55 protein-coding genes and 1 pseudogene (2 of these 56 cut by a window edge) are annotated in these 57,671 nt (G+C 60.3%); 23 read left to right on the plus strand and 33 right to left on the minus strand.

What is annotated here, in order from left to right:
- Positions 1-383, plus strand: the 3' portion of a protein-coding gene (locus RY113_RS18545; protein WP_396334253.1) for a putative adhesin. The gene continues 19 nt to the left of window position 1, outside the view; only the last 383 of its 402 coding nucleotides appear in the window; its start codon lies off the left edge, out of view; its stop codon occupies positions 381-383.
- Between the two features lie 21 nt (positions 384-404).
- Complete coding sequence (locus RY113_RS15965) at positions 405-866, plus strand: hypothetical protein (protein WP_146213055.1); 462 nt, start codon at positions 405-407, stop codon at positions 864-866.
- Here the strand turns inward: RY113_RS15965 and RY113_RS15970 are convergent.
- Positions 824-1,645: a transposase gene (locus RY113_RS15970; RefSeq protein ID WP_315915364.1), complete on the minus strand. Its 822-nt coding sequence runs from the start codon at positions 1,643-1,645 to the stop codon at positions 824-826. The genes RY113_RS15965 and RY113_RS15970 overlap by 43 nt on opposite strands.
- 1,138 nt (positions 1,646-2,783) lie before the next feature.
- On the opposite strand from RY113_RS15970, the gene RY113_RS15975 reads away from it, so the two are divergent.
- Positions 2,784-3,212, plus strand: coding sequence for a universal stress protein (locus RY113_RS15975; protein ID WP_315915366.1), 429 nt, complete (start codon positions 2,784-2,786; stop codon positions 3,210-3,212).
- 10 nt (positions 3,213-3,222) lie between these two features.
- Here the strand turns inward: RY113_RS15975 and RY113_RS15980 are convergent, their stop codons facing one another.
- Positions 3,223-3,846 carry a hypothetical protein gene (locus RY113_RS15980; protein WP_315915367.1) on the minus strand — a complete coding sequence of 208 codons (624 nt, stop codon included), beginning with the start codon at positions 3,844-3,846 and terminating at the stop codon, positions 3,223-3,225.
- Between the two features lie 100 nt (positions 3,847-3,946).
- The gene (gene cyoE, locus RY113_RS15985; RefSeq protein ID WP_315915368.1) at positions 3,947-4,939 is read right to left on the minus strand and encodes a heme o synthase; all 993 of its coding nucleotides are present in this window, start codon (positions 4,937-4,939) and stop codon (positions 3,947-3,949) included.
- A 221-nt stretch (positions 4,940-5,160) separates the two neighbouring features.
- Between cyoE and RY113_RS15990 the strand changes: the two genes are divergently transcribed.
- Together RY113_RS15990 and RY113_RS15995 are read left to right on the plus strand one after the other, a co-directional pair.
- On the plus strand, positions 5,161-5,706 hold the full coding sequence (locus RY113_RS15990) for a hypothetical protein (RefSeq protein WP_315915369.1): 546 nt from the start codon (positions 5,161-5,163) through the stop codon (positions 5,704-5,706).
- Positions 5,707-5,898: 192 nt separating this feature from the next.
- Entirely contained in the window at positions 5,899-8,118 is a 2,220-nt protein-coding gene (locus RY113_RS15995) for a DUF222 domain-containing protein (protein ID WP_315915371.1), read from the plus strand.
- 7 nt (positions 8,119-8,125) lie between these two features.
- On the opposite strand, the gene RY113_RS16000 is transcribed toward RY113_RS15995, so the two are convergent.
- Both RY113_RS16000 and RY113_RS16005 read right to left on the minus strand, forming a co-directional pair.
- Positions 8,126-8,548 carry a pyridoxamine 5'-phosphate oxidase family protein gene (locus RY113_RS16000; protein WP_110106802.1) on the minus strand — a complete coding sequence of 141 codons (423 nt, stop codon included), beginning with the start codon at positions 8,546-8,548 and terminating at the stop codon, positions 8,126-8,128.
- A gap of 7 nt (positions 8,549-8,555) precedes the next feature.
- On the minus strand, positions 8,556-9,644 hold the full coding sequence (locus RY113_RS16005) for a LacI family DNA-binding transcriptional regulator (RefSeq protein WP_315915372.1): 1,089 nt from the start codon (positions 9,642-9,644) through the stop codon (positions 8,556-8,558).
- A 252-nt stretch (positions 9,645-9,896) separates the two neighbouring features.
- Between RY113_RS16005 and RY113_RS16010 the strand changes: the two genes are divergently transcribed.
- The 3 genes from RY113_RS16010 to RY113_RS16020 are packed head-to-tail and all read left to right on the plus strand — an operon-like array spanning position 9,897 to position 13,185.
- On the plus strand, positions 9,897-11,030 hold the full coding sequence (locus tag RY113_RS16010) for a Gfo/Idh/MocA family protein (protein ID WP_110106882.1): 1,134 nt from the start codon (positions 9,897-9,899) through the stop codon (positions 11,028-11,030).
- Between the two features lie 2 nt (positions 11,031-11,032).
- Entirely contained in the window at positions 11,033-12,277 is a 1,245-nt protein-coding gene (locus tag RY113_RS16015; RefSeq protein WP_315915373.1) for a dihydrodipicolinate synthase family protein, read from the plus strand.
- Positions 12,274-13,185, plus strand: coding sequence for a sugar phosphate isomerase/epimerase family protein (locus RY113_RS16020; RefSeq protein ID WP_315915375.1), 912 nt, complete (start codon positions 12,274-12,276; stop codon positions 13,183-13,185). The genes RY113_RS16015 and RY113_RS16020 overlap by 4 nt, the downstream gene beginning before the upstream one ends.
- On the opposite strand, the gene RY113_RS16025 is transcribed toward RY113_RS16020, so the two are convergent.
- Positions 13,182-13,904, minus strand: coding sequence for an AAA family ATPase (locus tag RY113_RS16025; protein ID WP_315915376.1), 723 nt, complete (start codon positions 13,902-13,904; stop codon positions 13,182-13,184). The genes RY113_RS16020 and RY113_RS16025 overlap by 4 nt on opposite strands.
- A gap of 7 nt (positions 13,905-13,911) precedes the next feature.
- Positions 13,912-14,493, minus strand: coding sequence for a hypothetical protein (locus RY113_RS16030; RefSeq protein WP_315915377.1), 582 nt, complete (start codon positions 14,491-14,493; stop codon positions 13,912-13,914).
- A gap of 140 nt (positions 14,494-14,633) precedes the next feature.
- Here RY113_RS16030 and RY113_RS16035 point away from each other — a divergent pair, with 140 nt between their 5' ends.
- Together RY113_RS16035 and RY113_RS16040 are read left to right on the plus strand one after the other, a co-directional pair.
- Positions 14,634-14,897, plus strand: coding sequence for a hypothetical protein (locus tag RY113_RS16035; protein ID WP_315915378.1), 264 nt, complete (start codon positions 14,634-14,636; stop codon positions 14,895-14,897).
- Between the two features lie 161 nt (positions 14,898-15,058).
- Positions 15,059-15,547 (plus strand): hypothetical protein, encoded by a 489-nt coding sequence (locus RY113_RS16040; protein ID WP_315915379.1) that lies wholly within the window; start codon positions 15,059-15,061, stop codon positions 15,545-15,547.
- Between the two features lie 345 nt (positions 15,548-15,892).
- Here RY113_RS16040 and RY113_RS16045 read toward each other — a convergent pair whose 3' ends face one another.
- The 3 genes from RY113_RS16045 to RY113_RS16055 are packed head-to-tail and all read right to left on the minus strand — an operon-like array spanning position 15,893 to position 18,995.
- Positions 15,893-17,542 carry a DUF1990 domain-containing protein gene (locus RY113_RS16045; protein ID WP_315915380.1) on the minus strand — a complete coding sequence of 550 codons (1,650 nt, stop codon included), beginning with the start codon at positions 17,540-17,542 and terminating at the stop codon, positions 15,893-15,895.
- 21 nt (positions 17,543-17,563) lie between these two features.
- Positions 17,564-18,049: a hypothetical protein gene (locus RY113_RS16050; protein WP_315915381.1), complete on the minus strand. Its 486-nt coding sequence runs from the start codon at positions 18,047-18,049 to the stop codon at positions 17,564-17,566.
- A gap of 55 nt (positions 18,050-18,104) precedes the next feature.
- Positions 18,105-18,995 carry a trans-aconitate 2-methyltransferase gene (locus RY113_RS16055; RefSeq protein WP_110106795.1) on the minus strand — a complete coding sequence of 297 codons (891 nt, stop codon included), beginning with the start codon at positions 18,993-18,995 and terminating at the stop codon, positions 18,105-18,107.
- 47 nt (positions 18,996-19,042) lie between these two features.
- On the opposite strand from RY113_RS16055, the gene RY113_RS16060 reads away from it, so the two are divergent.
- The 7 genes from RY113_RS16060 to RY113_RS16090 all read left to right on the plus strand — a co-directional run bounded on the left by RY113_RS16060 (position 19,043) and on the right by RY113_RS16090 (position 24,304).
- The gene (locus tag RY113_RS16060; RefSeq protein ID WP_110106794.1) at positions 19,043-19,621 is read left to right on the plus strand and encodes a helix-turn-helix domain-containing protein; all 579 of its coding nucleotides are present in this window, start codon (positions 19,043-19,045) and stop codon (positions 19,619-19,621) included.
- Positions 19,622-19,740: 119 nt separating this feature from the next.
- Entirely contained in the window at positions 19,741-20,691 is a 951-nt protein-coding gene (locus RY113_RS16065; protein ID WP_146213053.1) for a hypothetical protein, read from the plus strand.
- Positions 20,688-21,068, plus strand: coding sequence for a GntR family transcriptional regulator (locus tag RY113_RS16070; protein ID WP_306457003.1), 381 nt, complete (start codon positions 20,688-20,690; stop codon positions 21,066-21,068). The genes RY113_RS16065 and RY113_RS16070 overlap by 4 nt, the downstream gene beginning before the upstream one ends.
- Positions 21,069-21,078: 10 nt before the next feature.
- Complete coding sequence (locus RY113_RS16075; RefSeq protein WP_315915384.1) at positions 21,079-22,020, plus strand: DMT family transporter; 942 nt, start codon at positions 21,079-21,081, stop codon at positions 22,018-22,020.
- A 171-nt stretch (positions 22,021-22,191) separates the two neighbouring features.
- Positions 22,192-22,569, plus strand: coding sequence for a PadR family transcriptional regulator (locus RY113_RS16080; RefSeq protein WP_315915385.1), 378 nt, complete (start codon positions 22,192-22,194; stop codon positions 22,567-22,569).
- A complete protein-coding gene (locus RY113_RS16085; protein ID WP_315915386.1) occupies positions 22,566-23,147 on the plus strand; it encodes a hypothetical protein in 582 nt (193 codons plus the stop codon). Before RY113_RS16080 ends, RY113_RS16085 begins: the two co-directional genes overlap by 4 nt.
- Positions 23,148-23,296: 149 nt before the next feature.
- A complete protein-coding gene (locus tag RY113_RS16090; RefSeq protein ID WP_315915387.1) occupies positions 23,297-24,304 on the plus strand; it encodes an NADP-dependent oxidoreductase in 1,008 nt (335 codons plus the stop codon).
- A gap of 277 nt (positions 24,305-24,581) precedes the next feature.
- On the opposite strand, the gene RY113_RS16095 is transcribed toward RY113_RS16090, so the two are convergent.
- The 5 genes and pseudogenes from RY113_RS16095 to RY113_RS16115 form a co-directional block, all read right to left on the minus strand.
- Positions 24,582-24,731: a type II toxin-antitoxin system YoeB family toxin gene (locus RY113_RS16095; RefSeq protein WP_315915388.1), complete on the minus strand. Its 150-nt coding sequence runs from the start codon at positions 24,729-24,731 to the stop codon at positions 24,582-24,584.
- 204 nt (positions 24,732-24,935) lie between these two features.
- Positions 24,936-27,320 carry an excinuclease ABC subunit UvrA gene (locus RY113_RS16100; RefSeq protein WP_315915425.1) on the minus strand — a complete coding sequence of 795 codons (2,385 nt, stop codon included), beginning with the start codon at positions 27,318-27,320 and terminating at the stop codon, positions 24,936-24,938.
- A 95-nt stretch (positions 27,321-27,415) separates the two neighbouring features.
- A pseudogene (locus RY113_RS16105) lies at positions 27,416-27,595 on the minus strand (GrpB family protein); the annotation flags it as partial.
- Between the two features lie 532 nt (positions 27,596-28,127).
- Positions 28,128-28,673, minus strand: a complete 546-nt coding sequence (locus RY113_RS16110; RefSeq protein ID WP_110106778.1) for a GNAT family N-acetyltransferase — start codon at positions 28,671-28,673, stop codon at positions 28,128-28,130.
- Between the two features lie 221 nt (positions 28,674-28,894).
- Positions 28,895-31,693, minus strand: coding sequence for an aconitate hydratase (locus RY113_RS16115; protein WP_315915389.1), 2,799 nt, complete (start codon positions 31,691-31,693; stop codon positions 28,895-28,897).
- 91 nt (positions 31,694-31,784) lie between these two features.
- Here RY113_RS16115 and RY113_RS16120 point away from each other — a divergent pair, with 91 nt between their 5' ends.
- Together RY113_RS16120 and RY113_RS16125 are read left to right on the plus strand one after the other, a co-directional pair.
- Positions 31,785-32,465: a peptide deformylase gene (locus RY113_RS16120; protein ID WP_315915390.1), complete on the plus strand. Its 681-nt coding sequence runs from the start codon at positions 31,785-31,787 to the stop codon at positions 32,463-32,465.
- A gap of 24 nt (positions 32,466-32,489) precedes the next feature.
- Positions 32,490-33,428: a putative RNA methyltransferase gene (locus RY113_RS16125; protein ID WP_110106775.1), complete on the plus strand. Its 939-nt coding sequence runs from the start codon at positions 32,490-32,492 to the stop codon at positions 33,426-33,428.
- 18 nt (positions 33,429-33,446) lie between these two features.
- Here the strand turns inward: RY113_RS16125 and RY113_RS16130 are convergent, their stop codons facing one another.
- Positions 33,447-34,235 (minus strand): hypothetical protein, encoded by a 789-nt coding sequence (locus RY113_RS16130; protein ID WP_315915391.1) that lies wholly within the window; start codon positions 34,233-34,235, stop codon positions 33,447-33,449.
- Between the two features lie 59 nt (positions 34,236-34,294).
- Between RY113_RS16130 and RY113_RS16135 the strand changes: the two genes are divergently transcribed.
- The 4 genes from RY113_RS16135 to RY113_RS16150 all read left to right on the plus strand — a co-directional run bounded on the left by RY113_RS16135 (position 34,295) and on the right by RY113_RS16150 (position 37,776).
- Complete coding sequence (locus RY113_RS16135) at positions 34,295-35,704, plus strand: PLP-dependent aminotransferase family protein (protein WP_110106774.1); 1,410 nt, start codon at positions 34,295-34,297, stop codon at positions 35,702-35,704.
- A gap of 63 nt (positions 35,705-35,767) precedes the next feature.
- Positions 35,768-36,253 carry an NfeD family protein gene (locus RY113_RS16140; RefSeq protein ID WP_110106773.1) on the plus strand — a complete coding sequence of 162 codons (486 nt, stop codon included), beginning with the start codon at positions 35,768-35,770 and terminating at the stop codon, positions 36,251-36,253.
- An 84-nt stretch (positions 36,254-36,337) separates the two neighbouring features.
- Positions 36,338-37,273 carry an SPFH domain-containing protein gene (locus RY113_RS16145; protein WP_110106772.1) on the plus strand — a complete coding sequence of 312 codons (936 nt, stop codon included), beginning with the start codon at positions 36,338-36,340 and terminating at the stop codon, positions 37,271-37,273.
- 161 nt (positions 37,274-37,434) lie between these two features.
- On the plus strand, positions 37,435-37,776 hold the full coding sequence (locus RY113_RS16150; RefSeq protein WP_110106771.1) for an RNA polymerase-binding protein RbpA: 342 nt from the start codon (positions 37,435-37,437) through the stop codon (positions 37,774-37,776).
- A gap of 107 nt (positions 37,777-37,883) precedes the next feature.
- On the opposite strand, the gene RY113_RS16155 is transcribed toward RY113_RS16150, so the two are convergent.
- The 17 genes from RY113_RS16155 to RY113_RS16235 all read right to left on the minus strand — a co-directional run.
- A complete protein-coding gene (locus RY113_RS16155) occupies positions 37,884-38,612 on the minus strand; it encodes a polyprenol monophosphomannose synthase (protein WP_110106878.1) in 729 nt (242 codons plus the stop codon).
- 441 nt (positions 38,613-39,053) lie between these two features.
- Positions 39,054-40,682, minus strand: a complete 1,629-nt coding sequence (locus RY113_RS16160; RefSeq protein ID WP_315915394.1) for an amidohydrolase family protein — start codon at positions 40,680-40,682, stop codon at positions 39,054-39,056.
- 118 nt (positions 40,683-40,800) lie between these two features.
- On the minus strand, positions 40,801-43,713 hold the full coding sequence (locus tag RY113_RS16165; RefSeq protein ID WP_315915395.1) for a DEAD/DEAH box helicase: 2,913 nt from the start codon (positions 43,711-43,713) through the stop codon (positions 40,801-40,803).
- A gap of 35 nt (positions 43,714-43,748) precedes the next feature.
- On the minus strand, positions 43,749-44,585 hold the full coding sequence (gene tatC, locus RY113_RS16170) for a twin-arginine translocase subunit TatC (protein ID WP_245932237.1): 837 nt from the start codon (positions 44,583-44,585) through the stop codon (positions 43,749-43,751).
- A gap of 17 nt (positions 44,586-44,602) precedes the next feature.
- The gene (tatA, locus tag RY113_RS16175) at positions 44,603-44,887 is read right to left on the minus strand and encodes a Sec-independent protein translocase subunit TatA (protein WP_110106768.1); all 285 of its coding nucleotides are present in this window, start codon (positions 44,885-44,887) and stop codon (positions 44,603-44,605) included.
- A gap of 21 nt (positions 44,888-44,908) precedes the next feature.
- Positions 44,909-45,235 (minus strand): hypothetical protein, encoded by a 327-nt coding sequence (locus tag RY113_RS16180; protein WP_245932236.1) that lies wholly within the window; start codon positions 45,233-45,235, stop codon positions 44,909-44,911.
- 55 nt (positions 45,236-45,290) lie between these two features.
- Positions 45,291-47,357, minus strand: a complete 2,067-nt coding sequence (locus tag RY113_RS16185) for a WYL domain-containing protein (RefSeq protein WP_315915397.1) — start codon at positions 47,355-47,357, stop codon at positions 45,291-45,293.
- 145 nt (positions 47,358-47,502) lie between these two features.
- On the minus strand, positions 47,503-47,898 hold the full coding sequence (locus tag RY113_RS16190) for an FKBP-type peptidyl-prolyl cis-trans isomerase (RefSeq protein WP_315915398.1): 396 nt from the start codon (positions 47,896-47,898) through the stop codon (positions 47,503-47,505).
- A 22-nt stretch (positions 47,899-47,920) separates the two neighbouring features.
- The gene (locus tag RY113_RS16195; RefSeq protein ID WP_315915399.1) at positions 47,921-48,904 is read right to left on the minus strand and encodes an FKBP-type peptidyl-prolyl cis-trans isomerase; all 984 of its coding nucleotides are present in this window, start codon (positions 48,902-48,904) and stop codon (positions 47,921-47,923) included.
- Between the two features lie 170 nt (positions 48,905-49,074).
- The gene (gene pafA, locus RY113_RS16200) at positions 49,075-50,445 is read right to left on the minus strand and encodes a Pup--protein ligase (protein WP_315915400.1); all 1,371 of its coding nucleotides are present in this window, start codon (positions 50,443-50,445) and stop codon (positions 49,075-49,077) included.
- A 76-nt stretch (positions 50,446-50,521) separates the two neighbouring features.
- Positions 50,522-51,280: a proteasome subunit alpha gene (gene prcA, locus RY113_RS16205; protein WP_315915401.1), complete on the minus strand. Its 759-nt coding sequence runs from the start codon at positions 51,278-51,280 to the stop codon at positions 50,522-50,524.
- Between the two features lies 1 nt (position 51,281).
- Entirely contained in the window at positions 51,282-52,103 is an 822-nt protein-coding gene (gene prcB / locus RY113_RS16210) for a proteasome subunit beta (RefSeq protein ID WP_315915402.1), read from the minus strand.
- 5 nt (positions 52,104-52,108) lie between these two features.
- Entirely contained in the window at positions 52,109-52,315 is a 207-nt protein-coding gene (locus RY113_RS16215; RefSeq protein WP_110106760.1) for a ubiquitin-like protein Pup, read from the minus strand.
- A gap of 121 nt (positions 52,316-52,436) precedes the next feature.
- A complete protein-coding gene (gene dop / locus RY113_RS16220) occupies positions 52,437-54,023 on the minus strand; it encodes a depupylase/deamidase Dop (RefSeq protein WP_315915428.1) in 1,587 nt (528 codons plus the stop codon).
- Positions 54,024-54,037: 14 nt separating this feature from the next.
- A complete protein-coding gene (arc, locus tag RY113_RS16225; RefSeq protein WP_315915403.1) occupies positions 54,038-55,834 on the minus strand; it encodes a proteasome ATPase in 1,797 nt (598 codons plus the stop codon).
- Between the two features lie 66 nt (positions 55,835-55,900).
- Positions 55,901-56,968: a tRNA (adenine-N1)-methyltransferase gene (locus RY113_RS16230; protein ID WP_110106758.1), complete on the minus strand. Its 1,068-nt coding sequence runs from the start codon at positions 56,966-56,968 to the stop codon at positions 55,901-55,903.
- 152 nt (positions 56,969-57,120) lie between these two features.
- Positions 57,121-57,671 carry the final stretch of a site-2 protease family protein gene (locus RY113_RS16235; protein WP_245932235.1) on the minus strand. It continues 616 nt past the right edge of the window, so the window shows 551 of its 1,167 coding nt (coding positions 617-1,167); its start codon lies off the right edge, out of view — the gene reads right to left on this strand; its stop codon occupies positions 57,121-57,123.

Below are 57,671 nucleotides of genomic sequence, written 5' to 3' on the forward strand. Positions count from 1 at the left end.
CCGGTCATGGGATCGCAGCGCTGGCTGGGAAAAATCCACAGGTATTGTCTGGGTACGGTGGAATTCTCGCTGGTGACCTGAGTACAGTGACAGTTCCAGCTGGAACCAAGATTCGTTTTTATGGACCTCATAATGAGTCAATTTTTGATTCTCTTGGAAATAAAATCGAATTATCTCCTCGCTGGCCGTTTACACAACGCGCCGCAGAAGTTGCCCGGCCCGGCGATATCGTCCCTGACTACCTGCTGGATCCGCCAGCAGGGCTGAAAATCGTGGGTAGCCCGGTAACAGTTGAGACTCCAACACGCCTATCCGAGCTCGTTAAAAATGGTAGAAGTTCCGGCTGGGCTCCTTGTCGAAATGTTGCAAGCCCAAGCCCATAGCAACTGATGAATGGAGTAGTTTTGCCCTATATCGCTGATGGAACAACGGTAGGTGAGCCGCAAGTTAAAGGGAGGTTGGGGCGTGTGAAGCGTCCTAGTAAACATCAAGAACTTGTTGGACTCTCCGGTATTCCAGCCACCTTTGGTCAATGGATCGCCTTTGGCTGGCTTGAACCAGGATCTGAATACACGGCCGGGCTCTTTCCAGAAACCTTTGTCCAGGCTCTTGAAGTGGCTGCAATGGATCCTGTCTTCGTCACGAGGGGCTTTCATATGTGCCAGTATTGTTCAGCTTCTTCAGGCAGTTTTGGTCCCATATCCTACCGGACGTTCCACGGCGGCCAGCTTCAGCTGGGTTCAGCTTGCTTGAAAGTTACCGATCGTCAGCAACGAGTGTGGCTGGCCCCCACTCTTGTTTTGCATTACATCAGCGAACATAACTACCGTCCACCAACTGATCTCTTGGAATCTTTTCCCGTGTAAATGCGAGCGTTGCATGAAACGCTCCAAGGAAACGAGCGAAGAGCCGGGTCAGCCTCAGCGATCCTCGCCGCGCTGGTTGCGCTCGTTCTGGCGGTGACTATCGGATTACGCAAAATTAGGGAATTGGCTATCCATGTAACTGCCGTGATTATGCGGCCTGTGGGGTTCGCCAGGATCTTTCGAGCGGTGTTCCGGCGAGTGTGCACGGTAGTGGATGGGGCGCCGGTGGCAGGATGCGGACATCCTTCGGCTTTCGGTGGATGACGGCCACGCTTGTGTAGGGGGCGGCTAAGCCGGCAACTGCTGATTCGAGTAGTCGGAAGAACAGCTAGCCCCTCGTGTGGAAGTTGCGTCGGTTGAAACGGAACACGAACTGATCTGCGCCCAGCATGGATGACCCGGATGGCTTCTACCGTGCCGATACTGGTTTCCGGAGTGACGAGGTCTTGATGGGTCAAGGCAGTGTGCGCTGCAGTGTAGGCGTCAATGGCATCGGATTTACCCTTCATACGGCGCACCATTTTGGCCGGGCGGATCACTTCCACGACTTCAATATTTCGGGCTTGAAGATGACGGGTCAATCCTGCCCCGTAGGAGTTGGTCCCCTCGATTCCTACCCGCAGGAGTTCTCCTTGGCAGGTGATAAATGCTGTCAGTGCCTGATATCCCGCTTTCGTTGCCGGGAACTGCACCGCGCTGAGGTGCTCGCCGTGCAAACTGATCACCGCCGCGTAATGGGTGTCTTTATGTGTATCTACACCCGCGATAATCTGAGCCATGGCCTGTTTCCCATCCTTCCAATCTGCCTACAATTGAAAGGTGGCGATCAGGCTGGCAGACAAGACGTTGACGAGATCACTGGCCGTGCTCAAGCTCCTATAAGGTCATGCCCGCTTGACCGCCACCTAATAGAAGGCGTCCGCCGAGCAGACAGATCAGATTCAAGACAAACCCCGCCTGGAGCCGTCAGTCTCACATAGGGTCATGCCCGGCAGAACACCCAATACCAGTATCAACGTCCCAGATCCTTGACACACCTCAGCTGGGTGCGTTGGTGGCGCAGTTAGTAGAGCGACTCCCTCACACCCGTGTGGCAGTCCGGACTTTTTGCCGCTCTGGTACTTGTTCGGGTTGTCCTCAACGACGACTGGGAACCTGGTTGGTTTACAGGATGCGCCTCTTGGTATTCAACGGAGGCCGAAGTGACCGAAAATAACCCGGTACGAGGATGCAAAACCCCGCACCTGGCATCTGGCGCGACCAAGAGGACAATAGGGTCGGGTTTGCCATTGCGATCACTCATTTTAATCCGCCTTGAACCGTTGAAATTCAGTACTCCGCCGCCGCAGAGCGACACCTTCGGGACCTTCTTCATATCGTGTCTGCGAGGATGTGGAGTCTCGAACCATAGGGCCACGCACCTGCAATCGAAGGCCGACGAAACGCGAACGGCAATCAACAACTTGAGACAAAAGCACGACTCAACTAAAAAACACCTAGATGTCCCGCAGGTGGACGAACCACGTGCGGCGGACAAGACATCGTTGGCGCAGGTTTGCTGGTCAGCCGTACTCAGTGCCAGCATCCACCGTAAACGGCCGATCAAGCGCCTGATGAGAGTTCCGGTGGTGCTCGTGAGACCGCAACAAGCTGTGCTGCCAGCTCCAGCAAGGCGGTGCGCGCTCGGTCTGCACTAACTGAGATGAGCACCAGAGATTCACCGTCACTCCGGGTGACCTCCACAGGATGATCTACGGCAGCCGCGACGACTCCCGGGAAAGAGCGGCTCAATTTTCACTTAGCGTAGGATTTATCCAATTTCTGCGGCGAGCCCAAAAACAGGCCAACTACGTCATTTTGGCTTTCTACGGGAGAATAGGAATATCGGGAATCGCCCGCAACCGTAAGGAGCAGTTCGTGTCTGAAGCTACGCCAGAGGTCCGTATTGTTGTTGGTGTTGACGGTTCGCCAGCCTCCGTCCGCGCACTCAAAGAAGGTGCTCGGTTGGCAGCAGAGCTAGGTGGCGCAGTGGACGCTGTAGCGGTCTGGGAAATGCCCACCAAACACGCCAGCTACGCGGCATTGGGCATTGGGAATTTTGAGGAAGGTGCGCAAAAGGTTCTGCGCGACGCGCTCTTCCAGGCCTTTGGTGAGAACGTACCCAACTCTGTCTCAGCCCGACTCATCAAGGGACCGGCGGCCAGTGGGCTCGCCGCCGTTGCAGAAGGTGCGCGCATGCTCGTTGTGGGAAGGCGTGGTCATGGCGGCATCATGGGCTTGCTGCTCGGTTCCGTCAGCGCTGCAGTGGTCAACCAATCGCCCGTTCCCGTACTTGTGGTTCAGTAGTGCTCCAGGTTCAGTAGGAACTGTGCTGCGCCGCAGCTTCGGCCCTCTCCAAGGCAGCCGCAAGCTGGGCCACGGCTTGCTGGTAGGGCCCTATCTGCTGTTCCGTCAGAGGCTCACTACTCGGTGCGGGGGAGAGCCGTCCCGCAACAGCCACTGCTCTGATGAGGGCGGCTGTTTCAGGAACGCCAACATCGCTCATATCCGGAAAATCAATGGCTGCCGCCGGGTCCCATTCGTAACGGCTCCATTGGACGAGCAGTGACTCATGCCAGGCCGAGGTCTCATTAAGAGCGGAAATAAGTGCGAAGTCTCGCTTGTTGGCGGCCGTGTGACGTGCGTGCCGACGGGCATAAAAATGTGTTCCAACGGCCGTGGCAGCCGCCACCAGAACCAAGGCACCAGATAGTGCAGGCGTCTTCATCGCCGGGATCAAGATCATGGGCATCACCATGCACAGGCCCGTGAACGTGTACCAAAACGTTGCGTCGGGATCATCTTTGCGGCGGATTGCTGAGCCTGCCATCCATACGGTGGCTGCAGTGGTTGCCACCACTAGAACTGCAAGAACAAGGAACACCATTTTGTCTCGACCTCCCGGCACCTTGGCCGGACTGCCCCGTCCGGACGCACGCACAGGGCCAAATTAATTAAGCCCTTACCTCAATTGGAAGCCGATTTTTACTCACGGTCAAGGGCCGGCCCCGGCCTAGGACTCATCGGGGGAGAGTTTTTGCTCAGGGCAGGCGCGGGCCAACTGTGAGCAGCACCGAAATAGCGAACATCATGATCAGTGAGTAGCGGAACATGAGGCGTGCCCAACGATCGTTATCCGTGGTGCGAAGCCCGCGAACGGCCAGGACGAGCCACCCGGCTCCTAGGACTGCCATCAGGGCCGTGTAAAACCAGCCGGTATAGCCAAAGAGCTGGGGGAGAAGTGAAACAGCCACGAAGACGGCTGTGTACACCAGGATCTGAACCTTGGTGTTGGCAATACCTCGAACAACTGAAATGACAGGCACCTTGGCTCGGGCATATTCCTGCTGCCGGTAAATGGAGATCGAATAGAACGCTGGCAGCTGCCAGAAAAATAGTATGAGGAAGACTATTGCTGCGCCAGCGTCGAGCTCGTTGCTGGCTCCAACATAGCCGCCCAGAATGGGTGCGGCCCCGGATACGCTGCCCACCAAGGTGCCGTGGATGGACAGGCGTTTGGAAAGCATGCCGTAGAGCACCACATAAGCTAAAAAGCCGGCCAATCCCACGAACACAACTAATGTGTTGGTCCACGCCACTAGTACGGCCATGCCGCCTAGAACGAGAAGGGCGGAGTAAATGAGAGAATTGCGTGCCCCCACACCTCCCGTGATAGTGGCCCGCTTTTTAGTCCTGACCATCAACGTATCAATATCGCGGTCAAGAACATTGTTCAGAACGCAGGCGGAGCCAATGACCAAAGTGGTGCCGATGCAGACTGCCAAGAACAGGAACCAGTCCAGCGCGCCAGGACTGGCAAAGAGGAACCCGGCGGCCGCCGTGAGTACATTTCCATACAGCACCCGCGGTTTGGTCAGCGAATAATAACGCAGTACCGAAGCACGCCATGATGATCCTGTGGCACGGGCAGCCAATGCGCTGTCTTTACCATCCAGGTGCGTCGTACCGTCAAAACTGGTGCTTACGTCTAGATGGTCTGGCTGACCCGGATCGGAAAAACTGCGCACGGCCATGGGCAACTCCAAGAGTGAACGGTGATTCTCACCAGCGTATCGCGGCTCGTCACAAACCATCAGCTATGGAGACCTAGGTAACGATTATCTGCTCTGGAACGCAGGCTGTAACAGTTGGGAGTTCTTTCTGCCCGGACTGCTGCGAGGAGCACAGCAAAGATCTACCGTGAAATAACTCATATATGAGCTAAACATTGTCACTTCCGGAAAGGGTGATTCCCATGAAATACATCAAAGCCTGGCTAGCAGTTGTGGGGTTGCTGGCCGCATTTATCCTTATAGCACCCGCGCCGGCACAGGCGGCGCCCTACTGTGGCATTACGTGGGGCTCTCTCGCCAAGACGGCAGGGAGCGCTTCTAACGCCACAGTTGCCAACGTTCGCGCAGGTCAGCACGCGTGCTTTGACCGCTTGGTGGTGGATCTCAAGGGCCAAGCCAATGGCTACACCGTTGAATATGTGACTGCAGTGGTGCGGCCAGGTAGCGGCGTGGCGGTTCCCGTGCGGGGCGCGGCCGATCTAAAAATAACCGTCAAAGCTCCCGCTTACACCAGCAGTGGCGCGGCTAGTTACACTCCCGCCAACCGTAACGAGCTGGTCAATACAGCCGGGTATGCCACCTTCCGTCAGGTAGCCCTGGCAGGCAGCTTTGAAGGTACCACCACCTTGGCCTTAGGAGTCCGGGCCAGGCTCCCCTTCACGGCATTTGTTCTGAACGGACCAGGCAATACATCCCGCATCATTATTGACGTGGCGCACCGCTGGTAGGCACCTGCCGCCGCTGTTAGAAGTCTCGAGTGCCGCTGTTGTACTTCTTCAAGTACGACGGCGGCACTCACCTTTTTCCTGACCGCCGGCTCGGTCTTCGGTGCGGCTTTGCCTATCGCGATAATCGGATTTATATACGTATAGATTTAGGCTTCTATTGATCTAGCCATATCTATATATTATAATTGTGGTATGGGCAATTCGAGGGAAGTCCCGGCGGATCGGGACGCGTCATCCACCCCACTCAGTGCGGCGGACCTCATTGACGGGCTCGCTCTTCCCACCCTTGAACCGCTGTCGTGGTTCATTTCCTCCATGCAGGGATTACCGCCGCTGCCCATTCCCGGAACCAACAGTGCGCAGCCTGATGAGGGCCCATCGGAAATTGCTGCGCCCCAATCGCAGCTTGAGAGTGTCCGGGTGCTGATAGACGGCTGTGGTGAAGCACTTTCAGCTCTGCGGAGGCATCAGAACCAATGTGCAGCTCTGGTAGCACTGATGGTGGACCGCCTAGAATCTGCAGCCATGCTGGAAGGCGGGCTCTTGACGCTCGATTGGTGGCAGAAAGGCTGCGCCCTGGACCAGATCAGCGCCGAGTTGGCCAATATTTTGCATGTTCCTGAGAGTGTCGCTGGAGTGTTGATCGAGAAGTCAATGATGTTAGTGCGGAAACTTCCCACCTCCATGGAACTGCTCTCAGCAGGGGAATTGGGCTGGGATTTTGCGCTCATCATTGCGGAGGAAACCAGCCTTTTACACCAAGCCGAGATCCCGCAGGAAGCCATCGATTCTTTCGAGAAGCGTCTGTTGGAGCATGCCGGCAATAAAACACTGCCAAGCTTTCGCTCTACCGCCCGCAGATTGCGAGAGCGCAGCTATCCCGAGACCATCGTGGCGCGGACCAGGCGTGCTTATGCTGACCGGAATGTGCGTGTCCACCGTGGATTTGACGGTATGTCCTGGTTTAGCCTTTATGGTCCAGCCCCCACTATCGAGGGGATCTGGGACCAGTGCACTTATACGGCACAAGCCGCCCGGGGCGATCATGAAGACCGGACGCTCTCGCAATTGCGCGCAGACGTGGCGGCCGCGTTGCTGCTGAGGCAGAGCATGGACGAGAACGGCATCCATTTGCCAGCCCCATCACAGGCCGGAACCACAAACGCTGCGCCTACAAACACCGGGCCTAAAAACGCGGTGCCTGCAAACCCCGTAGTGACAAACACTGAGAGTACCCGTGGCCATTGGGGACAAATGGACGGCTCGGCTTCTGGCGGTGATTCCGGCGCTAGTCTCGATCTGCTTCCATGGCAGCTGCGGCCGGAGCCAGATGCATGTGGGGAGGGGCTTTTCCCCGACCCTGATCGCGGTGGGGCCCTGCTCCACCCGTGGCAAGTTCCAGTCTTTGAAGATGCCAACTACTACGACCCCTTGTTTCACGAGCCGGATCCTCGCAACCGCCCGGAATGGCTTTGCAATTCCCAGCTGCCAGAGTTGAGTATTGCAAGCACCGTCAGTGGTGAAGTATGGCCACCGCTGCCACAAGTCACTCCTGTCCTACTAGTTCCGGCGCTATCCTTACTCGGCGTGACCAATGAGCCGGCATGGATGGAGGGAACCGGACCTATAAGTATGGAAGTCGCCAAACGCTTGGCCGTAGAGGCCGGCAGCTTCCTCAGAGTCCTCGTTGATCCCCTAACTAATAGACCCATCGATCGGTATCCGGACCGTTATCGGATCGACCGCGCCATGCGGACCATGCTGCTGATTAGAGATGTTTACTGCCAGTTCCCCGGCTGCATGGCCAAAGCTATTAATTGCGATGTAGACCATGTTAAGAGCTTCGAAAGCGGTGGCAGGTCCATCTATAACAACTTAGAGCACCTGTGCGGTCACCACCATCGGGTTAAGCACTTCAAAGATGACAAAGACAGGCATGGTAGGCGGCGCTGCATTGCAGAACCCGAGCGTCAGAGCCTTCGGCTCCGTGGCTGGTCGCCCCGCGTGGAAGAAAACGGAACCATCTCGTGGACATCGCCTTCAGGCCGTTACTGCCCGCCAGATCCCCCGGAACAGCAACCGCCGGTCTATCCGAAATGGTTGAAAAAGATTATCCAAGGCTCGCTAGGGCAGCACCCCAGTGGTGGGCAAATTGGCCAGCGAATCTTAGCTGGCGAGCCGTTAGCTGCTGCAGCGAGGCAGGAGAGAAGCAACGATTCCTGGGACGGTGTTGTAGGGGACAGCGAGAGCTGGGACGGTGTTGGTTTGACCGAGGATTGCTGGGGTGGCGATACTCTGCCCGATCCTCCGGCGGCCACGCCGTACGACGAGGAAGACGACGCCATTCTGACTCGTTTGGCGATCCTACGGGCTCAAGATCAGCAGCTTCTGGGCCTCGCTGACGCAGCGTAGAGCTCCTTTAGTACCGTTCTGGCTCAGTGCCTAGGGCGAACCGGAATCCCCGGACACTTTGGGGGAGAATCTCCACGAAGGTGTATTTCAAGGTTTGTAGCCAGGGAGTAAGAGGCAGTTCGCTGGCTGCGTCAATCTCTGTTTGCGATTCCAGTACCCGGGCAGTGCCCTTGAGTACCACACTCCAGGCTTCACTTTCGGTAAGTCCGTCTATCTCAAAAGCCACGGAATCATTGATGGTTAGCTCCGCCAACTTCGTCCCGGGATTGGTACGCATCAACAGTTTCCCATCATGGGCCAGATAGTTGATTGGAAAAATGTCTGGCATGTTTCCCACGCTCAGTGCCAACCTCCCAAAGCGTGTGTGTTCGAGGAAGCGCCAGGCTTCCTCTTCGCCCATAACCTGACCCGGATGCTCTTCACTGTTCATACTGTGATTATGCACCATTCGCCGAGCTGGCGGTGGTGCCAGCACTTTCCCGCAGCACTACCGTCCCTGTGACTGTCGATCCGGTCTGCGTTTCCGCCTCTAGCGCCAGGGTTGCCGCCAGCCGCCCTATTTCTTCAAGGGGCAGCCTGTAGGTGCTCAGTCCTGGGAAGTGGTCCCGCAGGGTGGGAATGTCATCAAATCCTGCAACCTGTACATCTTCGGGAATCCTTAGTCCCCTGGACCGCAGCGCAGTCATTGCTCCGAGAGCCATGACATCGTTGGCGGCAAGGATGCAAAGGGGTGAGTCCAGGGAGGTACCTGCGGCAACGATCCCCAAGGTATCGAGGCATTCCAGGGTGGCGTTAAACCCACCGCGGCTCGAGAATTCGCCTTCCACAACGGCCAGGGGAGTTAATTCACGCTCAGTCAAGGCCTGGTGAAAACCTGACACGCGTGATCGCGCAGTGTTCCTGTCATGGGGTCCGGACAGAATGGCAAAGCGCACCAGTCCCCGGTCCACCAGCGCAGCAACCAGATCACGGGCACCTTCAAAGTTGCCAATGGAAATCACTTTGGCATGAGGGATGGATGTGGCTCCCAAGGTGACAACCCGGCCGCCATTTTTGATGTACCGCTCCAGATTCCGGCTCAGCAGAGGGTCCTCTTCGAGGAAGCGTGACGTGGCAAGAATGATGGCATCTGTGCGGTAAGAGATGAATGCATTCACGGCCGCTAGTTCGGCGCTGTGAGTGGCGCTGTGAGTGGAACCGTCAGTGGCCCCGTCACCGCCGCCAAAATCTGTCCCCGCCAGCAGCACCTGGCGCCGCGACTTCAGCGCAACCTCCTGAACGCCGTGCGCAATCGCGGAAAAGTAAGGATCGGCGATGTCGTGCACCACCAGTCCCACCAGGCCCGTGGTTGAGCGGGCCAGCGCCTGAGCCTGCGCATTGGCTACGTACCCCAACTCTTCGGCGGCAACCCTGACCCGCTCGGTGATGTCGGCGGCCGGGTTTCGCGAGGAACCATTCAAGACGCGTGATGCAGTGGCTAGCGAGACGCCTGCAAGGCGGGCAACCTCAGTGAGTTTGACGGGCACAGCATTTTCCTTGTCATGAAGGACGCGGTTTGGTCTTGTGAACGGGTTGCCCCAATGATATGTTGAACAGCAGATGGAAAGCGCTTTCCAAGTATCAGGCCACGCCGGGCAGTCCGGCTCTCCAACAACACCATCCGGGAGATTCACATGACTCTGACAGCATCCACCGAGCAGGCAACTGCACAGTCCACATCTGTTGGCAACGAAGCCAGCAACGTCGCCGGCGGCAAGCCGCGCGTCATTCGCATTGCCATGAACGGCATCACCGGGCGCATGGGCTACCGCCAACACCTGCTGCGTTCCATCCTGCCCCTGCGTGAAACCGGGCTGACGCTAGAAGATGGCACCAAAGTTGGCATTGAGCCCATCTTGGTAGGCCGCAACGCCGAGAAGGTCCGCGAACTGGCGGAACTGCACCACGTTGAGCACTGGACCACCGATCTGGATGCGATCATCGCCGATCCCACGGTCGACGTCGTCTTCGACGCCTCCATGACCAGCCTGCGCGCCGCCACCTTGAAGAAGGCCATGGCCAATGGCAAACACATCTTCACCGAGAAGCCCACAGCGGAGACCCTCGAAGAGGCCATCGAGCTGGCCCGCATCGGCAAGGACGCCGGCATCACAGCAGGCGTTGTGCATGACAAGCTGTACCTACCGGGTCTGGTCAAGCTGCGCCGTCTTGTTGACGAGGGATTCTTCGGCCGCATCCTCTCGATCCGCGGAGAGTTTGGCTACTGGGTGTTCGAAGGTGACCACCAGGCCGCACAGCGCCCCTCCTGGAACTACCGCAAGGAAGATGGCGGCGGCATGACCACTGACATGTTCTGCCACTGGAACTACGTCCTTGAGGGCATCATCGGCAAGGTCAAGAGTGTCAACGCCAAGACTGCAACCCACATCCCGGCTCGCTGGGACGAGGCAGGCAAAGAATACAAGGCAACGGCGGACGACGCCGCCTACGGCATCTTCGAGCTCGAAACCCCGGAAGGTGACGCCGTCATTGGCCAGATCAACTCCTCCTGGGCCGTACGCGTTTACCGCGATGAGCTTGTTGAATTCCAGATCGACGGCACCCACGGCTCTGCCGTCGCCGGCCTGAACAAGTGCGTCTCCCAGCAGCGCGCCAACACACCCAAGCCCGTCTGGAACCCGGATTTGCCCGTGACCGAATCCTTCCGCAGCCAGTGGCAGGAAGTCCCCGCGAACGCAGACCTGGACAATGGCTTCAAGCTGCAGTGGGAAGAGTTCCTGCGCGATGTTGTGGCCGGCCGCGAACACCGCTTCGGTCTGCTCTCCGCAGCCCGCGGCGTGCAGCTGGCCGAACTGGGCCTGGCCTCTTCCGCCGAGCGCCGCACCCTGGACATCCCGGAAATCGAGCTCTAACAATGACACTCTCAATTACCCTTCCGCTGCCCAGCGGCGAGTTAGAAAACCTGACGCTGAACGCCACTGGTCCTTGGCGCAAACCCACCGAGCTGATCACTTCCCGCAAGGTTTACGCCGCCGCGCACGTCACCCCGAGGGTGCTGGGCAACAACGTCCCCGGCGCCCCGGCTGACATTGACTGGGACGCCACCTTGGCATTCCGCCGTGAGCTGTGGAGCTGGGGCGTGGGCATTGCCGACGCCATGGACACCGCACAGCGCGGCATGGGACTGGACTGGGCCGCCACGCAGGAGCTCATCAACCGCTCCGCCGCCGAGGCCGCGCTCATTGCCACCCCGGAACGCACCGTGCGTGACCTTTTGGCCTGCGGTGCCGGCACCGACCAGCTGGATCCCGCCACGGTGGAGCCGGGCGAGGCCGGGCTAGCCGCAGTGCTAGCTGCCTACCGAGAGCAGATCGCCGTGGTCGAGGCATCAGGGGCCAAGGTCATCATTATGGCTTCCCGCGCCTTGGCCAAGGTTGCCTCCGGTCCAGATGATTACCTGAGCCTCTATGGCACCCTACTGACCGAGGTCAAGCAACCCGTGGTCTTGCACTGGCTGGGCACCATGTTTGACCCGGCTCTGGCCGGCTACTGGGGGAGCGACGACGTCGCCGCAGCCACCGCAACATTCCAGAAGCTGATTGAGGCCCACGCTTCCAAGGTTGACGGGGTGAAGGTTTCCCTGCTCGACGCCGGACATGAAGTTGCGCTGCGTGCCAGCCTTCCTGAGGGCGTGCGTCTGTACACGGGCGACGATTTCAATTACCCGGAACTGATTGACGGGGACGGCGAACACTATTCGGACGCCCTCTTGGGCATCTTCGCCGCCATTGCCCCTGCCGCATCCACTGCGTTGCAGGAGTACGATGCCGGCCGCTCGGCAGAAGCAGGCGCCATCCTGGACTCCACCCGGGATCTTGGCCTGCACATCTTCGAGGCACCCACGTACTACTACAAAACGGGTATTGCCTTCCTTGCCTGGCTCAACGGCTACCAGGCTGGGTTCCAAATGGTCGGCGGCCTGCACTCAGGCCGGGACCTGAACCACTTGGTCAAGCTGTTCCGCTTGGCCAACACAGCAGGGCTGCTGCTCAACCCCGAACAGGCAGCCACCCGCATGGCAGGCTTCTTGAACGCGGCCGGGGTCGCCTCAGTGGCCAAGGGCGCCGAGTCCACCGACCTGGAAGGAGCACAAGTATGAGCACCTTTGAGAAGCTGTCCATCAACACCGCCACCATTAAGAAGGCATCGCTGGCCGAGGCCCTGGACCTTAGCGTGGCTGCGGGCCTGAAACACATTGGGCTGTGGCGTGACAAGGTGGCCGAGGTTGGCCTAGAAGCGGCCGTCGAGCTGGTCAAGGCCTCCGGTCTGCAGGTTTCCAGCCTGTGCCGCGGCGGCTTCCTGACCGCAGCCGATGGCGCTGGACAGGCCGCAGCGCTGGCCGATAACAAGGCCGCCATTCTCGAGGCCAAGGCCCTGGGCACCACCGAAATCATCATGGTGGTGGGTGGGCTGCCGGACTTCAGCGTCTCACCCGGCGCCGTTGACGGGGGCGGTGAAGCTACCGCCGTGGCTGGTGGCAAGAACATTGTCCTGGCCCGCCAGCGCGTGGCCGACCGTCTGGCCGAACTGGTGCCGTTCGCACTGGAACATGGTGTCCGCCTGGTGTTGGAACCGCTGCACCCCATGTATGCAGCCGACCGTGCCGTGCTCTCGACCCTGGGCCAAGCCCTGGATCTTGCTGCACCTCACCCGGTCGAGGCTGTTGGCGTTGTGGTGGACACCTTCCACGTCTGGTGGGACCCGTCCCTGCGCGAGCAGATCGCCCGCGCCGGCGCAGCGGGCCGCATTGCCTCTTACCAGGTCTGCGACTTCAACCTGCCTATCGCCGCCGAGGCACTGCTGTCCCGCGGTTTCATGGGCGACGGCGTAATTGACTTCGCCTCCATCGGCCAGTGGGTTGCCGAGGCAGGCTACAACGGCGTTGTTGAGGTGGAAATCTTCAACGAGGACATCTGGAACCTGCCCTACGCGCAGGTCGTTGACACGGTCAAGGCCTGCTACGCCGAACTGGTGGAACCACATTTGGTGCGCGAACTGGCTGGCTAGATGTACTTCAGGAACCGTTCCGGGGCGTCCATGAAGGAGCGCCAGTTCCGTACGAGTTCAAGCTCCTCCCAGCTGTTGGGACGCAACCCCCACGGCCCCACCTCGTAAATGTCGGCTCCCGGCAGGGATGCCAACAGCGGGGAGTGGGTCGAGAGGATGACTTGGGAGTCGCCGTCGTCCATCAACGCGGTGAGCACGCTGAGCAGGGACAGGCAGCCGGAGAAGGATAGTGCGGATTCGGGCTCGTCCAGGATCCACAGTCCGCCGCCCCGGAAACGGTTCACGATCAGCTCTAAGAACGATTCGCCGTGGGACATCTCGTGGTAGTTACTGTCCGGGATGCCGGTAGAGGGGTTGTCCTCGAGGTAACTGAAGAAGCCGTGCATGGTTTCGGCGCGCAGAAAGTAGCCGTATTTGCTGCTGCCTATGTTGCGGTCCACTTTGAGGTAGGAGTGGAGATCGGATTCGGTGGGGCGGCTGTGGTGCATGGCGCCAGTGGAGCCGCCCTCCGGGTTCACCCCGTAGGCCATGGCGATGGCCTCAACAAGTGTTGACTTGCCGGAGCCGTTCTCGCCCACGAACACCGTGGCGCGGCCCAGGTCCAGGCCCTCGCGCAGTATGTGCTGCACGGGGGCCAAGGTTGCGGGCCAGATGTCTGGATTGGGCGGGTTGAAGTCGTTGATGCCCACATGGTGAAGGGGGGTTTGCCCAAAGATCATGGGGTTCCTAGGTGTAGAAGGGTTGGGGTTGGGCCGGATCGGCAGGGATAACATCAAGGCGTTCATCCGCGCAGAGGGCCTCGATGGCTTCCGCTCCTGCCCCAATTCCGGCCCAGTGCGGGTCAACATCGTTGGAAATGCACCATGACCGGTCTGCCGGCCAGATGTAGGCAGGCTCTGGCAGCCACGGCTGTCCGGGAGCCTGATCCTCTGTGGCAATGTCCCAGCTTCCGTTCTCCGAAACGCTCCCGTGATAGAGGAAGAATTCCCGGTGCGGGGTTTCGAAGCGGGCGCCGGGCATGGCGAATCCGTGACCGTCCCAAAATGCGAAGAAGAGTTCCTGAGGTGTTGTGGTGTAGCTAAGCAAAGTGGACACCACAATGTTTAGCTGTTCCGTTTCGGAAAGCCCTCCGGTAGCAACAGCGCCGTCAGTTTCGTCTTGTCCGGCCCGGGTGGGATCCGGGATGAAGCGCAGCCGGGCATGGCTGTCAAACGCCGCCGGACCAAAAGTGAGAACTCGCTGCCACGGCAGCTCGGAGTTGATGATCCAGCTGGCGGCGGCGCAATAGGGACTGGGGCGAAGACTCATGCACTTACTCTATCGAGGACTGGATTGAGCGGAAGCAATACTGGAGCGAGCCTTACGCCAAGCGGGCTTCATAGTCTTCCCGGCAACCTTTCAGGTCCCCACAGCTCGCACGGGACTAGCATTGATAGTTAGCAGAGGCAATGAATTCCCCTGCCCCAAATTCTGATGAGGGGCGCTGCATTGTGGAACAGGCGAGAGTGCGTGGTGGCGGCAAAGCTGCAAGCTGGCGGGTCCGGGACTTAGCCAATCCGCACTACAAGTGGATAGTTCTTTCCAACACCACTCTTGGCGTCCTCATGGCCTCCATCAACGCGTCCATTTTGCTGATCGCCTTGCCCGATATTTTTCGCGGTGTGGGCATTAACCCCTGGCCCCCGGAAACACCAGCCTGCTGCTGTGGTTGATCATGGGCTACATGGTGGTCACAGCCGTGCTGGTTGTCAGCTTTGGCCGGCTGGTGTTCTTAGTGTCCGTCCCTGTAGGGCTCTTCGGCACAGTCTGAGCGTACCTGCGGCTGCACGATACCGGAGCGCGGACGCCCGCACGTCTGGATTGGTGGGGGAACGTGAGCTTCGCGGTGGGCTTGATTGCCGTGTTGGTGGGCATCACCTACGGCATTCACCCCTACGGTGTTCACACCATGGGGTGGAGTAACCCGTGGGTTCTGGCTGCGGTGATAGGGGGAGCCCTGGTGCTGGTGCTCTCCGCCATTGGCCGTGGCGGGGTCATGTTCATCCTGATCATTTGGCTGCAGGGGATCTGGCTGCCGCGCCATGGCTACAGTTTTGCGGATACGCCACTGTGGGCCGGGATTTACATGCTCCCACTCACCGCCGGTTTCCTGGTGGCCGGGCCCATCTCGGGCGCTATTTCCGATAAGCACGGAGCCCGACTCCTGGCCACCGGCGGCATGGTGGTGGCGGCTCTCAGCTTTGGTTGGCTGCTGCTGTTGCCGGTGAACTTTGCGTATTGGAATTTTGCCCTGGCACTGCTGCTGAACGGGATTGGCATGGGCCTGTTCGCCGCCCCCCCCCCAACCGAGCCGGCATCATGAACGCGCTGCCGCCCAACCGCCGTGGCGTGGGTGCTGGCATGAGCACCACCTTCCAGAACTCGGCCATGGTGCTCTCCATCGGCATCTTCTTCTCCCCTATGGTCACGGGACTGGCCCGGACCCTGCCAGCCACCCTAAATACCGGTTTGATGGCCCATGGGGTGAGCGCGGCCGACGCTGCTTTCCTCACCGGACGCGGGTTCTTCCCGACTCTGATCTCCGGCCCGTTTGCCGACGGGCTTGCCGTGGCCTTTGGCTTCGCCATCGTGGCCTGTCTGGTGGCGGCAGTGGCCTCCGCCTTGCGAGGCGGCAAGTACGCCTATGGTGACGGCGAGGAACTGGTGGTTAGCGCAGGGCGCGGAAGTACCTCCACCGCACGAGTTTCTGCACCATTAGCAATACCGGAAACAGCCCGTGCCACGGTTGTTGCGGGGCGGCACGCGTTAGGGAGCGGATACTCAGGTGCACCGCGTCACCGTCACGGTGCACAATGAAGGCTTCCTCTCCGCTGACGGGATGTCCCGGCAAGGTTCTGTAGGCGAAGCCTGAGCGGTCAGGGGTGTCCACCACGGCAACCACCTGCACGGGTTCCACGACCTTCACACCCAGCAGGGATGCGGTGACATTGACGTGCTGGCCCTCCACCACGGGGCCCAGTGTGTCCACGCTGAAACCGCTACGGGTTTTAACCTTCCACGTCAGCACGTCCTTCGATGCCCGCTGCCATAGTTCCTCACCGTGGCCCAGGACAGTGGTCACCTCGGAAACCCGATAGCCCTGGACGTTATAGATCCACTGGCCGCGTTCCGGCACCGTCAGGCACCGGGCCCGCCCACCCTGCGGCGCCCAGGAGAGACCGTCCGGATCCTGACGCCACGTCTGCCGCGATGGCGCATCCGCCGGAACATCGCAGAGCCAGTAGGTTGCGTCGGGATCCCAGCCAGCCAATACGGACGAGTATTTTTCATCGATGGTGATCTCGCGCCCGGCCGTTGTCAGGTACCCACCCATGGTGAGGTGGACGGCGTCGTACTTCTCTTTCAGCATGGACCAATCCGGCATGAGCCACTTCCCGTTGCGCCCCGTGGTCCGGTACCAATCCTGACGCTTGGAGGCCGTCACCTCCAGTGAGTGCTCGCGGCACAGCCTGGCCCAGTCTTCGGGGGAGTCGATCCGGAAAATCCGAGCATGGTCAGGCACCTGCAGTGCATGGAGCACAGCCTCATCCTCGCCGAAGCCATCCTCCACGAGCCACAAGCCAACAGGACCCAAACCAGCCGGGCCCAACTCGCTCTCCTCCCGTCCAGCCATCATGCGGGTGCTGGTGGGCAGTGCCCAGGGCGGGCGGGACCACCAATCCCCACTCCAGTTCGAGGTGGGGTCACTGGGGCGTTCACGGACGGCGTTGGCCTCATCTTGAAGAGTATCCAGCCGCCACTGTGTGAGCGTCTCGGCGGTGTTTCCCTTTGGCGCGGGCGGACGTGGCGGGTCCGCAACGAAGGCAGCGTTCCACTGGGCTGCAGGCTCCAGGGGAGACGTCCACCAGTGCGTCAGCGGCGAATCCGCTAACTGCTGGGCAAAGCGATGTAAGGCGCGGCGCATTGCGGGGGTGGCGGCCAGGACGTCGTCACCGTCCGGCTCCTGCCAGTAACGGGCCGAGTTGACTGTAGAACTGAGCGCTTCCAGAAGAAGGGACTCCGTGAGCATGGGCAGCGGCACCGCCTCCAGTAGAGCGGCCACGTCCTGGGCCGTGGGGTTCGGAACCGGCTGCTCGGCGCCGGGTCCGAAGAGAACAGTTGACGTGCCGCGATCCGGGTCGCGGTTGTAGGCGGCGTAGAATCTGGCCGACCCAAAGCCGCCACTATCCTGCCCTGTGCCGCAAGATTCCGTGGCTACCGCATCGGCGGCCAAGCCCGCAAGCTCCAAACAAAGCCGCCGGCCACGGGGCCCGGCGAGCAGAGCGGCAGGATCCAGAACACGGCGATTTTGTGGCATGGCCCTTGCCTACCGGCACCGTCAGTCCAGCTGGATGCGGACGCTCTTGCCTGTCAGTTCGCCATGAAGTGTGAATTCGAGGGAAAGGTGCTTGACCCCGGGCGGTGGTTCGGGCACAAAGTCCCACGAGGCGGACCATTCGGTTCCGGTTCCTGCAACTCGTCCGCCCACCCGGCGGTATTCAGTCTCGTGATTGTCCGTAATGACAGCCTGGACCGGGGTAAGTACCGTTTCTCCTGGCATGATGGGCCGCGGTCCGGCCTCCTCCTTGCCGTGGGCCGTGCGTTCCTTCGCCCACGCCTCCAACGCAGTGACATAGGCGCTGTCACGTTCCATGGTGGCTTGGCCTCTGGCTCCGGCTAGGTGCACCCTGATACCGCGTCCATTGGCACCGGGCCCCATGAGCTCGAGGATCTCTGAAGTAACTTCAACCCCAGCAAAGCGCACGGCAACGCCCTGGTTCGAGGCAATGATGAGGTCTGCGGGTGCCCATACGATGCTTGTCATGGTTTCAGGCTAATCCACGTGCGGCGGCAGTGACAGGCCCACACTAGCGATGTCTTTACGGCTTGCGGGCAGCCCAACCGGTACGGTGTCCACGCACCTGCAAGTCTCCACGGCGTTCCAAGGACTCCGGTCCGTCACCCAGCAGCAACTCGAGAGATGCCATGTCTGCGGAGGAGGCCGCGTCGGTAGGGGAGTAAGCGCCAGTTGGGGAGGCGGTGTCAGCGAGCGTCTGGTGGATGCGTGCCAGGAAGTGACGGGCATAGCGGGCGGCAAGTTCCGGCGTCGAGCTTCCCACGGTGGGGAACGGGCGGCGCTGGACTGTGAATCCCACGCTTGCCAGGACGGGCTGCCAGTCCGGGAAGTGGTTCCAGCCCATGCCGGCCAGGATTTCATGGAGGCGCGGCTCCAGGCCCGGTGCCAGCGGCGAGCCTGCCGGCAGAGTTTCGGGGAGGAAGCTGGGCAGCCCGTCCATTTCAAGGACTAGCAGCAGACCGCCTGGATTCAGTGCGGCGAACATGTCCGTCAGAACGCGGTAGGGATCGGCCACCTCGTGCAGGGAGGAGGACGCCCACAACAGATCCGCTGTTATTTCCGACGGCCAGGCTTCATCAAGATCGGTTTGGATCCCACGCACGCGAGCCCCGACCCCATTCTCGGCTGCCGCCGCACGGGTCATGGTCAGCATCTGCGCCGACTTATCTAGGGCGGTGACTGCTGCATGCGGGAATTGCTGTGCCAACGCAACCGTGCCCACACCGGATCCGGCACCCACATCAATCATTGTCTCCGGCTCCTTCGCAGCAAGGGATGCTGCCCAGGCGGTGGCCTCTGTCAGGTAGGAGCCGAGGATGCGGGCGTCTAGGTTGAGTGTCTGCGCTAGTTCGGCGTCGTTCGTGTGAGGGTGTGCGTGGCCTTGGGCGTGTTTTTCGTGTTCGTGGTTGCTCATATTTCCACGGTAGCTTTCCAGTGCTGATAACGCATACACTTTTGCGTATGACGCAAGAATCTGATGTTGATGCCCTGATCCGCCAACGGATCCGCAGCCTCCGACTGGCGCGCGGCTGGTCGCTGGAGAACCTCGCTTCCCGGTGCGAGCTCAGCCAGTCCACCCTCAGCCGCCTTGAAACCGGGCATCGGCGCATAGCGTTGGATCAGCTGGTACCCATCGCCCGCGCTTTTGGCACCACTCTGGATGCTCTAGTGGAGACAGCGGACGATCAGGATGTGGTCATCCGCCCTCAGCCCGGCCACTCACAAGGCCTTACCACGTGGGTACTTTCCACGGGAGACGGCCTGAACGGCAAGACCGTCGCCAAAATGCGCATCACCCCGGACCGGCCCCACCAGCTCGGAGTGCACCCCGGTCGGGACTGGTTTACCGTTCTAGCCGGGATTGCGCGGCTGGAACTGGGGGAGCGAACCATCCTGGTACACCCGGGCGAGGTGGCCGAATTCTCCACCATGGTCCCGCACGCCATTTGCGCCCACGAGGGTCCTGTGGAGATCCTCTCCATTTTCAACCACGACGGCGAACGAGCCCACCTTCACGACGCTCCCCACGCGGCGGGGTAGTGGGAGAACTAGTCCGAGGCCGTGCGCTGGCTCCCACTGCCAGCCAGCCGTGCTGTCGGTATTGCCTCAATTCATTGTAATGATACATTGAGACAAAGAAATCAGAACTAAGGGGAGTCATGTCAACTGATGTAGGAGTTTCCTGGGTACTGCTAGGAATGTTCGCACTGCTCGCGGCAAGCGTGGCAGCGGCTTCGCAGTTCCGCCGATTCAGGCAGAGCCAAATGCAGAGGTTTTGGGATCGAGTGGGCCTTCCCATGGGAACGGATGAGATCAATACCTCCGTTGCCCGCAGGCTTCACCGCAGCGACACGGCACAGTGGCTTGGTGGCCTTGCCGGGACCTTGGTTGCCGCTACCGTGCTGCTGTTGACACCCACGCCTGGGCCCATCTTTGGTTTCTCGTGGCTCGTGGTACTTCCCGCGTTCATCATCGGCATGTCCACCTTTGACGTTGCCCTGGCGCTGCGGGACTCCCTCTTTACCAAGCGTGAGGACTCCCCACGCATGGCCAGGGCGGCGGCTGTCGATGCTGCCGACTACATGAGCCCTTGGCGGCGAGCAACAGCACCACTTCTCCTTGCGCTGGCAGTTGCCCTGGACGTCACCGTCCTCGCCATGGGAGCGGCCGGAAAGGTCAACGGAGGCGCCTTCTTGCAAAGTATGGCATTGCCCTTCCTGGTTCTCGCCCTAGTGGTAGCAACAGGATCCAAACTGGTTTCCCAAAGGATGCTGCAACAGCCCCAACCTGTTAGCGATCCCCTGGAATTGGCGTGGGATGACGCCCTGCGGGCGGACACATTCCGGAAGTTGGGCCAATTGAGTGCTGGGTTGGCGTGGCTGGCACTGGCCGCCGCCGGACTCGGTTTAGCCGAGGCAATCGACCCATCCCACACTTCATCACTCTGGTCCCCCTATGGGGAACTGGCCATTTCGTGGGGATTCATCGCCATCGTCATGTTCTTCGGCTACGGCGGAGCCTACAACTACTTCCGCCACCGGCTGTGGACCAACACTGCTTTCGCTGCCACTACACAGGGCCCTGCCCCGAGCACCCCGTACCAACCATGATGCTCACCGTTGACCCTCGTTCAGCTCTGCCACCCTTCGAGCAACTTCGCGCACAAATCTTGCGTCTCATCAATGAGGGATCGTTGGCACCAGAAACACGGCTACCTACGGTAAGGAAACTCGCCGCCGATTTGGCCTTGGCACCCAACACCGTGGCCCGCGCTTACCGGGAACTTGAACTAAATGGCGTCATTGAGACCCGCGGGCGCCACGGTACCTTTGTCTGCTCTCATGAGGATCCCATCGTGCACCAGGCCCAAAAAGCGGCCGCAGACTACGTCCATCAAATCCGGTCCTTGGGGCTTGGGGATGAGGCCGCACGCAGCCTTCTTGAAAGCGCATTGGAAGTGAGGTCAACAGACCTGGGTATGCCTTAATATGGACAGAATGGTGCCCACCGCGCGTAGACCACGCCGCTTTTCCCTGAGCTGGCCAGAGCTTGCCCTGCTGTTCATCACGATTCTGTGGGGTGGGACCTATCTGGTGATTCATTTGGCCATGAAATACAGCGGACCCATGTTCTTCGTGGGTGTCCGCTTCGGTGTTGCCGCACTTGTTGCCAGCGTTATTTTCCATCGCACCCTGCGCGGCATGACCCTGGCTGATGCGGGCGCCGGTGCCGCCATTGGCATCATGATTTTCTTTGGCTATGGTCTGCAAACCGTGGGCCTGCAGACCATCAGCAGCAGTACCTCCGCGTTTCTGACGGCGCTGTTTGTGCCCATGGTGCCCTTTCTCCAGTGGGCGGTGTTCCGAAAACGCCCGCATCTCATGGCCTTTGCCGGAGCAGCGCTGGCCTTCGCTGGGCTAGTTCTCCTTGCAGGGCCCGAAGCCTTCTCGGGGGGTCTGGGTAAGGGGGAGGTCGTGACACTGATTAGTACCGTGGCGATTGCCTCTGAGATTGTTCTGATCAGCCTTTTTGCCACCCGGGTCCACTTGGGCCGCGTGACTGTTGTGCAGCTCCTTGTCTGCAGTCTTTTAGCTTTCGCGTCTATGCCGGTTGTGGGTGAGGCTGTTCCGGAGTTCTCTTGGATATGGCTTAGCGCTGGGGCCGGGCTTGGCCTGGCTAGCTGCGTCATCCAGCTGACTATGAACTGGGCGCAAAAATCTGTGGACCCCACCCGGGCAACCATCATTTACACCGGGGAGCCTCTCTGGGCGGGCGTTTTCGGCCGTATCGCGGGGGACCGGTTGCCTGGCCTTGCGCTAGTGGGTGCTGCGCTGATTGTCCTGAGCGTGCTGGTCAGCGAACTCAAGCCGCAGGGACGCAAGGTTGCCGGGAACCCGTCCACCGCCGTGGTGCTTCCCGAGAGCGGGCCGCGCGGCTGAGCCCTGATGGGCAGAAAGTTGCTCCGGCAAGGATTATCCGGGATGCCCCTTGGCGTGGCGGCAGACGCTCCAGCGGGGGATACGCCGCCGAACTTTCCCTATCTAGGACGCCACGCACTAACGGTCCATAACTATTAGTTTGTAACTAATAGTTATGGCAAACTAGCGGGCATGGATTACGTTACTTCACCCCATGACCCTCAATTGCTGAGGGGAGTGCTGCCGATGCTGATTCTGTCGCTGCTGCACCAGCAGGAATCGTATGGCTATGACCTGGTTGAGAGGCTGCGCGCGGTGGGCCTGTCCGGGCTGGCTACGGGTGCCGTGTATCCGGTGCTGAGCCGATTTGAGCGTGATGGGTGGCTCAGTAGCTACCTGCAGCCTTCAACCTCGGGTCCGGCCCGCAAGTATTATGCGCTCACTAACTCCGGCGAACAGGCCCGTGTGGGAGCAGTTCGCAAGTGGCGGGAAATTGTTGAAGTAGCCAATAGGGGACTAGCTACGGCCGGAACGCACCCTGGCCCTGAATCAGAGCGGAACATGGCATGAACATCGAAGACAAAAACTCTGACAATGCAACCCAACAGTTCTTCGGTGGCAGCGGTGCCTTGAGCAAGTCGAAGCGGCTGGGAGTCCGGCATGCGATGGGCAGGAACTGGTATCTGTTCAAAGTTGAGTGGTATCTGGAGAGTAAAGTATCAGGGCGTCGCCGAAAGAGTATTCTCGCTGATCTGCGTGAGGGTATTGACGCCGAAACGCATACCTTCAGTTTGCAAAAAGTCCTCGCGGGATTGGGCAGGCCGGGGGAGTTGGCAGCTAGCTACGCCGAAGGGGAGCATACTTCTGGGCCGTTGTGGGGAACGGGGGTAGCCGCAGCCATGATCATACTCTTGGCTTACTGGCTGTTCTTTTCCACCTTCGTCGCCGGAATGTTGGCCATTGTGGGACAAACAGGAGGGGAATTTGAGGCTCATTTCTTGTTCGTCAAAGTCCTGGCCTTCTCAGGGGACAACGGAGTGGGCATTGGCTGGAGCGGAAAAGCTGCACTATGGGTTCCGCTAGTTCTTGCCGCGGCGGCCTTCATCCCCACAAGCCGGTTCTGGCGCATCTTCACACGTCGACGCTAGCTGCACCGCTTCTTGGTTTCGCCAGTCCCGGGCCGAGGAAAGCTAACCGGGCCATACCCCTGGATCCGGCAAAAAAGTAGCACCTGCAGACAAGCCATCCCACGAACTGGTGCACTGTAGTTGGGCACTGAGGGGATTAGGCTGGTGCCATGGATGCACAAGAAGTACAGCTTGACAGCTACCCGAACGGCACCGTAGAGGCACGGCATTTTCGGATCGAAACGAGGCAAGTCCCGGAGCCCCATGAAGGGCAAGTGCTGGTGAGGCTGCGCAGGCTGGGCCTGAATGCCGGGCTCGCTAACAGGATTGGGGGTCCGGACACCCCCTACGGGCCAAGCATCAAAGCCGGAGACGTGCCCGCCAGTGACGGCGTGGTGGAGGTCTTGGAATCCCGCAGCGCGGCGTTTAAACCGGGCGATTTGGCGGTGCGAAAATCACCGTGGCGCAGTATTGACATTGCAGCAGTGGATGAGCTGCGCAGTATTCCAGCCCTGGGGTCCGGCATTCCGTTGGAGGCCCACCTGACAATACTTGGACATACCGGCTTCACCGCGTACACCGGAATGATGCGCTTTGGTGGGGTACAAGCGGGGGATTCGGTCTTTGTTTCCGGGGCGGCCGGCGGAGTGGGCAGCTGCGCCATGCAGTTCGCCAAAGCCGTTGGCGCCACCGTCATTGGCAGTGCGGGTTCACCCGAGAAAGTTAAGCTCTTGGGCACCTTGGGCGCCGATGCCGCTTTCAATCACCGTGACGGCGCGGTACTGGATCTGCTCAGTGCTGCGGCACCAACTGGGATCGATCTATTTTATGACAACGTTGGTGGGGAAGCGCTGGAAGCCGCGCTGGAGCACCTGCGCTTCGGTGGGCGCGCGGTGATCTGCGGTGGCGCGTCGCAATACGCGAGGGGGAGTGAAGTCAAGGGCCCCTCGAATTACCTGCGCATGGTCTACCAGCAGCTGACCATGCGCGGCTTTGACGTGACATCAAACGAGGACTTGCGCCCAGAATTCGAAGCCGAGGTTGCCACCTGGTTACGCGCAGGAAAGGTTCGCAGCGTCCACACCCTCGTCATTGGATTCGCCAAGATCCCTGAGGCGTTCGCTTCTTTGCTTACTGGCGGCAATAGCGGGCGCATGATTGTCGATTGCGATAGCTGAGAGTCTAAGACTGAGCCAACGGCGACGATCACGTAAGTGCCCATAGTTGCCGTCCAGACTCCAGCACGCCCCTGGACCTTGCCATGCAGCTAAGCTGTAGCGTTCAAAGGGTGCTCCTGCGCCGGTCTCGACCCACGAGGTGTGCATTTTTTCGATCCACCCTGTATCCACCAGTTACCGGTTCGGAAGGTGCGATTTGACGTTACTTGACATAATGTAGATTATCGGCGCAATATTGCGAGTGCTGAAATGTCGGGTTTTCCAGGTAAACCGAGCACTACCTGTAGTGAAACCATGCCTGCAGGACAACCGGGTCGTCATCCTGCACAAGATAGCCGAGGCGGCGCTCCTTGGTGATTCTCCTGGACCATGCGGTGCGAGGACCAACCTGATTCACTGAGCTCAGGCTCTTCCAAAATATTCGCATTTGACTGCTGGCGACTTTCGCTCAGGCGGCTTGCATTCGCGGGCACCTTGAGTAGGTGTACTGTCTGCTCAAGTGCGTCATATTCATCCCGGAACAAAAGGGTGACGTTAGACTTCTCGAAGTGATTTGCACTGCCATACGGTCATTGTTGACCTGTTCAATCAGCGGGAAAAGATTCTTTCAGACTTCAGCAGCCCGTCCCGGTTACTCCCCCACGTACGCTGCCAAATGCTGGCCCGTCAGTGTCTGCCGCGAAGCCACAAGCTCAGCCGGCGTGCCCTGAAAAACTATTGATCCGCCGTCGTGCCCGGCACCGGGACCAATGTCAATAATCCAGTCAGCATGAGCCATAACGGCCTGGTGATGCTCAATGACAATGACTGATTTGCCCGAATCCACCAGACGGTCCAGCAGGCCCAACAGCTTCTGAACATCCGCTAAGTGCAGGCCTGTGGTGGGCTCGTCCAGGATGTAAATGCCGCCCTTCTCCCCCAGGTGCGTGGCCAGTTTGATGCGCTGGCGCTCACCTCCGGACAGCGTGGTCAGCGGCTGTCCCAGCGTGAGGTAGCCAAGCCCGACGTCGGACAAGCGCACCAATATCTTGTGGGCCGCAGGCAGCTTGGCATCGCCGTCGGCAAAGAATTCCGCGGCCCGGTCCACGCTCATGGACAGCACCTCGCTAATGTTCTTCCCGCTCAGGTGGAATTCCAGCACGGCAGCCTGGAAGCGGCGGCCTTCACACTCCTCGCACATGGTGGAGACGCCAGCCATCATCCCAAGATCTGTATAGATGACGCCGGCGCCGTTGCAGGTGGGGCAGGCGCCTTCAGAATTAGCACTGAACAGGGCGGGTTTGACGCCATTGACCTTGGCAAAAGCCTTGCGGATAGGCTCAAGCAGTCCCGTGTAGGTGGCGGGATTACTGCGCCGGGAGCCGCGAATGGCGCCCTGATCCACCGTCACTACGCCTTCACGCCCGGATACGGAGCCGTGAATGAGGGAGCTCTTGCCCGAGCCGGCCACTCCTGTGATCACCGTCAGAACGCCTAAGGGAATGTCTACGTCCACGTCTTTTAAGTTGTTTTCACTGGCGCCGCGGACCTCCAGCACACCACCCGCATTGCGGAAGGATGCTTTCAACCCCACCTTGTCATCCAAGTGCCGCCCGGTGATGGTGCCACTGGCGCGCAGACCTGCAAGGTCTCCTTCGTACACCACCTCTCCCCCGGAAGAACCGGCCAGCGGTCCCAGGTCAACCACATGGTCGGCAATGGCGATGGCTTCGGGCTTGTGCTCCACGACCAGCACCGTGTTGCCTTTATCGCGCAGTTGCAGCAGGAGCTTGTTCATGCGCGCAATATCATGCGGGTGCAGGCCGATCGTCGGCTCGTCGAAAACGTAGGTGATGTCCGTCAGGGAGGAGCCCAGGTGGCGGATCATCTTGGTGCGCTGCGCCTCTCCCCCGGACAGCGTTCCGGCGGGTCGGTCCAGGGACAGATACCCTAGGCCGATCTCCACGAAGGAATCAAGGGTCTCCCCCAGCGCCTTCAGCAGCGGGGCCACCGACGGGTCCTTGACCGAACGCACCCAAATGGCTAGGTCGCTGATCTGCAGGGCACAGGCATCGGCGATACTCACGCCGTCGATGGTGGAATTAAGGGCGTGCTCCGCCAGCCGGGTGCCTGCGCATTCTGGGCAGGTGGCGAACACCACGGCACGTTCCACGAAGGCGCGAACATGCGGTTGCATGGCGTCAACGTCCTTGGACAGCATGGACTTTTGCATCTTGGGAATGAGGCCCTCGTAGGTGACGTTGATGCCCTCGGCCTTGATCTTGGTGGCCTCCTTGTGCAGGAGATCGTGGAGCTCTTTCTTCGTGAACTTTCCCAGCTTCTTGTCCATGTCAAAGAAGCCGGAGCCGGCGAAAATGCGCCCGTACCAGCCGTCCATGCTGTACCCGGGGACCAGCAGAGCGCCCTCGGACAGTGACTTGCCGGCGTCGAAAATGGCTTCCAAGTTGAAGTCATTGACCTTGCCCATGCCCTCGCAGCGCGGACACATGCCGCCGGTAATGGAGAAGCTGCGCCGCTCCTTGACCTTCTCCCCCGCCCTCTCAATCGTGACGGCGCCCGCGCCGGAAATCGAGGCAACATTAAAGGAGTAGGCCTGCGGTGAGCCGATGTGCGGCTGGGCTAGGCGGCTGAAAACGATCCGCAACATCGCGTTGGCATCCGTCACGGTACCCACGGTGGAGCGCGGATTGGCGCCCATCCGCTCTTGATCGACGAGAATGGCGGTGGTCAGGCCCTCTAAAACATCAACGTCGGGGCGCGCCAGCGTGGGCATGAACCCCTGCACGAACGCACTGTAGGTCTCATTGATCATCCGCTGGGATTCCGCGGCAATGGTGCCGAACACCAGTGAACTTTTACCCGAACCTGACACTCCCGTGAACACCGTCAGCCGGCGCTTGGGTATCTCGATGCTCACGTTCTTGAGGTTGTTCACCCGCGCACCCCGCACCCGGATCATCTCGTGGCGATCAGCCGGATGCACGCCATGGGAGGAAGCGGTGGAGGACGTGTGCATGGATTCTCGATTCACTGGGTCAGGGTGCTTGGAATGTGCGACGGCGGCCGGCACCTTCCATTGCCGGCCCTAGTTTACATGTGGGGAGCCGGCGCTCACTTCTCCATTCCTGCCCGGTGCAGGATGCCTGCAATCACTGCGCTTTTCGCGTTGGAGTAGGCGTTCATGTCCGGCCTGTCACGACTGACCAGGATCCGCTTGGTCTCCTCATACACCCTGCGGTCCGCAGGGTCACTGCGCAGCCTGTTCCGCAACAGCAGGTAGGCGTCGGCTGCGGGATCTGCCGCTTCAGATCATAGTCAACTACGGCGATTTTGCGCTGTTCCACCCCACCAATATGTTCGGTCCGGGTGACGTCGGGCTGGCGCCGGTACTCAGCCACGGCTTTCTCCCCCGTCCACCAGCGACGCCAGCTGGGCTGCGTCGCGAAGGTACGCTCCGGCGTCGTCCGCCAGTGCCGGTTTGCCCAGCTCCCGCAGGCGGATGATAGCAACGTGCAGGAGCTCATCCTAGGTGGCGCTGGAGCCGTAGGAGTCCAGCAGCAATCCGACACGCCTGCGTGCGTGGTCCATTTGCGGGGCGAAGTCGTTGTGGGAGATAACCTCGGCGGGCATCCTGACCGGTGACTGCTAGTGGGCGTCGTCGGTCAGGGCGGTGTCCTGCCACACCCAGCCCACCCACCGGCCGCGGCCACGTAATCCAAATAGCGGTGCACCGGGGGCGTCCACGGGCCGGCGTTGCGCAGTACGGTGTCGCCATCGCGTTCGATGGCGAACGTGTTTCCAGGTTGCTGGGTGGGGTGGGTGATCAGGACGCGGCGGTCGTGTTCTCCACCACGAACAGCTCACAGGTGTCGTTGTAGTACTTCTTCGTAGTGCCCTTGTGCTCCATGCCAATGCGCCGGCAGACACTTTGGGAAGCCGTGTTCGCGGAGTTCGTCACGGCCACTACTCGCTCCAGACCGGAGGCAAAACCATGCTCAAGGACAGCCTCTGCCGCTTCCGAGGCGAAGCCATTGCCCCAGTGGTCGGGGTGGAAGTGCCAGCCGATCTCCACGTCCCCGGACGGTTCCGTGGGCTCCTCGCCGGACTTCGGGATGGGCTTGAGCAGTAACGTGCCAACCTGCACGCCGTCATCCTTGCGAGTCACGGCCCAGATGCCGTGCACTGGATGGTCCAGGGCCTGAAAACTTTTGAGCTTCGCCACTGCCTGGGTACGGCTGTCCATGACCGTCGGCTCAGTTCCAATGAACCGCTGAACTACCCACCGGGAGTACAAGTCAAAGACAAAGTCAACATCTGTTTCTTCCCAAGGACGCAGGATAAGGCGTTCGGTACTAATAGCTTTTGTCATTAACACATTATGCACGGCTGATCGAAAACTGCTGGTGTGCTGCGGATTCATGGGTAGGCGCTTACGTAACAAAAGCCTCAGCGGCAGAGGCAGTGGCAGAGGCGCAGGCAAGCCACTTATATTATCCGCACGGCAAGAGCCCCATCATGCGCCAGTGAATAAGTGGCGCATTCGCAGCAGCCGGGCCGGCGCAGACAGAACGCCACTGCGGGACGTGGCGGTTACGCCTCCAGTAACTGACGAAGCACGTACTGCAAAATACCGCCGTGGACGTAGTACGCTTCCTCGGCAGGTGTGTCGATGCGCAACCTGGTGGCGACTTCGCGGATTTCCCCGTCTGACTCGATGCGCACCGTGACCTCGCGCGGCAACGGGTTGGCACCAGCCAAGCCCGTGATCGAGTATGTTTCAAAGCCTGTCAGGCCCAGGGACTCTGCCGTCTCGCCTTCCTTAAACTCCAGAGGCAGCACGCCCATGCCAATCAAGTTGGAGCGGTGGATACGCTCAAATGATGCAGCGATGACGGCCTTGACCCCCAGCAGCATGGTGCCCTTGGCAGCCCAGTCACGCGAGGAGCCGGATCCATAGTCAGTCCCCGCAATCACCACCAACGGCGTCCCCTCAGCCTGGAAGGTGTTGGATGCCTCGAAAATGGTCTCCCTGTCCCCGTTAGGTGAGCGCTTGGTGAATCCACCTTCGACGCCAGGCACCAGCTGGTTGCGTAGGCGAATGTTCGCAAAGGTGCCACGGATCATGACGTTGTGATTGCCACGGCGTGAGCCATAGGAGTTGAAGTCGGCCTGAGCAACACCGTTCGCCTGCAAGTACTGACCGGCAGGAGAGGACTTCTTAATGTTCCCAGCCGGGGAGATGTGGTCCGTGGTGACCGAATCCCCCAGTAGAGCCAACACCCGCGCGCCCACGATGTCCTGAACAGGTTCCGGCTCCCGTCTCATGCCATCAAAGTACGGTGGCTTGCGCACATACGTGGACTCGTCAGACCAGGCGAACATGTCGCCCTCCGGCACCTCCATACCGCGCCAGTTTTCATCCCCGTGGTAGACATCCGCGTAGCCGTCCGTGAACATTTGCGCCTCAAGGCTGGCGTTTACCACGGACTTGATCTCCGCCGTCGTTGGCCAGATGTCCTTCAAGAACACCGGTTCCCCCGAGGAGGAAGTTCCCAGTGGCTCCTTCAACAGGTCCACATGCATGGAGCCTGCGAGCGCGTACGCGATGACCAACGGAGGTGAGGCGAGGAAGTTCATCTTCACTTCGGGGTGGATGCGGCCTTCAAAGTTACGGTTTCCGGAGAGCACGGCGGAAACGTTCAGATCCTTGCTGTTCACGCCAGCGCTGACTTCGGGGATGAGTGGTCCGGAGTTGCCGATGCAGGTGGTGCAGCCGTATCCGACCAGGCTGAACCCAATCTTGTCCAGGTACGGGCTCAGCCCTGCCCGGTCAAGGTAGTCGGTGACAACGCGGGAGCCGGGCGCCAGTGTGGTCTTCACCCACGGCTTGCGGTCCAGGCCCAGTTCCACGGCCTTTTTGGCCAGCAGCCCGGCGCCGATCATGACGGAGGGGTTGGAGGTGTTGGTGCAGGAGGTGATGGCGGCAATGACAATGTCGCCGTGGTCCAGGTTGTGCTTCACCCCGTCGAGCACAACCTCCACAGGGTCACTGGGCCATTCGAGCCCTTCTCCGGCGTCGTCCAAGTACTGGTGGGGCGGTTCATCGCGCTGGATGCGAGCGCTGATGGCCACGGGGTCGCTGGCGGGGAAGGATTCATCCCCGGCGTCGTCGAGTCCGCCTGCCATGACTGCCACTTCCTGTGACTCCCCCGCAAGAAGTCCGCGCACGGCACGTGCGGCGCTGCGCAGCGGGATCCTGTCCTGTGGGCGCTTGGGACCGGCAATGGAACTCTCCACGGTTGAGAGGTCAAGTTCCACCACCTGGCTGTAATCCGGGGTGTGTTCTGGATGGTGCCACATGCCCTGTTCCTTGGCGTAAGCCTCCACCAGCTGGATCTGGTGTTCGTTGCGGCCGGTGAGGCGCATGTAGTCAAGGGTCTCGGCGTCGATCGGGAAGATGGCGCAGGTGGAGCCGTACTCGGGGCTCATGTTGCCCAGGGTGGCACGGTTGGCCAGCGGCACATTGGCCACGCCGGGACCGAAGAACTCTACGAACTTGCCTACCACACGGGTCTTGCGCAACAGCTCGGCCACGGTGAGCACCAGGTCCGTGGCGGTGGTGCCCTCGGGCAGCTCACCGGTGAGCTTGAAGCCCACCACCTGCGGGACCAGCATGCTCATGGGTTGGCCCAGCATGGCGGCCTCCGCCTCAATGCCACCCACTCCCCAGCCCAGCACGCCCAAGCCATTCACCATGGGTGTGTGCGAGTCCGTGCCTACCAGAGTGTCCGGGTAAGCCTGCTTCACGCCGTCGCGCTCGCGGGTGAACACCACGCGGGAGAGGTATTCCAGGTTCACTTGGTGGCAGATCCCCGTATCTGGCGGCACCACCAGGAAGTCGGCGAATGACTGTTGGGCCCACCGCAGCAGCTGGTAGCGCTCCTGGTTGCGCTGGAATTCAAATTGGGAGTTCTTCGAGACAGCGTCGGGGCGGTTGAACACATCAGCAATGACGGAGTGGTCAATGACCAGCTCGCCGGGGATCAGCGGGTTGATCCTGGCCGGGTCCCCGCCCAGATCCGCCATGGCGTCACGCATGGCCACCAGATCCACCACGCAGGGGACGCCGGTGAAGTCCTGCATGAGCACCCGGGCCGGCGTGTACTGGATCTCCTTGCTCGCCTCGGCCCCCGGATCCCACTCCCCCACGGCACGGACCTGCTCGGCCGTGACCAGGAGCCCGTCCTCGTTGCGGAGCAGGTTCTCCAGCAGGACCTTCAAGCTGTACGGCAACCTGGCCGAGCCGGGAACCTTGTCCAAGCGGTAGATCTGGTAGCTCTCACCGTCAACGGTGAGTTCACTACGTGCATCGAAACTGTTGGAAGACATGACAATCCTCTGATCTCTGCGAGCCCTTTAAGCCACCATAGCCCTCACCCACGCAATGGCAAGGGGGTGGGCAAAGGCTTGACACAATGAGATGGTGAATAATCCACTGGAGGGCAGCAACATGAGGCATGTTTTGACCGAGGAGTACCTGCGCGAATCTATTGCCGCCGTGCTGGAATCCGCTGGGTTGGAATCCGCCGTGCTGCCCGAGATTGTGCAGGCAGGCCACCCCACCCTGCGTGCCCGCGCCCTTCCCTTCACGGGTCAAGTCAGTGACACGGATCTTGCCCGGCTCATCGAGATCATGCGCGCTACCATGCATGCAGCTCCAGGGGTTGGATTGGCCGCACCCCAGCTCGGCATACCGCTGCAACTAGCCGTAATCGAAGATATGTTCGAAGTCAGTGCGGAGAATGCCACCGCCCGGCAGCGCGAACCTCTAGAACCATTCACTCTCATCAACCCTCGCTACACGCCACTTGGCACGGAGTTGGCGGCCCACTACGAGGGCTGCCTGTCCATGACGGGGTGGCAGGCGGTGGTTGAGCGCCCCAGCGCTGTTGAACTGAAGTACGACGACGAGCACGGCACTGCGCAGACCCGCCAGTTTTCGGGGTGGCAGGCGCGCATAGTCCAACATGAGAGTGATCACCTCTTCGGCACCCTCTATATAGACAAGGCACACACCCGCTCGCTCGCCAGCAACGCTCAATACAGTCAGCACTGGGCCAATCCGGACATTCTTGCCGCCAGGGAGGGGCTGGGGTTCTAGGGTGGCACCCCTAAGATTGGAGCCATGGAATTCTCTGCACTGAACGCACTGCTCTGCCCCCACTGCGGAGGTGGCTTCACAGCCCCCGAAAAGTGGGAGGGCGCCCTCTGCTGCGAGCGCGGCCACAGCTTTGACATTGCACGCCAGGGATACCTGAATCTACTCACGGGCCATGGCACCAAGTTTGTTCCGGACACGGCCGCCATGGTGGCGGCCCGTGACGCTTTTCTGGACGCCGGCCACTACGGCCCTCTCGGCGACGCGCTGGCGAGTACTATCCGCCGGCTCCTGCCAGGGCCCGGGCCGCACATGATTCTGGACGCCGGCACCGGCACCGGCTGGTACCTTCAACAGATCCTGGCAGCTTTCCACCCAGAAACTGAGAATTCGCCGGCTGGGAACCAAGATCACCACTGGCCAAAGGGCGGCTGTGAGAATTCCGGCGGCGCTCGCAGCCCGTTCGCGGTGGGCATGGACATTTCAAAGTTCGCATTACGCCGGGCTGCTCGGCGTAACCCCGAAGCACTGAACATCGTGTGGGACCTGTGGCGTGCCTTGCCGCTGGGAGCCAACACGGCCGATGTGGTTCTGGTGGTCTTTGCGCCCCGCAATGCCAAAGAGTTTGCCCGCGTACTCAAACCCGGTGGCACCTTGGTGGTGGTGACCCCACTGGCAAGTCATCTTGCCGAGATCGCCCAGGAGGCGTCTCTGCTAGGAATTCAAGAAGACAAGGAAGCCGCGCTCAACCATTCCCTCGAGGCTCATTTCACCCCGGCAGGGAACTGTGAGTTAGTCGTTCCCCTGCAGCTGGGCCCGGCGGACATTGCCAATGTGGCCCTGATGGGCCCAGCCGGCCACCACCTAGAGGCCAAGGAGGCCAGTACGCACCTTGCTGGCCTGCCAGCACTGAGCGCAGCGACTGCTGCTTTCCGAATCTCCACATTTACGGCCAAGCAAAACTAAGTTCACTGGAAAGCAAAACTAATCCGCCGGCAGAGGCTCCGGCTCGGCGCCTTGTTGCCGCCGCACGTCCCGTTCTCTTTCACGACTGTGCAAAGAGGCGGATTCAGAGGCAATGTCAGGTGCAGGCGCAGGGGCAATGTCAGGTGCAGGCGCAGGGGCCGCCGCCGTCACGGCGATGCCCGGGGTCTTGGCGTGCAGGTCAACATGGAGCCAACGCAGCGTCACCTGGGTGAGTGGCCCCACCCCTAGCGCAAACGCCGCCGTACCTGCCCCCACTACCCCGCCGAGCAGGAAGCCAATCACCACCACCGAAAACTCCAGGCCGGTCCGGATCAGCCATACTGGCTTTCCGCTCACACGAACCAGTCCCGTCATCAGCCCATCCCGCGGGCCCGGGCCTAGGCCAGCTCCTATGTACAGTGCGGTAGCAAAGGCAATAAGGCACAAGCCGGAGCTGAAGGTGAGTACCTGTAGCGCCCAGTGATGAGCCTCCGGGATCAGAAACAGGCCTACATCAGCAAAAGCCCCGACCAGGAGGGCGTTGGCAATGGTACCGACCCCCGGGCGCTGCTTCAGCGGAATCCACAGCAGCAGCACCACCCCACTGATAATGATGGTGCACATGCCAAAGGAGATCTGTGTTGTACGGGATACGCCCTGGGCAAAGACATCCCACGGTGAAGCACCAATATTGCCCCGAATCATCAACGCCATCGCCACACCGTACAAGAGCAAACCGGCCACGAGCCGCACAAGCCGGGCAGAGAGTCTTTGAGTGGTGAGAAAAGATGCGGATGAAGAATTCATACTGCAAGTCTAGGCAAAGTGGCCTGACAAGATAGATCCAATTCAACTAATGTGGACTCATGAACACTTTTGTCACGGGTCACCGGCTAGCCCGAGAACTGGGCGAGTGGCGCGGCAACGCCCCCGCCTACCAGTCACTGGCCGAACGCATCAGGGTTCTGCTCCTTGACGGACGGTTGTCTAGTGGTGCGCGCATGCCTGCTGAGCGGGAACTGAGCCAGGCACTGGATTTGAGCCGTACCACGGTTGCGGCCGCCTACTCAAAACTCCGCGAGGACGGCTTTTTGGAAAGTGTTCGTGGTTCCGGAAGTACCCTGTGCCTGCCCGGCATGGAACGGGGCGAGCATTCTTTACACTCCGGCCTGCCTTTTGACTTCACGAAGGCAACAGCGCCCGCCTACCCAGGTCTGCAGTGCGCCTATGCATCCGCCTTGGCCGAACTTCCCAACTATCTCTCCCATGACGGTTTTGACATGGTTGGCCTACCGGATCTGCGGGAGGCCATCGCTCAACACTTCGCTGACAGGGGCCTGCCCACCTCGGCGGATCAAATCATGGTCACCATTGGGGCGCAACACGGGCTGAATCTAGTGGCCCGCACCCTGTACTCCCCCGGGGAACGGATCCTGGTTGAGCAACCCACCTACCCTCATGCACTGGACACCTTCACCTCTCTCGGCGCACGCATTCTCGCCTTCCCCGTCCGGGCGGAAAGCGGTTGGGATGTGCAGCAGGCGCTCCTGCAAATCCGTCGCGCGGCTCCCAGCATGGCCTACCTGATGCCGGACTTTCACAACCCCACAGGACTGAGCATGTCCATAGCCGAAAGGGAGTTCCTAGCAGCCGCCGCGGATAGAGAAGGAACAATTCTGGTTGTCGATGAAACCACTGCCCTGCTGGACATCAACCGCGGGCCGCTTCCCCCCATGGCGAGCTTCTCCCCCAACATCATCACGCTGGGCTCACTGGGCAAGCTCGCCTGGGGCGGACTGCGAATTGGCTGGATCAGAAGCTCCCGCGAAATGCAGGCCAGAATCCTGCGCAACCGACCCGCCGTAGACCTCGGCACCCCCATCGTGGAACAGCTTGCAGCATTGGCGCTGTTCAAGGATCTGCCGTCCATGGCTGCCAGCCGCAGCCGGGAACTTCGGCGCGGACGCGATACCCTGGTCCAACTCCTACAAGAACTGCTGCCACAGTGGAGCCTTAACATCCCCAACGGGGGCTTGTCACTATGGATCAACACCGAGACAATGTCCAGTTCCGCCCTGGCACTGGCAGCGCGCTCGCAGGGATTGGCTCTAGTATCCGGCCCGCGCTTTGGCCTCGATGGTGCATTTGAGCGGTATTTGCGGCTGCCTTTTTGCTATGAAAGCACCCAGTTACGTCACGGCGTGGCGATCCTGAGCGACATTGCCGGCCACGTCGGTTCAGAACCCTTAAGATTGCCCCAACAGGCAGTAATCTAACCGGAAACTTTCAGCTCAACGTAGTAGTGTCGTAGATACGAAATAAGCCCTAAGGGGGACCCAATGCTTGAATGGATCAATGATTTCGGCTGGATCATCTGGCTGACGGTTTTTCTGCTCCTGGCAGTGGCCGAAATGCTGACGCTGAGTCTGTACTTCATCTTGATGTCTGTCGGAGCCCTCGCCGCACTCGTGGCGTTCCTCTTCGGTGCCGAGCTGTGGCTACAGATTGTCATCTTCTGCGTTGTGGCCCTCGCCACGACAGTTCTCATCAGGCCCTTGGCCCTAAGCCATTTGCACCGCGGCCCAGCTGACCAGCTCTCCAACGTGGACCGCCTCATTGGGCGCTCTGCAGTGGTGTTGGAAGCTGTGAGTACCGGTGGTGGGCTGGTCAAGATTGGCGGAGATATTTGGAGTGCTCGTGTCCAAGGGGGCACCGAGATTCCTGTAGGCGCCACGGTTGAAGTTGCCGCCATTGATGGGGCCACAGCCGTCATCACCCACCCCAGCACCCACAAAGCGTCCGGAACGGCCGCCACAACAGCCTAAGTATTTCTACGCTGAGCGGGCCCGCAACTGCGTGAGCTGGCCGGTGTAGAGACACGTTTTTTTACACAGAAAAGAGGGGATTTCATGGTAGACGGAGCCGGCACAATCGTGTGGCTATTTGTTGTTCTTGTCCTGCTGATATTCGTAGTTATTGTTCTGGTGCGTTCAGTACGCATCATTCCGCAGGCCCGCGCCGGTGTGGTGGAGCGACTGGGTAAGTACCAGCGCACACTCAATCCTGGACTCACAGTCCTCATCCCCTTCGTGGACCGTCTGCTACCACTGCTTGATTTGCGTGAACAAGTAGTCTCTTTCCCCCCGCAGCCGGTCATCACCGAAGATAACTTGGTGGTCTCCATTGACACCGTGGTGTACTTTCAAGTCACGGATCCGCGTGCGGCAACATATGAGATTGCCAACTACATTCAGGCTGTGGAGCAGCTGACCACCACTACGTTGCGTAACGTGGTGGGTGGTTTGAACCTTGAAGAAGCACTGACTTCCCGCGACCAGATCAACGGCCAGCTCCGTGGCGTGCTCGATGAGGCCACGGGCCGCTGGGGTATCCGCGTCAGCCGTGTTGAGCTCAAGGCCATTGACCCGCCCCTGTCCATCCAGGATTCCATGGAGAAGCAGATGCGTGCAGAGCGTGACCGCCGTGCCGCGATTCTGACAGCTGAAGGAACCAAGCAGTCTGCTATTTTGACTGCTGAAGGTGAACGCCAGTCCTCCATTCTGAAGGCTGAGGGTGATGCCAAGGCAGCCATCCTGCGTGCCGACGGTGAATCTCAGGCGATCCAGAAGGTCTTCTCCGCCATTCACAAGGGCAATCCCACGCAGAAGCTGCTGGCATACCAGTACCTGCAAACACTGCCCAAGATTGCCTCCGGAACCTCCAACAAGCTGTGGATCATTCCCAGCGAAGTGGGTGAGGCCCTGAAGGGCATTGGCAACGTTCTGGGAACTACCACCCCTGACACGGACGACGCCGTCGATCCTCTCGCAGGTGCCGGGCAATAACCCAACGTACCCCTGCAAACCTCGCGCGGCCAATCACGTATAATGGGTGATTGGCCGCGCGGCGTTTGCCCGGCCGGATTTTTTGCTTCATCCCGGCAGAGCAGGAACAACTGGCGGACGTGCAGCGTTGAAACAGCAGTAATCAACTTGAGGGAGAAGTTATGAGCGATCGCAGCCTGCGTGGCATGCGCTTGGGCGCACAAAGCATGGAGACGGAATCAGGCGTGGAGCCGGCTCCCCGCCAACGTGTGGAATACCGCTGTGCAGATGGTGAGCAAGTGTTTGTCATGTTCTCAGCCGAGGCCGAGCTGCCAGCTACTTGGATGTCCAAGACCGGCAAGGAAGCCCTGCTGGTCAACGGTGAGGCACCTGACACATCCAACGAGAAGCCTGTCCGCACTCACTGGGACATGCTGCTGGAGCGCCGCACCCTTCCTGAACTGGAAGTCATCCTGGCGGACCGCCTGACCATCCTGCGCGAAAAGCGTGGGGAAAAGGTCTAGCCAACACCTGCGTTAACAGATAAGGGTGCCCCCGAGATACTCCTCGGGGGCACCCTTATCTGTTAAGGCAGGTGGGAACAACTATCACAGCGCTGCCAGGGGGCGGATTATTTGCGACCGGTCAGCTTGTTCCAGCGGGCACTCAATCCCCACTTGGTGACATTGACCATGGCTTCTTGGACAATGTTGCCGCTCATCTTGGAGGCGCCGAATTCGCGTTCCACGAACGTGATGGGAACTTCAACCACCTTCATGCCCTTTTGGCAGACACGCCACAGCATATCTACCTGGAATCCGTAACCCACTGATTCGACGGAGTTGAAGTCAAGAGCTTCCAAGGTGCCACGGCGGAAGGCCCGGTAGCCGCCCGTGACATCGCGGATGGAGATCCCCAGAATCACTCGTGAGTAGAGGCTGCCGCAGGTGGAAATCAGTTTGCGGTGCAGCGGCCAGTTGACAACCTTGCCGCCGGGGACCCAGCGAGAACCAAGCACCAAGTCTGCGCCCTGCTCAATGGCGTCCAGGAGCAGCGGTAGCTGCTCGGGCTGATGGGAGCCATCAGCATCCATTTCAACAAGCACGTCATAGCCTGCATCGAGGCCCCAGGTGAAACCGGCAAGGTATGCGGCACCGAGTCCCTCCTTACCGGCACGGTGGAGGACGTGGACCTGCGGATCATTGTCCGCATATTCCTGCGCCCATGCTCCGGTACCGTCGGGGCTGTTGTCATCGGCAACCAACACATCCGAATGTGGCACTGCGGCCCGCAGACGCGCCAGAGTCTTCGGCAGTGACTCGATCTCGTTGTAGGTGGGAATGATCGTCAGGACACGCAGCAATTGGTGCCTTTCCGTAATGATTTTTAGGTGAGGGGCACTACCTCAGCTTCCGCCCGGGCGGGCAAGTGCCATCAAGCCACAGTGGCAGACGGGTAGCGCCAAGTGTCTAGTATAGGCGAGGGCCCGGGGGAAAAGATAAGTTCACGCGCCTTCGGACCAAATGCGACGTTCACCATGGTGGCGATCGGATTTGTTTTCTACTGGCGCGTGAACTTATCCCCAAAGTGTCGGCAGAACTCAAATCCGTACCGACCGGTAACCTCCCGTGGGAGGTTCACCGCTCCCCTAAAGCTAATTCCCTATAGCTAGCCTGTCAACACGGCTCTGACCTGCGCAGACACGTATCCGTGCAGGTCAGCCCCGCGAGTCTCCAGTAATCTTTTTTACGCATTAAAAGCCCGCCTGTTACTCACTGAGGGCTACCTCCGGCCGCGGAGGCTAGAGCGCAAATCCGTCGGCAACAAACAGTTCCCGGCCCTGGTGCACCGTCTGTAGGCAACGGGGATCACTGCCCGTATCTAGCGCCGGCAGAAGTGGTGTGCGGGCTCGCGGGTCAGTGGACCAGGACTGCACGCGCTCGTCGGCCACCTGCACCATGAGTTGCTCCACATCCCAAATGGCAAAACTGGCCGGAGCGCCGGGGACCAGCTGGCCCATGAAGGGGTTCTCGTTCTTTGCCGCACGCCAACCAGCGCGAGTATGCCCAATGAAGGAGGCACGGGCTGAAATACGGGATGTTGCTTCGTGATGGTTCAGTGCTGCGCGCACACTGGCCCACGGGTTCAAAGGGCTCACTGGCGTGTCCGATCCGAAGCAGAGCGGCACCCCGGCGGCATAAAAGCGGCCCAGCGGGTTCATTTCCTTGGCTCGCTCAACACCCAGCCGGCGGGCGTACATGCCATCCACGCCTCCCCACTGTGCGTCGAAAGCCGGCTGCACTGAAACTGTGACGCAATATTTTGCCAGCGCGTCCATGGCAGCCGCATCCACCATCTCGGCGTGCTCCAGCCGGTGCCCGGCGGCCCGGACCTGGTCGATGCCCACACGCTGTGCGGCACGTTCCAGTCCCTCCACGGCGATTTCCATGGCGCCGTCGCCAATCACATGGAATCCCCCGGTCAGACCAAGCTCAGACGTTGCCGCGAAGTGGTCCCCCACTTGCTCCACGGTGAGCTGGGCGCTGCCGTAATTCCCGGGCGCATCCGCATAAGGTTGGCGTAAGAAGGCGGAGCGGGAACCGAGGGAACCGTCAATATTGATATCTCCCGCCAATCCCAGGACATCGGTGCCAAGGGTAGCGAGCAAGGCGCGGGCTTCCTCGGCGCTGGAGACAAGCTGCCCCCAATAGGGCAACACCTGCGGAAGCGCTTGTCCACCCTGTGCTTGGCCAAGCGCCACGAGCGCTGCAAGGTCCTCCGGCGAGCCAACATGGGGCGCCGCCATTTCCGCCAGAGCCACATATCCATTGGCAGCTGCGTGAGCCAAGGCCTTCCGCTGAGCGGACTCACGCTGTTCGGGGAACAGGTCCCGGGCGGCGTCACGCGCGGTAGCATGTGCACCGCCGCTGACCAGGCCCTCGCCATCCCAGCCGATCATACCGGCCAGCGCGCAGCGCCGTGCCAGTGCCGGCGAAACCAGGCCCGAGTGAACATCCACCCGGGCCAAATACACTTCCCGGCCTCCTGCGGCGTTCTCCAGCTCACCGGCAAGGGGTAGCCGGGCATCAGCCCACAGCGAGTTGTCCCAGCCGTGACCTAACAAAACACCAGTGCTTGTAGGCGCGGCGTCCGCCACCAAGTCCAACAGTTCGCGGGCGCTGCGTGCCCCGGAAAGGTCCACTGACGTCATCGCCAAGCCGGTCTCGGTGATGTGCGCGTGTGAATCCACAAAGCCGGGTGTCACCAAGGCCCCTGCCAGGTCCACCTCGCGCATACGTGAGTCCAGGAGCGAGGTGGCTGCGTGCTCGGATCCTACCCACGCCACCACGTCCCCATCCACCAGCATGGCTGTGGCCAGGGGGTCTGCGGAACTGTATACCGAACCGTTGCGGTACAGGGTCAATGACATGGCTACATGGTCCTTTCACAATGTCCCTGAGGGACAAAAGCAACTAAAATATTTCACTGAAAAAAATCGGGGCGCTGCACCCGTGCGATGAAGCGATGGTGGGCTGGCACACCCCCGGCTAGTTCTGCCCCGGCTCGTTCTGCACCGGCTCGTTCTCGACCGTGGTGTAAGCGACAACGCCGCGGCGCACTAATGCAACGGCGGAACGGCAGGTGCTGGAAAATCCTGGCGGCGCAGCTGGCACCGAAGAGAGCTGGCCCAAGAGGTCGATGACCTGCTTGGTCCACCGCACAAAGTCACCCGCGGCCAAATCCGTGCCATTAAGGGCATCGTGCAGGCTCCGGCCCTTGGCCCACTTGTACATGGCCCAGACCAGGCCCATCTCAGGTTCGCTGGTCAGCGGCAGCTTGTGAGACTCTTCAGTAGCCTGCAGGTGCGAGAACAGCACCACCACATCTTCTACCGCCTGTTCCAAACTCACGCTAGGCATCCGCGGGCGGCTCCCCTCGGCGTCGCGCTTGGATTGGTAGACCAAGGTAGTGACGAAGGCCGCCAGTTCAGCCGCGTCAAGGTCGGCGAAGGAGCCCTTGCGCAGCGTCAGAGCAATGAGCAAGTCCTTTTCACCGTATACGCGGCGCAGACGCTGGCCATCCTCGCTGGGCACCAGATTTCCGGCCTGATCCGCTACAACAAAGCCGTAGCCTGCCAGCAGGTCAATGACCCGGTCAAAAGTGCGGGCAATCGTGTTGGTCCGGGCCTGGATGGCCCGCACAATACCATCGGTCTCCTTACGCAGCTTCCACCACCGTTCAGACCAGCGGGCGTGATCTTCACGCTCGCTGCAACCGTGGCAGGGGTGGGCGCGCAGATTCCGGCGCAGCGTGGCAATGGCTTCATCGTCGCCCGCTGCCGAGCCGGTCAGATTGAAGGCGGCGGAGCGGTCCGGGAGCGCCGCCGTGGGTTGGGCCAGCTTGGCCTCCACAGCCGCCAGCAGATTGCGCCTGTCCTTGGGCACCTTGGGGTTGAACCCCTTGGCAACCCGCACCTGGCCCAGCGGCTCCACCGGACCTGCGAGCTCGTGTGCGTTCAGCCGGCGGTACTCCTTGTCCAGGCCCAGCACCCCGGGCCGGGGAACCCGTGCCTTGCCATCGGCGTCAAGCACGACGGCGTAACCCGGGTTGCGCCCGCCGGTCACCATCACCACATCGCCTGTGCGCAGGTTGGCCAGTGAGTGTGCCACGGCGTCACGGCGTTGCTTGGCCTTGGACTTGGAAGCGCCGGATTCGTGATCGGAAAGTTCGCGGCGCAGCTTGGCATATTCGTTGAAGTCACCCAGGTGGCAGGTCATGGCCTTCTCATAGCCAGCCAGTGACTCCTCCCTGGAGCGGACCTGGCGAGCCAAATCCACCACGGAACGATCTGCTTGGAACTGGGCAAAAGAGGATTCCAAAATGGTGCGGGTGCGGGTCCGGCCAAATTGGGCAATCAAGTTAATGCTCATGTTGTAAGTAGGGCGGAAACTAGAATTCAACGGATACGTCCGCTTGGATGCCAGCCCGCCCACGGCGCCCGGGTCGGTGCCGGGTTGCCACAGCACCACGGCATGGCCTTCCACGTCAATGCCGCGGCGTCCAGCACGTCCCGTCAACTGGGTGTACTCACCCGCGGTAATGGCCACGTGGGCTTCACCATTGTACTTTTCCAGCTTTTCCAGCACCACAGTGCGGGCCGGCATATTGATGCCCAGCGCCAGGGTTTCTGTTGCGAAGACGGCGCGGACCAGGCCGTGCGCAAAGAGGTCTTCCACCACTTCCTTGAAGCTGGGCAGCATGCCAGCGTGGTGGGCGGCAAGTCCGCGCAACAATCCATCACGCCAACCCCAAAAGCCCAGTACCTCCTTATCGGAATCCGGAAGTTCGGCGCAGGCATTGTCTACGCGGCGGGCAATTTCCTCCCGTTCCTCCTCCGTGGTCAGCCACATCCCGGCGGCCGCGCACTGCTGCACGGCGGCGTCACAGGCGGCTCGGGAGAAAATAAAGGTGATGGCCGGTAGCAGGTCTTGGCTCTCAAGGGCCCTGATGACTTGCGGACGTGAGGCTGCCCGAGCCCACCCCTGGGGGCTGCTGGAGCGGTTCTCACGCTCCTGGTAGGGGGTACCCTGGTATCCGCGGCCGCGGGAACCGCTGCCGCCTCTGCGGCCATGAACCGTGTCTCTGCCCGTGCTGACCGATTCACTGCGGGCCAGTTTGAGTAGCTCGGGATTAATTTTCGGCATCTTGGCAGGTGCAGGGGCACGTTCTCCGGGGGTTCCGGGGGCGGTTTCGTCGAAGGCCACGTTCTCAGCGAAGAGGTCTACCAGATCGCGGCGCACCATCACGTGCTGCCATAGCGGAACGGGGCGATGTTCGGAGACCACCACGGCGGTATCTCCCCGAACAGTGCCCAGCCAGGCGCCGAATTCTTCGGCGTTGGAGACGGTGGCGCTGAGGGAAATTACGGCCACTTCGCTGGGCAGGTGAATGATGACTTCCTCCCACACTGCACCGCGGAAGCGGTCGGCCAGGTAGTGAACTTCATCCATGACCACATAGGCCAACCCCGCCAGCGTGTGGGAATCGGCGTAGAGCATGTTCCGGAGCACCTCGGTGGTCATCACCACCACGGGGGCTTCTGAGTTAATGCTGGTGTCTCCGGTCAGCAGACCCACGTTCTCTGCCCCGTATTTATCGGAGAACTCCCGAAATTTTTGGTTGCTCAGGGCCTTGATGGGAGTTGTGTAGAAAGCCTTATTACCGCGCTGCAACGCCAAATGAACGGCAAATTCACCCACAATGGTTTTTCCGGCTCCGGTAGGGGCGGCAAGCAAAACACCGCGGCCGGCCTGGACGGCTCGGCACGCGGTGTCTTGAAAATCATCGAGTTCAAAATTCAGCCCCGCCTTGAAGTCACCAAGGTCAGTGTTGCTGTCTTGAACCCGCACTTTGGCTGCCAAGTAACGTTCGGAAGGGCTTGGCATGTCAGTGGAAGGCATAGTACAAGCCTACGCCAGCCGCACCGGTCAAAATATCAGAGTATTTCCAGATCCGTTGATGGTGTTGGAACATCAGCGTTCACTTCAGATTCAACGATTTTCTTGGCGGCGCGTTTGTCCCTGCGCAAGTCATTGAGCATGCACAGCCCAATGGCACCGAAGTACAGCACCAGCAAGGGTGCGGCCAAGAAGAACATGCTCATCACATCAGAACCAGGAGCGGCCATCGCGGAGACAATCGTCACACCCAAAATGGTGAATCTCCAGGCCTTTAGGTACGTCCGGCCCCGAATCATGCCGATGGCGTTCAGGGCGAAAAGCAGCACCGGCACCAGGAAGGCGACACCCATGAAGAGCATCAACTGCAGGGCAAACTGCAAGTAGTCAATGGCCTTCATGATGTTGCTGCCACCTGCGGGGGTGAAGGACGTCAGGGCGCGCACAATGTTAGGCCAAATGATCCAGCCGGCAAAAATTCCGGCCAAGAACAATGGCACCGAGGCAAACATGTAGGAAAGCGTGTAGCGGCGTTCCTTCTTGGTCAACCCCGGAGTGATAAACGCCCAAAGCTGATAGATCCATACGGGTGAGGCAATAATCAAGCCAAGGATCAGCGAGATTTGAATCTTTAAATCAAAGGACGTTGTGACGCCCTCAAAGTTCAACGACGCGTTGATGTTCCGCATTTGGCTGATATCACGCAAGGGTGCCGTCAGGGCGTACATCAGTGGATCGTAGAGGATCCAGCCAATGACAACCCCAGGGAGCATGGCCAAGGCACTCTTGAAGAGGCGGTTGCGCGCTTCAATCAAGTGAGCTTTGAGAGGCATCCGCCCTTCAGGGTTGGCCTTACGCCCCTTGGTGGCACTCACCGGTTCAGCGACGGTTTCTATGACTGAGCGCCGGTACCGGTACCGGTTCCGTCGCCCTGTGCTGGGTTATTGACGATCTTGCCTTCGAAAGGCACATCAGTGCTCTGCGGCGCGGCGGGCGGAGCGGACGGAGGAGTCTCGTCCTTGCCGTCATTCTTCATTTCCTTGACCTCGGACTTGATAATCCGCATGGACTGGCCGAGGCTGCGAGCCATGCCCGGAAGTTTCGGTGCTGCGAACAGCAAGAGGACAACAATGATGATGATGGTGATAGCCCAGGGGCTCTCAAAAAGTCTTCCCACGGTAACGCCTTTCCTTTTGGTTCATCCTACGTCTTGTAAAGCTTCGATGTCGCGCAAGGATTGGAGCTGTCCGCGTTCTTTCCTGCGGGCGACGCGCCGCTGAAGGCGGGCAAAACGCCGTTCTTCTTTGGCAGCTAGGTAATCATGCTTCATTTTTTCAGGCGTTGCAAAAACTGCCGCGCCCGGAACTACATTACGCGGTTCTGTGACGTGCTGCACTTCGGCGCGTTCTAAGCTGGAGTCCCAGTTCTGGGTGACCTCGGCTGAGACGTGCGAGAAGGTGCGCATGGTTGCCATGGCTCCCTGCCAGAGTTTGAAAGCCAAAAAAGCCACAAACAGCAAGGACACGGCAAGCAGCGCTATCCATATCAAAATCCAAGACCACCAAGGCATGTTGCTTAGTCTATCCATCGCCCCTGTGAGTTTCCGGGACGGTTTCGCCAACAGCGTCATAGTGGCTGGCTGCTTCCGCCAACCATGTGGCCGTTGCTATTCGCAACGCCTCGGGTCCGGCTACGCGTGCGTGCCCGCCCAGCCGAGCCATGAGGGGCCCAATCAAGGCGGTATCGCCGACGGAGATGGCTAAACCCACCTGGTCCGGGCCGCCGTCGAACATGCGAGCATTGTAGGCAGGCGCCAGGCGTTGGGCTGTGGCAGGATCCGCTACCAGCAAGACCTGCAGGTCATGACTGCCGGGATCATAAATTCCCGCCCCCGGCTGCCATCCGGTTTGGTCCCCGAGGCCATGTTTCTGCTCCCCCGCGTCCTTGAGGATCTCGATCCGATCCACCCTAAAACTGCGGAGATCCTGCGCCTGTTGGCACCACGCCCGCACATACCAGGCGGAATCCATGGAGAACAGCCGCAGCGGTTCAATGATCCGCTCACTGAGCTCGTCCCGGGAGCCCACCAGATAGCGGATGGCGCAGGATCGGCTGTCATTGATGGCCTGCTGCAGTGCTGCCAGGTGACCCATTTCAGGCCCCAAGACCAATTCCAGCCCCACGGCGTCCGCCAGCCATGCGTCTTCGCCCGCCACATTGCGCAACGCCTCCGTGGCTTGGGCCAGGGCCGCCTCACCCCTACCCGGCACAGCCGTGAGCGCGTGCAGACCCACCAGGACAGAGCAGGCCTCCTCGTGGGAGAGCCGCAGGGGGCTGGCGAGGGTCTCGGCGTCACGGATAAATACCTGCCCGGCTTCCGTGGTCGCATCCATCAGGTCCCCGTGGAAGTAGCCGGGCTTGCCGCTGACGTTGAGCGTATCCAGATCACGCTGAAACTGCTTCTCCGTAATGGCGAATTCCGCAACAACTTCCGCCACCGAGACACCAGGGTTGGCCACCAAGTACGGGACCAGGGACAGCAGCCGCAACAGCCGGTCCGGGGTGTCCCTACGCTTGGCCTTGCCCAGTTTCAGCGGCTTGTCCCAGTGGATTGGCGCAGCTGCGCTAGCACCAGCCACTAGGCCTTTGGCTGCCGCATCCGCCGCCCGGCGCAGCTTCCCGGCCACCGCCTCACGCAGTCCGGCAGGAGCCACGACGTGTGCCTGGGCTCCCAAGGCGGCAACGTCGTCGGCCATTAATTCCGGTTCCCGGTATTCCACCCGGAGCACCTGCCAACCGGGCCGGGCCGGAGTGTCCAGCACCACTGTCCCAAGCCGGCTGCGCAGGGAATGGGCAGCACCGTCCGGGACGGCAACCTGGGCTGAGTAAGGGTCCCCCGTACCAAGGCGCTCCAACACGGTGGAAATGAAGAAGGCGGTGGGGCGGTCAAAACTTTGTCCAGTGTGGACTTTTACCTCGGAAGTGAACCGGCTCAGTCGGTAGTTGCGCTCTTGACCCTTGTCCACGTCAAAACCGGCCAGATACCACTGCCCATATTTGTTGCCCAGCCCCCATGGCTGCACAGTGCGGGTGGTGCCCTCCTCCGCTCCGCTGCGACGGTAGTCAAAACTGACCAATTTCTGTTGGCGCAACGCATCCCACAGCGGCTCGAAGGCGGGCTCGGCCGTGCGGACACGTGAGCTGACGGTGGTTTCATCCTCATACCAGCTGGTCCCGGTCCGGGTGGCGATCTTGCGCAACGCCGACTGTGCTGCTGCCCCGAAGGTAGCCTCCGACCACAAGTTCGCAGCGATCGCCAGCAGGTTCATGGCGGGCTCATCGAGGCGCAGTTGGGGCACCTGGTAATCCTTGGGGTCTATCCGGTACAGGTACTGCTCCTCAAGCTCGTTGTCATAGCTGTTCGTAGCCGAAACTCGGATGCCGAGGGCGGCCAACTGGTTTTTGTCGCGTTCAAACATTCGCTCAAAGGCCACCCCCACCTTGCTCTCTTGTGCAGCCGTGGCGCCCTCCCCCGCATAACCGTTGACGTGGCTGCGGATATAGGACTTGCTGTAGCCGCGGTTGGTGCCCAAGAGGGCGATCACCAGGTTCAACAGGCGTTCGGTGGCATCAATTTTTGTGGGCACCTTGTCAGCGTACTAGGCGGGTCTCGGCTTTCCGGTCAGGACTGCACCCACGTTACGAGCAAAAAATGCCGCCGCTTGACGCAAATGCCACAGTTTAAACCTTGGCATTTGCGTCAAACGACGGCATTCTTGCTGAAGCGGCGACTTAGCGAACTGCTACCAGGTCCACCACGAAGATCAGTGCTTCGTTGGGGCCAATGGCGCCGGCGGCGCCTCGCGAGCCGTAGGCCAGCTCCGAGGGGATTTCCAGACGACGGCGGCCGCAAACCTTCATGCCCAACAGGCCTTGGTCCCAGCCCTGGATGACCTGGCCAATACCGGCCTTGAAGTCCAGCGGCGTGCCGCGGCCCCAGGAGGAATCGAATTCCTCGCCGGTGGAGAAGGCGACACCCACGTAATGGGTTGAGACGGTGCTGCCGCGCACTACTTCGGTGCCGGTGCCCTCAATGATGTCTTCAATCATCAATTCGGTGGGGACAGCGTGTGCCGGGAAGTCAATTTCCGGCTTGGTGCGGTCAAAACTGCGTGCTCCAAAAGACATGGTGCTCCTTCTACAGGGTTGTTTACTTCTTCGATTCAATCTTAACAACAAATACCAGCGGACCCGCCGGTTTGCCCTGGGCTGCCGCGTTCTCGCCATACGCCATGGACGCGGGGATGGTCAGCAGCACTGTGGATCCAACCTTCTGGCCGGTCAAGCCCAGGGTCCAGCCCTGGATGACACCGTTGAGCGGGAATTCGCTGGCAGAGCCACGCTCATAGGCGGAATCGAAGGACTTTCCGTCCCAGGTCCAGCCGGTGTAGAACGCCGAGATGGTGTCCTTCGCCGTCAGGACCGCACCGGTGCCTTCCGTCAGCACCTCAACGGCCAAATCTGCTGGCGCGTCATTCTTGGGGATGGTGATACTAGGGACACCCTTGGCATCAAACTTGGCGGTGGGCAGCTTGCCAGCCTTGGCCAATGCCTTGACGTCCTCACTGCTCATGACCTTGGCTGCCGGCGGGGCATCCTTGGCGGACATGACCTGGAAAACGCTCAAGCTGGCGGGCTGGGCCGGCTGCTCGGGGGCTTCAGCGGTGGCTGCCACTGCCGCAGTGCCCGGGATGCCGTAGGCGATGTAGGCGCCCACCTTGGCGCTAGTGAAGGTGTTGTAGACAACAGCGAACTGATCCTTGAAGGAATCGTTCAACACGATGGAACCACCGCTGGGCTTGCTGAAGTTTTCCAGGAAGACGTCACCCGTGGCGGCGTTCATGGATATTTCACGGAATTCAACGGACTGTCCGGATTTGATCTGTGCACCGTCACCAGGGGATACCAAGCGCATGGCCTCGGACGGGACGCTCAGGGGCTTGTCAAAGGTTACCTTGGGGGCCTTCCCATCACCTTCGCTAACGGCCTTGACCGAGGCAAGAAGTTCGGCATTGGCCGACGGCGCGGACGCGGAGGCATTCGCTGTTGCCTCCGGTGATGAGGAGTTGGCTTCTTGTGAACAGGCGGTCACAAGAAGCAGAAGCGGAAGAAGCAGTGCAAGAAGTCGACGCACAGAAACACTTTCGATGGCGGGATGAATCAGGTCAGGTGCCGGCGCCACGTGAAGGAAACCATGACATCAAGCAAGAAGTTCAATCGGGCACAGCACACCCATGTGATGGGTAACACCGGGCCGGGTCCAGCTTATCGTTTAAAGCTGAATGAAAGCTGTCGGTTCACTAGCTATTGCTCGTGAAGGGAAGCAATCAACTCATCAACGCGCTCGTCAACGCTCTTGAACGGGTCCTTGCACAGAATAGTCTGGTGGGATCTGTCATTGAGTTTCAAATGCACCCAGTCAACCGTGTAGTCCCGCCCGGATTCCCGGGCGGCGTTGACAAACTTGCCGCGCAGATGGGCCCGGGTGGTGGCCGGCGCCGTGTCCACTGCTGCCACAATCTCCGCTTCATCCACCAGTTTAGCGGCCGCACCGCGGCGCTCGAGCATGTTGAAAAGGCCACGGTGGGGATCAATGTCGTGGTACCGCAGATCAAGCTGCCCCACCTGCGGGGAACCCCAGGAAAGATTGTGCCGATCTGCGTAGGAACCTAGCAGTTTTGCCTTGATGGCCCAGTCAATTTCGGTGTCAATAGTTGAATAATCCTCAGCCTCAATAGCATCAAGGGTCCTTTCCCACAGATCCAGAATCCGTGGGACAAGGTTGTTGTGGGCCCCGTGTGAGCGGACAAAGTCCGAGACCTTCCCCAGATAGTGGCGCTGAATGTCTACAGCGGTCATGGTCCGGCCATCAGCCATCTTCAAGGGGTGGGTTCCTGTGAGGTCATGGGAGATCTCACGAATGCTGCGAATGGGGTTTTCCAACCTCATGTCAGTCATAATGGTGCCGGCCTCCACCATGCGCAGAATCAGATCCATGGTGCCCACCTTCAACATGGTGGTGGTCTCTGACATATTTGAATCCCCCACAATCACATGCAGGCGGCGAAACAGCTCTGCATCGGCGTGCGGCTCATCCCTGGTATTGATGATGGGCCGGGAACGGGTGGTAGCTGAGGAGACACCTTCCCAAATATGATCAGCCCGCTGTGAGAAGGCAAATTTCCCACCTTGTTGTGCGGGCAGCACCCTGCCCGCACCGGCGATCAGCTGCCGGGTGACAAGGAAAGGAATCAAAATATCCGCCAGGCGGTTGAACTCGCCCTTGCGGGTAATCAGATAGTTTTCATGACTACCGTACGAGTTACCTGCTGAATCAATATTATTTTTGAACAGGAAGATCTTCCCGTCATATCCCTCACGTGCCAGCTGTCCTTGGGCTTCCTGCACCAGATCGTGCAAGATCAGCTCCCCCGCACGGTCCTGGGCAATCAACTGGCCTATGCCATCACATTCAGCCGTGGCATATTCCGGATGTGAGCCCACATCCAGGTACAGCCTTGAGCCGTTGGGCAAGAAGACGTTGGAAGAGCGCCCCCAACTGACCACCTTGCGGAACAGGTAGCGGGCTACTTCTTCCGGTGAGAGGGGCTTAGCCCCGGGCGCAGAGTAAGTAACGCCAAATTCGGTTTCAATGCCAAATATCCGCCGGTCCACCGGTCTTCTCTCCTTGCAGTTGTTGAGTCAATGATGTGCAGCTTGCTGGGCAGCTTGCTGGGCAGCTTGCTGGGCGTTACGCCGGTGAGGGCGTTGGGGGTTGCTTCCCGCTCGCCAGGAGCGCTGCCACGTCAGCGGCGCCCAGGCGCCTGAAGGCCCGGTGCGAACCGCGCACCCGTGAGGCGTTGCGCTCCAGCACGGCAACCTCCAGCGTTGTGGCATCAAGTAAGTGGATGCGCCCGGTCTCGGACGCGCCGGTGGAGATGCGGGGCGCTGCCAGGGCGGTTACAGCCCAGTGCAGTGCTTGGGCCAGTAACGCCCCGGGCACCCACAACCGTTCAAGGGTGGACTGCACGGCATCGGCCTGCCCGCCCATCGCCAGAAAGCCGGCCTCATCAGAAATGGAGCCGTCAAAATTGAGCCGAAAGATGTGATCCCCTGCTTCAAAGACACCCACCTCGGCCACGGCCAGCTCCACTTCAAAGGGTTTCTGCTCGGCGGTGAAGACTGTGCCCAGGCTTTGGGCGTAGACACTGGCCAGCCCGCGGGCCGTCACATCCACCCGGTCATAGGAATAGCCGCGAACATCCGCGTAGCGCACCCCCGCTTGGCGCAGGCTCTCAAATTCGTTGTATTTCCCTACCGCGGCGAAGGCAATCCTGTCATAAATCTCACCGATCTTGTGCAGCGTCGGTGAAGGGTTTTCGGCCACAAGGGCCATACCATCGCGGTAGCTGAGCACCACAACGGATTTGCCGCGGGCAATGCCCTTGCGGGCAAAATCGGCCCGGTCCTTCATGACTTGTTCAGGTGAGACATAGAATTGCTGCGACATCTCAGGCCTCCCTGCGTTCGATGCTGCGGTGCTTCACAATCCCGGCCACGGCGGCGGCCAACGCCTCCTGGGAAACCCGGGTGGCGCCGTCGTTCTTCACGGTATAGACCACGGGCCACAACGCCCTGATGAGATCCGGGCCGCCCGTGGCGCTGTCATCATCGGCAGCGTCAATGAGCGCCTCCACGGCAACAGCCACGGCGTCCTCCTCGGATAGCTCCGGGCGCCACAGCTTCTTCAGGGCGCCGCGGGCAAACACCGAGCCGGAACCCACGCTGTGGTGTTCAAGTTCCTCGTAGCGGCCACCGGTGACGTCGTAGGAGAACAAGCGTCCAGTGGCTGCGCCGTATTCAATCCCGGCAAAGAGTGGCACCACCGAAAGTCCCTGCAGCGCCATGGGCAGGTTGGCCCGTACCATGGCCCCGAGGCGGTTGGCTTTGCCCTCGAGACTAAGCCGCGTTCCCTCAATTTTTTCGTAATGCTCCAGTTCCACCTGGAAGAGGCGCACCATATCAATGGCGATCCCGGCCGTCCCGGCAATGCCCAGCACCGAATATTTATCAGCGGGGAACACTTTTTCAATGTGGCGGCTGGCGATCATGGTACCCATCGTGGCCCGGCGGTCGCCCGCCATGAGCACCCCACCGGCAAATGTCAACGCCACAATGGTGGTGCCGTGCGGGGTTGCGGGCATGGAGCCAGCGGGCAGATCGCGCCCAAAGGGCAATAATCCGGGATTGTTCCGGCTCACAAAATCAAGGAACGACGACGAGGAGCCCTCACCTTCCAGCGCGGGGAAACCGCTGTGCCGGGTGCCCGCCATGGCCGCTACTGGCCACCTTTTTGGACAAAGCCGCGCACAAATTCCTCGGCGTTGACTTCCAACACCCCATCTATCTCATCCAGCAGGTCATCCAAACCGGAAGTGGCTACCTGGGCTGCTGCCGAATCCGGGGCCGGGGTTGGTACGGGAAGCTCGTCGACGTGTTCTTCCTCGGCACGGGAGGAGACGTTTTTCTGTTCCTGAGAAGCCATGATGCATCCTTCGTAACTGATTGCTCGGAGCCTGATAGTACTAGCTGTTCCCATCCTGCCACGGACCCGCCGGGTTTGCGTGTAGTGGGCGGGCCGTGGTGCACCCAAGCCAGCGTGGGGGCTAGTTTCCGCCGGCTAACAATGCGGCGAGGAAATCTGGCAGTTCCGTGTGGGTGCGAAACAGATCACCCGTCAGCGCCTCCGTCCCGCGCAGTGGTTCCTTGGTGGAGACCCGCTGCAGGCTGCGCTGCTGCGGGAGTTCAAAGATCACCGAGTCCCAACTGGCACCCACAACGTGCGGGCCAAAGTTCTGAATGCAGCGGCCCCGGAAATAGGCCCGAGTGTCTGTGGGCGGTTGCAGAACTGCGGCGGCAATTGATTCATCGCTGACCATCCGCTCGATCCGGCCATGCGCTAAGAGCTTGTAGTACAGTCCCTTTTCAGGGCGGATATCAGACCATTGCAGGTCTATCAGACCCAGCCGGGGATCATCCCAGTCCATGGTGTCGCGGAGACGGTATTGCTGAAGCAGGTTCAGCTTGGCCACCCATTCCAGCTGTCCGGCCAGGGACATGGGGTCCTCCCCCAGCGCCGTGAGAACCTCTTCCCATTTGGCCAGGACCTGCGCGCTGTGTCCGTCACCGGTCTCTGGGTGGCTGGAGCCGTTGGTGGCGCAGTGTTCCTTGGCGGCGTGTAAGTAGTGCCACTGCACCTCCAGGGCGCTGACCAGCTCACCATTGTTCAGTAGATGGAGTTCTTTGAGTTCCCAATCGTGGCTGACGGCCTGCAGAGTTGCTACGGGGTCGGCAAATTCAATAACTGGTGCCGATCCTTGTTCAATCATGTCCAGGACCAGCGCGGTGGTGCCGAACTTGAGGAAATTCGATACTTGACACAAGTTGGCGTCACCAATAATGACGTGCAGGCGCCGGTACTTAGTGGCCGTGGCGTGTGGCTCGTCACGGGTATTGATGATGGGGCGCCGAATGGTGGTCTCCAGCCCCACTTCCGCTTCGAAGAAGTCCGCGCGCTGGCTCAGCTGAAAGCCAAGGCCCGAGCCGTCCTGACCCCGGCCCACACGGCCAGCTCCGCACATGAGTGCGCGAGTGACGAAAAATGCTGTTAAGCCGCTCACAATGTCCTTGAAGGGGACACTGCGTGGCATCAAATAATTTTCGTGGCTGCCGTACGAGACGGATTTATTATCCGTATTGTTTTTGTACAGATTAATGCCCGGCATGCCGGGCGTGGCGGCAATTCTGCGCACAGCAGCCAGCGCCACCAAGTCTCCGGCAGCGTCCCAGCGCACGGCATCCAACGGGTTGGAGACTTCCGGTGAAGAGTACTCCGGGTGCGCATGATCCACGTACAACCGCGCCCCGTTGCCCAGCACCATGTTCATCATGGGCGCCCCCGTGTTCCACCCGTGATCACCTACATCCCCGCCCTCCAAAGCGATTTGGGCTGCCGTGAGAATCGGTTCGCTATCCGTGAGCTGACTGGGGTCCGCTGCGGCCCGGGGCATGGACCAGCCCCTGGCATCCGCGAGCGGGTCCTCGTCCGTATAGTCCCAACGGGTTTCCCCGCCAGCAGACGCCCGGTGACTGGTTTCGCGTGAGTAAGCATGGACCACTTGGGCGGAAAGCCACGTGGCATTGAACTCCTGGGTGCCGGGAGCATGTATCCCATATTCCGTCTCGGCACCCATGACACGGACGGCACTCACAGGTACTGCCCCGTGTTTGGCAGGGTTTCCAGGGTCCGGCCAGGCACTTGGCCTTCCTTGCTCTGGACGATGGTGCGGATGTAGGTGATCCGCTCACCCTTCTTCCCGGAAATTCTTGCCCAATCGTCAGGGTTGGTGGTGTTGGGCATATCCTCATGCTCACGGAACTCATCCACCACCGCGCGCAGCATATGTTCAATCCGGATGCCCTTCTCACCACTGGTCAGCAGGTCCTTGATGGCATATTTCTTGGCCCTGTCCACCACGTTCTGAATCACCGCACCGGAGTTGAAGTCCTTGAAGTACAGCATTTCCGTATCACCGTTGGCATAGGTCACCTCAAGGAATTCATTGCCCTTGTCCGTGGCGTACATGGCCTCAACCGTGCGCTGAACCATTGCGTCAACGGTTTCTTGGAGGCTGCCGTGGTTCGCTGCAACGTCATCGGCGTGGAACGGCAGGGATGTGGTGACATATTTAGTAAAAATGTCCGCCGCAGACTCTGCGTCCGGGCGCTGAATTTTGACCTTGACGTCAAGACGGCCGGGACGCAGGATGGCTGGATCAATCATGTCTTCCCGGTTGGAGGCGCCAATGACAATCACGTTATCCAGGCGTTCAACGCCGTCGATCTCGCTGAGCAGCTGGGGCACAATGGTGGTTTCCACATCGGAAGAAACCCCCGTACCGCGGGTACGGAACAGTGAATCCATCTCGTCAAAGAACACCACCACGGCGCTGCCGTCGGAGGCCTTTTCGCGGGCCCGGCTAAAGATCAGCCGGATCTGGCGCTCGGTCTCCCCCACATATTTATCCAGCAGTTCAGGTCCCTTGATGTTGAGGAAGTAGCTTTTCTGATCCTTAACACCTGAGCGTTCCCGCGCCCGCTTGGCCAGTGAATTGGCCACAGCCTTGGCAATCAGCGTCTTTCCGCAGCCGGGCGGGCCGTAGAGAAGAATGCCCTTGGGCGCTTTGAGCCCGTGTTCGCGGTAGAGGTCAGGATGCAGGAAGGGAAGTTCCACGGCATCACGAATTTGCTCGATCTGGGAGGCAAGCCCACCAATGTCCGCATAGGAAATATCCGGCACTTCCTCCAGTATCAAGTTCTCCACTTCGGAGCGCGGGATCTTTTCCAGAGCGTAGCCGGTGCGTGCATCCATGGTGAGCGCGTCCCCCACCCTGACGGCGCCATGCAAGGTACCAGCGAGCCGCAGCACCCGTTCATCATCGGAGCGGCCAATGACCAAGGCGCGGTCCGTGCCCAACAATTCCTTCACGGTGACAAGTTCCCCAACATCGGTGCACCCCAGCGCCGCAATCACGGTGAACGCCTCATTAAGCAGCACTTCTTGCCCCACGGAGAGCTCGTTCATGCGCAGCAGCGGGCTCATGCCTACCCGCATCTTGCGCCCTGAGGCATATACGTCAATGCTTTCCGAGGTCACCGCGGTGCTGGCTCCGCTGGTGGGCGTGGCCCGGTTCAAGGCCACAATGGTGCCGAAACTGTAGGGTGGCTCACCGTCACGCTCCAGGGCCGAACGCAGTTTCTGGATTTCAGACTTGGCTGTTTCCAGTACCGCCACAAGCTTGGAGTTATTGGCTGTGGCCGAGGCCAACGCCCGGTCAAGGTTGCGGGCCTTGTCCCGGAGCACATTGAGTTGACGCTCCAGGAGCGCTTGTTGGCCTGGACCGATCGAATAGGCCGAGCCGTGAGAGCCGGGCGAGGGGGGAACCGCAGTAGGCGTGGTGCCATCCTGCGGATCTTCGGGTGTGGAGTGCGTTGAGTCGTTCATGACCTTGTGTCCTTCCGCAGCGTATCCCGCCGCAGCCGTGGCTAACCGGTAGTGCCGAGCATACTGCTACTGCTCGCCGAAACCGTCCTGGCGGGTTTCTGTTTCTTGTGACTGCTCTTGATTACGCTTGGTCTGCACAGTGGAAGAGGCGTCACGTGCGGCGCGGCGCAGCTTCTTGTCCGAGACGGACCGTTCGCCCACAGCCGCAGGTGTCCAGGCGTCGAGGTCCTCCTGCGCAAAATCGGTTTTCGACGCGCGGCGCTTCGGGGACATTCCCGTCACACCATCAGCGAGCCGGCGCGTGACCATGAGGAAACCGGTGTGAGCCACCATGCGGTGGTCCGGGCGGACGGCCAAGCCCTCAAGGTGCCAGCCGCGCACCATTGATTCCCAAGCGTCAGGCTCGGTAAACCGGCCATCTGCCCTAATGGCTTCGGCCGTGCGGGAGAGCTGAGTCACGGTGGCAACATAGTTGATCCAGACGCCGCCGGGCGCCAACACCGTGGCTACCGCGTCGAGGCATTCCCACGGTGCCAGCATGTCCAAAACAACCCTGTCAATGCTGCCGGGAGCTTCCTGTGCCACCACCTGGTCTTGGAAGTCTCCGAGGGAAATCTTCCAGGCCGGGTGGGGGCCGCCAAAAATGGTTTCCACGTTGCCACGGGCAATATCTGCAAATTCTTCACGGCGTTCAAAAGAGTGCAAATAGCCGTTGTCTCCCACGGCTCGAAGTAGCGAGATGGACAGCGCGCCGGATCCCACACCTGCCTCAACTACACGAGCACCCGGGTAGATATCTCCCATGGTGATGATCTGTCCGGCATCCTTGGGGTACACCACTGCCGCACCGCGGGGCATGGAAAGCACAAAGTCAGAGAGCAGGGGGCGCAGTGCCTGGTATTGCTGGCCCACGTTGCTTTCTACCATGGAGCCCTCGGGAGAGCCGATCAGCAGATCATGATTCAAAAAGCCCTTGTGCGTATGGTACGCCGTTCCGGGTGTCAGGGTGATGGTGTTCATGCGGCCGCGCTCGTCAGTCAGCTGTACACGCTCCCCGGGGCGGAAAGTACCGCGGCGGGCAGCCGCACCGTGCGGCGCCTGGCCGGCATCTTGAGCTGTTGGGTCTTGCTTCATCTAAATGGATCCTCACGTTTGGTTCTCAAAGTTCAGCGTTTGCAGCCCGCGCCTGGCGGGCCGGAAAAAATAGTGGAAAAGCTGGAAAAGGTGGAAGAGCTCGAAGAGGTTTCAGGCTGGCGAGGTTTATGGCTGGCGAGTTTTGCCGGCCCTCAGGCAGTGCCCTTGCCGGTCATGGCGGCCACAACCTTCGCCTGGCTCAGCAGGCCGGTGACTTTCCCCTCCAGGTTAATGACCGCATATTCCTTATCCGGAAGTTGGGCCAGGTAGGAGACAAGCTCCACGCCTGAGGCCGCCTCCGGAACGTAGGCTCCCTTGGACAGGGTCCTCGCCACCGCGCTGGCCGGGGTGAGCAGCGCAGCCTGTGGCGGGACATGGGCCAAAGCAAATTCGTCAACCACTGCCGTAGGACGGCCGTCACGGCCAAAGAGAACTATGGGCTCTTGAGGAAACTGTCCACGAAGCGTCCAGAGCTGGGCCACGGTGCATTCAAGGGAAGCGCTCACCGCGGGTGCGGCCAGGGCGCCAGCAGTGATGGCGGGCAGGCGCAGGCGCATATTTGCCCCCTTGATGGAGGCAGAAGCTCCCATCCACAGGAAACCCGCCAGCAAGATCACAATGAATGACGTTGTCAGTTGCGGCTGCGCACCCTGCAGATACGGTACTACCAACACCACTGCAACAATCAACACCACAATGATGC

Source organism: Arthrobacter sp. lap29 (genome assembly GCF_032458965.1).
In the GTDB taxonomy this organism is placed as follows: Bacteria; Actinomycetota; Actinomycetes; order Actinomycetales; family Micrococcaceae; genus Specibacter; species Specibacter psychrochitiniphilus.

Coding starts and splice junctions, on each gene's coding strand:
- RY113_RS16100 (WP_315915425.1), bottom strand. CDS start 27,320: ATGCACACGTCCTCCACCGCTTCCTCCCATGGCGTGCATCCGGCTGAT.
- RY113_RS16030 (WP_315915377.1), bottom strand. CDS start 14,493: ATGAGTCTTCGCCCCAGTCCCTATTGCGCCGCCGCCAGCTGGATCATC.
- RY113_RS16080 (WP_315915385.1), top strand. CDS start 22,192: ATGGATTACGTTACTTCACCCCATGACCCTCAATTGCTGAGGGGAGTG.
- RY113_RS16165 (WP_315915395.1), bottom strand. CDS start 43,713: ATGCCTTCCACTGACATGCCAAGCCCTTCCGAACGTTACTTGGCAGCC.
- RY113_RS15990 (WP_315915369.1), top strand. CDS start 5,161: ATGAAATACATCAAAGCCTGGCTAGCAGTTGTGGGGTTGCTGGCCGCA.
- RY113_RS16035 (WP_315915378.1), top strand. CDS start 14,634: ATGAATTCCCCTGCCCCAAATTCTGATGAGGGGCGCTGCATTGTGGAA.
- RY113_RS16055 (WP_110106795.1), bottom strand. CDS start 18,995: ATGAGCAACCACGAACACGAAAAACACGCCCAAGGCCACGCACACCCT.
- dop (WP_315915428.1), bottom strand. CDS start 54,023: ATGGGTGCCGAGACGGAATATGGGATACATGCTCCCGGCACCCAGGAG.
- RY113_RS16230 (WP_110106758.1), bottom strand. CDS start 56,968: ATGAAGCAAGACCCAACAGCTCAAGATGCCGGCCAGGCGCCGCACGGT.
- RY113_RS15970 (WP_315915364.1), bottom strand. CDS start 1,645: ATGGCTCAGATTATCGCGGGTGTAGATACACATAAAGACACCCATTAC.
- RY113_RS16070 (WP_306457003.1), top strand. CDS start 20,688: ATGATGCTCACCGTTGACCCTCGTTCAGCTCTGCCACCCTTCGAGCAA.
- RY113_RS16075 (WP_315915384.1), top strand. CDS start 21,079: ATGGTGCCCACCGCGCGTAGACCACGCCGCTTTTCCCTGAGCTGGCCA.
- RY113_RS16125 (WP_110106775.1), top strand. CDS start 32,490: ATGGAATTCTCTGCACTGAACGCACTGCTCTGCCCCCACTGCGGAGGT.
- prcB (WP_315915402.1), bottom strand. CDS start 52,103: ATGGCGGGCACCCGGCACAGCGGTTTCCCCGCGCTGGAAGGTGAGGGC.
- RY113_RS16160 (WP_315915394.1), bottom strand. CDS start 40,682: ATGTCATTGACCCTGTACCGCAACGGTTCGGTATACAGTTCCGCAGAC.
- RY113_RS16020 (WP_315915375.1), top strand. CDS start 12,274: ATGAGCACCTTTGAGAAGCTGTCCATCAACACCGCCACCATTAAGAAG.
- RY113_RS16065 (WP_146213053.1), top strand. CDS start 19,741: ATGTCAACTGATGTAGGAGTTTCCTGGGTACTGCTAGGAATGTTCGCA.
- RY113_RS16025 (WP_315915376.1), bottom strand. CDS start 13,904: ATGATCTTTGGGCAAACCCCCCTTCACCATGTGGGCATCAACGACTTC.
- RY113_RS16190 (WP_315915398.1), bottom strand. CDS start 47,898: ATGTCTTTTGGAGCACGCAGTTTTGACCGCACCAAGCCGGAAATTGAC.
- RY113_RS16140 (WP_110106773.1), top strand. CDS start 35,768: ATGCTTGAATGGATCAATGATTTCGGCTGGATCATCTGGCTGACGGTT.
- RY113_RS16130 (WP_315915391.1), bottom strand. CDS start 34,235: ATGAATTCTTCATCCGCATCTTTTCTCACCACTCAAAGACTCTCTGCC.
- cyoE (WP_315915368.1), bottom strand. CDS start 4,939: ATGGCCGTGCGCAGTTTTTCCGATCCGGGTCAGCCAGACCATCTAGAC.
- RY113_RS16090 (WP_315915387.1), top strand. CDS start 23,297: ATGGATGCACAAGAAGTACAGCTTGACAGCTACCCGAACGGCACCGTA.
- RY113_RS16015 (WP_315915373.1), top strand. CDS start 11,033: ATGACACTCTCAATTACCCTTCCGCTGCCCAGCGGCGAGTTAGAAAAC.
- RY113_RS16010 (WP_110106882.1), top strand. CDS start 9,897: ATGAACGGCATCACCGGGCGCATGGGCTACCGCCAACACCTGCTGCGT.
- RY113_RS16115 (WP_315915389.1), bottom strand. CDS start 31,693: ATGTCTTCCAACAGTTTCGATGCACGTAGTGAACTCACCGTTGACGGT.
- RY113_RS15995 (WP_315915371.1), top strand. CDS start 5,899: ATGGGCAATTCGAGGGAAGTCCCGGCGGATCGGGACGCGTCATCCACC.
- RY113_RS16050 (WP_315915381.1), bottom strand. CDS start 18,049: ATGACAAGCATCGTATGGGCACCCGCAGACCTCATCATTGCCTCGAAC.
- RY113_RS16110 (WP_110106778.1), bottom strand. CDS start 28,673: ATGACAAAAGCTATTAGTACCGAACGCCTTATCCTGCGTCCTTGGGAA.
- RY113_RS16060 (WP_110106794.1), top strand. CDS start 19,043: ATGACGCAAGAATCTGATGTTGATGCCCTGATCCGCCAACGGATCCGC.
- prcA (WP_315915401.1), bottom strand. CDS start 51,280: ATGTCGCAGCAATTCTATGTCTCACCTGAACAAGTCATGAAGGACCGG.
- RY113_RS16000 (WP_110106802.1), bottom strand. CDS start 8,548: ATGAACAGTGAAGAGCATCCGGGTCAGGTTATGGGCGAAGAGGAAGCC.
- RY113_RS16150 (WP_110106771.1), top strand. CDS start 37,435: ATGAGCGATCGCAGCCTGCGTGGCATGCGCTTGGGCGCACAAAGCATG.
- RY113_RS16145 (WP_110106772.1), top strand. CDS start 36,338: ATGGTAGACGGAGCCGGCACAATCGTGTGGCTATTTGTTGTTCTTGTC.
- RY113_RS16215 (WP_110106760.1), bottom strand. CDS start 52,315: ATGGCTTCTCAGGAACAGAAAAACGTCTCCTCCCGTGCCGAGGAAGAA.
- RY113_RS16135 (WP_110106774.1), top strand. CDS start 34,295: ATGAACACTTTTGTCACGGGTCACCGGCTAGCCCGAGAACTGGGCGAG.
- RY113_RS16120 (WP_315915390.1), top strand. CDS start 31,785: ATGGTGAATAATCCACTGGAGGGCAGCAACATGAGGCATGTTTTGACC.
- RY113_RS16085 (WP_315915386.1), top strand. CDS start 22,566: ATGAACATCGAAGACAAAAACTCTGACAATGCAACCCAACAGTTCTTC.
- RY113_RS16045 (WP_315915380.1), bottom strand. CDS start 17,542: ATGCCACAAAATCGCCGTGTTCTGGATCCTGCCGCTCTGCTCGCCGGG.
- RY113_RS16095 (WP_315915388.1), bottom strand. CDS start 24,731: ATGCGAATATTTTGGAAGAGCCTGAGCTCAGTGAATCAGGTTGGTCCT.
- arc (WP_315915403.1), bottom strand. CDS start 55,834: ATGAACGACTCAACGCACTCCACACCCGAAGATCCGCAGGATGGCACC.